The 47,907-nt window shown below is 69.3% G+C and carries 47 protein-coding genes, 2 rRNA genes and 1 pseudogene; 28 read left to right on the forward strand and 22 right to left on the reverse strand.

The window, feature by feature from the left end; genetic code table 11:
- Positions 1-677, forward strand: a pseudogene (locus C4V41_RS63745) (hypothetical protein); the annotation flags it as partial.
- Positions 678-854: 177 nt separating this feature from the next.
- The gene (locus C4V41_RS58450) at positions 855-2,432 is read left to right on the forward strand and encodes a trypsin-like serine peptidase (protein WP_103964680.1); all 1,578 of its coding nucleotides are present in this window, start codon (positions 855-857) and stop codon (positions 2,430-2,432) included.
- 91 nt (positions 2,433-2,523) lie between these two features.
- Here the strand turns inward: C4V41_RS58450 and C4V41_RS58455 are convergent, their stop codons facing one another.
- Both C4V41_RS58455 and C4V41_RS58460 read right to left on the reverse strand, forming a co-directional pair.
- Positions 2,524-3,882 carry a hypothetical protein gene (locus tag C4V41_RS58455; protein ID WP_103964681.1) on the reverse strand — a complete coding sequence of 453 codons (1,359 nt, stop codon included), beginning with the start codon at positions 3,880-3,882 and terminating at the stop codon, positions 2,524-2,526.
- A gap of 241 nt (positions 3,883-4,123) precedes the next feature.
- Entirely contained in the window at positions 4,124-5,335 is a 1,212-nt protein-coding gene (locus tag C4V41_RS58460) for an NAD(P)-dependent malic enzyme (protein WP_103964682.1), read from the reverse strand.
- Between the two features lie 260 nt (positions 5,336-5,595).
- Between C4V41_RS58460 and C4V41_RS58465 the strand changes: the two genes are divergently transcribed.
- The 4 genes from C4V41_RS58465 to C4V41_RS58480 all read left to right on the forward strand — a co-directional run bounded on the left by C4V41_RS58465 (position 5,596) and on the right by C4V41_RS58480 (position 8,531).
- Entirely contained in the window at positions 5,596-6,450 is an 855-nt protein-coding gene (locus tag C4V41_RS58465; protein WP_103964683.1) for an ABC transporter substrate-binding protein, read from the forward strand.
- A 3-nt stretch (positions 6,451-6,453) separates the two neighbouring features.
- Positions 6,454-7,293, forward strand: coding sequence for an amino acid ABC transporter permease (locus C4V41_RS58470; RefSeq protein ID WP_103964684.1), 840 nt, complete (start codon positions 6,454-6,456; stop codon positions 7,291-7,293).
- Complete coding sequence (locus tag C4V41_RS58475) at positions 7,290-8,033, forward strand: amino acid ABC transporter ATP-binding protein (protein ID WP_103964685.1); 744 nt, start codon at positions 7,290-7,292, stop codon at positions 8,031-8,033. Before C4V41_RS58470 ends, C4V41_RS58475 begins: the two co-directional genes overlap by 4 nt.
- Positions 8,034-8,096: 63 nt before the next feature.
- On the forward strand, positions 8,097-8,531 hold the full coding sequence (locus C4V41_RS58480) for a CGNR zinc finger domain-containing protein (protein ID WP_103964686.1): 435 nt from the start codon (positions 8,097-8,099) through the stop codon (positions 8,529-8,531).
- Positions 8,532-8,560: 29 nt separating this feature from the next.
- On the opposite strand, the gene C4V41_RS58485 is transcribed toward C4V41_RS58480, so the two are convergent.
- Positions 8,561-8,863 (reverse strand): S24 family peptidase, encoded by a 303-nt coding sequence (locus C4V41_RS58485; protein ID WP_103964687.1) that lies wholly within the window; start codon positions 8,861-8,863, stop codon positions 8,561-8,563.
- Between the two features lie 89 nt (positions 8,864-8,952).
- On the opposite strand from C4V41_RS58485, the gene sodN reads away from it, so the two are divergent.
- The 3 genes from sodN to C4V41_RS58500 all read left to right on the forward strand — a co-directional run bounded on the left by sodN (position 8,953) and on the right by C4V41_RS58500 (position 10,704).
- Positions 8,953-9,354 (forward strand): superoxide dismutase, Ni, encoded by a 402-nt coding sequence (gene sodN, locus C4V41_RS58490; protein WP_103964688.1) that lies wholly within the window; start codon positions 8,953-8,955, stop codon positions 9,352-9,354.
- A gap of 127 nt (positions 9,355-9,481) precedes the next feature.
- On the forward strand, positions 9,482-9,907 hold the full coding sequence (locus tag C4V41_RS58495) for an ATP-binding protein (RefSeq protein WP_103964689.1): 426 nt from the start codon (positions 9,482-9,484) through the stop codon (positions 9,905-9,907).
- A 17-nt stretch (positions 9,908-9,924) separates the two neighbouring features.
- A complete protein-coding gene (locus C4V41_RS58500; protein ID WP_200825006.1) occupies positions 9,925-10,704 on the forward strand; it encodes an RNA polymerase sigma factor SigF in 780 nt (259 codons plus the stop codon).
- On the opposite strand, the gene C4V41_RS58505 is transcribed toward C4V41_RS58500, so the two are convergent.
- Positions 10,701-11,084 carry a hypothetical protein gene (locus C4V41_RS58505; RefSeq protein WP_103964690.1) on the reverse strand — a complete coding sequence of 128 codons (384 nt, stop codon included), beginning with the start codon at positions 11,082-11,084 and terminating at the stop codon, positions 10,701-10,703. The two genes, C4V41_RS58500 and C4V41_RS58505, sit on opposite strands and share 4 nt — an antisense overlap.
- A gap of 88 nt (positions 11,085-11,172) precedes the next feature.
- Here C4V41_RS58505 and C4V41_RS58510 point away from each other — a divergent pair, with 88 nt between their 5' ends.
- Both C4V41_RS58510 and C4V41_RS58515 read left to right on the forward strand, forming a co-directional pair.
- Positions 11,173-12,138 carry a diacylglycerol/lipid kinase family protein gene (locus tag C4V41_RS58510; RefSeq protein ID WP_103964691.1) on the forward strand — a complete coding sequence of 322 codons (966 nt, stop codon included), beginning with the start codon at positions 11,173-11,175 and terminating at the stop codon, positions 12,136-12,138.
- A 267-nt stretch (positions 12,139-12,405) separates the two neighbouring features.
- Complete coding sequence (locus tag C4V41_RS58515; protein ID WP_103964692.1) at positions 12,406-12,660, forward strand: WhiB family transcriptional regulator; 255 nt, start codon at positions 12,406-12,408, stop codon at positions 12,658-12,660.
- Positions 12,661-12,692: 32 nt separating this feature from the next.
- Here the strand turns inward: C4V41_RS58515 and C4V41_RS58520 are convergent, their stop codons facing one another.
- Complete coding sequence (locus C4V41_RS58520; protein WP_103964693.1) at positions 12,693-14,165, reverse strand: PAS domain-containing sensor histidine kinase; 1,473 nt, start codon at positions 14,163-14,165, stop codon at positions 12,693-12,695.
- A 479-nt stretch (positions 14,166-14,644) separates the two neighbouring features.
- On the opposite strand from C4V41_RS58520, the gene C4V41_RS58525 reads away from it, so the two are divergent.
- The 6 genes from C4V41_RS58525 to C4V41_RS58550 all read left to right on the forward strand — a co-directional run bounded on the left by C4V41_RS58525 (position 14,645) and on the right by C4V41_RS58550 (position 20,505).
- Entirely contained in the window at positions 14,645-15,364 is a 720-nt protein-coding gene (locus C4V41_RS58525) for a GntR family transcriptional regulator (protein ID WP_103964694.1), read from the forward strand.
- 45 nt (positions 15,365-15,409) lie between these two features.
- Positions 15,410-16,126: a dethiobiotin synthase gene (gene bioD, locus C4V41_RS58530; RefSeq protein WP_103964695.1), complete on the forward strand. Its 717-nt coding sequence runs from the start codon at positions 15,410-15,412 to the stop codon at positions 16,124-16,126.
- 88 nt (positions 16,127-16,214) lie between these two features.
- Complete coding sequence (locus C4V41_RS58535) at positions 16,215-17,375, forward strand: sensor histidine kinase (protein WP_103964696.1); 1,161 nt, start codon at positions 16,215-16,217, stop codon at positions 17,373-17,375.
- Positions 17,366-18,022: a response regulator transcription factor gene (locus C4V41_RS58540; RefSeq protein WP_103964697.1), complete on the forward strand. Its 657-nt coding sequence runs from the start codon at positions 17,366-17,368 to the stop codon at positions 18,020-18,022. The genes C4V41_RS58535 and C4V41_RS58540 overlap by 10 nt, the downstream gene beginning before the upstream one ends.
- Positions 18,019-18,795 carry a DUF4097 family beta strand repeat-containing protein gene (locus C4V41_RS58545; RefSeq protein WP_103964698.1) on the forward strand — a complete coding sequence of 259 codons (777 nt, stop codon included), beginning with the start codon at positions 18,019-18,021 and terminating at the stop codon, positions 18,793-18,795. The genes C4V41_RS58540 and C4V41_RS58545 overlap by 4 nt, the downstream gene beginning before the upstream one ends.
- 63 nt (positions 18,796-18,858) lie before the next feature.
- Positions 18,859-20,505: an acetolactate synthase gene (locus C4V41_RS58550; protein ID WP_103964699.1), complete on the forward strand. Its 1,647-nt coding sequence runs from the start codon at positions 18,859-18,861 to the stop codon at positions 20,503-20,505.
- A 30-nt stretch (positions 20,506-20,535) separates the two neighbouring features.
- Here C4V41_RS58550 and C4V41_RS58555 read toward each other — a convergent pair whose 3' ends face one another.
- On the reverse strand, positions 20,536-22,191 hold the full coding sequence (locus C4V41_RS58555) for a serine/threonine-protein kinase (RefSeq protein ID WP_103964700.1): 1,656 nt from the start codon (positions 22,189-22,191) through the stop codon (positions 20,536-20,538).
- 243 nt (positions 22,192-22,434) lie between these two features.
- Between C4V41_RS58555 and C4V41_RS58560 the strand changes: the two genes are divergently transcribed.
- On the forward strand, positions 22,435-22,815 hold the full coding sequence (locus C4V41_RS58560; RefSeq protein WP_235031073.1) for a thioesterase family protein: 381 nt from the start codon (positions 22,435-22,437) through the stop codon (positions 22,813-22,815).
- Here the strand turns inward: C4V41_RS58560 and C4V41_RS58565 are convergent.
- The 7 genes from C4V41_RS58565 to C4V41_RS58595 form a co-directional block, all read right to left on the reverse strand.
- The gene (locus C4V41_RS58565) at positions 22,805-23,017 is read right to left on the reverse strand and encodes a biotin/lipoyl-binding carrier protein (protein ID WP_146104248.1); all 213 of its coding nucleotides are present in this window, start codon (positions 23,015-23,017) and stop codon (positions 22,805-22,807) included. The genes C4V41_RS58560 and C4V41_RS58565 overlap by 11 nt on opposite strands.
- Before the next feature lie 41 nt (positions 23,018-23,058).
- Positions 23,059-24,414, reverse strand: a complete 1,356-nt coding sequence (locus C4V41_RS58570; RefSeq protein ID WP_235031074.1) for an acetyl-CoA carboxylase biotin carboxylase subunit — start codon at positions 24,412-24,414, stop codon at positions 23,059-23,061.
- A gap of 153 nt (positions 24,415-24,567) precedes the next feature.
- Positions 24,568-25,860 (reverse strand): HD-GYP domain-containing protein, encoded by a 1,293-nt coding sequence (locus C4V41_RS58575; protein ID WP_103964703.1) that lies wholly within the window; start codon positions 25,858-25,860, stop codon positions 24,568-24,570.
- Positions 25,857-27,212: an HD-GYP domain-containing protein gene (locus C4V41_RS58580; protein WP_103964704.1), complete on the reverse strand. Its 1,356-nt coding sequence runs from the start codon at positions 27,210-27,212 to the stop codon at positions 25,857-25,859. Before C4V41_RS58580 ends, C4V41_RS58575 begins: the two co-directional genes overlap by 4 nt.
- 224 nt (positions 27,213-27,436) lie before the next feature.
- Positions 27,437-28,378, reverse strand: a complete 942-nt coding sequence (locus C4V41_RS58585) for an NAD-dependent epimerase/dehydratase family protein (RefSeq protein ID WP_103964705.1) — start codon at positions 28,376-28,378, stop codon at positions 27,437-27,439.
- A gap of 9 nt (positions 28,379-28,387) precedes the next feature.
- Positions 28,388-28,654, reverse strand: coding sequence for a mycothiol system anti-sigma-R factor (rsrA, locus tag C4V41_RS58590; RefSeq protein ID WP_103964706.1), 267 nt, complete (start codon positions 28,652-28,654; stop codon positions 28,388-28,390).
- Positions 28,651-29,256, reverse strand: coding sequence for a sigma-70 family RNA polymerase sigma factor (locus tag C4V41_RS58595; protein ID WP_043624264.1), 606 nt, complete (start codon positions 29,254-29,256; stop codon positions 28,651-28,653). Before C4V41_RS58595 ends, rsrA begins: the two co-directional genes overlap by 4 nt.
- Positions 29,257-29,489: 233 nt before the next feature.
- On the opposite strand from C4V41_RS58595, the gene C4V41_RS58600 reads away from it, so the two are divergent.
- Positions 29,490-30,245 (forward strand): class I SAM-dependent methyltransferase, encoded by a 756-nt coding sequence (locus tag C4V41_RS58600; RefSeq protein ID WP_103964707.1) that lies wholly within the window; start codon positions 29,490-29,492, stop codon positions 30,243-30,245.
- A gap of 154 nt (positions 30,246-30,399) precedes the next feature.
- Here C4V41_RS58600 and C4V41_RS58605 read toward each other — a convergent pair whose 3' ends face one another.
- The gene (locus tag C4V41_RS58605) at positions 30,400-30,732 is read right to left on the reverse strand and encodes a TraR/DksA family transcriptional regulator (protein WP_103964708.1); all 333 of its coding nucleotides are present in this window, start codon (positions 30,730-30,732) and stop codon (positions 30,400-30,402) included.
- A 155-nt stretch (positions 30,733-30,887) separates the two neighbouring features.
- Positions 30,888-31,634: an SOS response-associated peptidase gene (locus tag C4V41_RS58610; RefSeq protein ID WP_103964709.1), complete on the reverse strand. Its 747-nt coding sequence runs from the start codon at positions 31,632-31,634 to the stop codon at positions 30,888-30,890.
- Between the two features lie 645 nt (positions 31,635-32,279).
- Here C4V41_RS58610 and aroA point away from each other — a divergent pair.
- Both aroA and rsgA read left to right on the forward strand, forming a co-directional pair.
- Complete coding sequence (gene aroA / locus C4V41_RS58615; protein WP_103964710.1) at positions 32,280-33,566, forward strand: 3-phosphoshikimate 1-carboxyvinyltransferase; 1,287 nt, start codon at positions 32,280-32,282, stop codon at positions 33,564-33,566.
- A 789-nt stretch (positions 33,567-34,355) separates the two neighbouring features.
- A complete protein-coding gene (gene rsgA / locus C4V41_RS58620; RefSeq protein WP_103964711.1) occupies positions 34,356-35,417 on the forward strand; it encodes a ribosome small subunit-dependent GTPase A in 1,062 nt (353 codons plus the stop codon).
- A gap of 207 nt (positions 35,418-35,624) precedes the next feature.
- Here the strand turns inward: rsgA and C4V41_RS58625 are convergent, their stop codons facing one another.
- Positions 35,625-36,080, reverse strand: a complete 456-nt coding sequence (locus tag C4V41_RS58625; protein ID WP_103964712.1) for a DUF4442 domain-containing protein — start codon at positions 36,078-36,080, stop codon at positions 35,625-35,627.
- A 99-nt stretch (positions 36,081-36,179) separates the two neighbouring features.
- Between C4V41_RS58625 and hisN the strand changes: the two genes are divergently transcribed.
- Entirely contained in the window at positions 36,180-36,977 is a 798-nt protein-coding gene (hisN, locus tag C4V41_RS58630; protein WP_103964713.1) for a histidinol-phosphatase, read from the forward strand.
- On the opposite strand, the gene C4V41_RS58635 is transcribed toward hisN, so the two are convergent.
- On the reverse strand, positions 36,967-38,664 hold the full coding sequence (locus C4V41_RS58635) for a right-handed parallel beta-helix repeat-containing protein (RefSeq protein WP_103964714.1): 1,698 nt from the start codon (positions 38,662-38,664) through the stop codon (positions 36,967-36,969). The two genes, hisN and C4V41_RS58635, sit on opposite strands and share 11 nt — an antisense overlap.
- A gap of 64 nt (positions 38,665-38,728) precedes the next feature.
- On the opposite strand from C4V41_RS58635, the gene C4V41_RS58640 reads away from it, so the two are divergent.
- Positions 38,729-39,562 (forward strand): TetR/AcrR family transcriptional regulator, encoded by an 834-nt coding sequence (locus tag C4V41_RS58640; RefSeq protein WP_103964715.1) that lies wholly within the window; start codon positions 38,729-38,731, stop codon positions 39,560-39,562.
- Here C4V41_RS58640 and C4V41_RS58645 read toward each other — a convergent pair.
- Together C4V41_RS58645 and C4V41_RS58650 are read right to left on the reverse strand one after the other, a co-directional pair.
- Positions 39,559-40,347 carry a fructosamine kinase family protein gene (locus C4V41_RS58645; protein ID WP_103964716.1) on the reverse strand — a complete coding sequence of 263 codons (789 nt, stop codon included), beginning with the start codon at positions 40,345-40,347 and terminating at the stop codon, positions 39,559-39,561. The two genes, C4V41_RS58640 and C4V41_RS58645, sit on opposite strands and share 4 nt — an antisense overlap.
- Positions 40,334-40,807: a low molecular weight protein-tyrosine-phosphatase gene (locus C4V41_RS58650; RefSeq protein ID WP_103964717.1), complete on the reverse strand. Its 474-nt coding sequence runs from the start codon at positions 40,805-40,807 to the stop codon at positions 40,334-40,336. The genes C4V41_RS58645 and C4V41_RS58650 overlap by 14 nt, the downstream gene beginning before the upstream one ends.
- A 120-nt stretch (positions 40,808-40,927) precedes the next feature.
- Between C4V41_RS58650 and pstS the strand changes: the two genes are divergently transcribed.
- Genes pstS through C4V41_RS58675 form a run of 5 tightly spaced genes read left to right on the forward strand, consistent with a single transcriptional unit; the run spans position 40,928 to position 45,413 of the window.
- Positions 40,928-42,037 (forward strand): phosphate ABC transporter substrate-binding protein PstS, encoded by a 1,110-nt coding sequence (gene pstS, locus C4V41_RS58655; protein ID WP_103964718.1) that lies wholly within the window; start codon positions 40,928-40,930, stop codon positions 42,035-42,037.
- Positions 42,038-42,043: 6 nt separating this feature from the next.
- Complete coding sequence (pstC, locus tag C4V41_RS58660) at positions 42,044-43,024, forward strand: phosphate ABC transporter permease subunit PstC (RefSeq protein ID WP_103964719.1); 981 nt, start codon at positions 42,044-42,046, stop codon at positions 43,022-43,024.
- Positions 43,021-43,896 (forward strand): phosphate ABC transporter permease PstA, encoded by an 876-nt coding sequence (gene pstA, locus C4V41_RS58665; RefSeq protein ID WP_103964720.1) that lies wholly within the window; start codon positions 43,021-43,023, stop codon positions 43,894-43,896. The genes pstC and pstA overlap by 4 nt, the downstream gene beginning before the upstream one ends.
- A 15-nt stretch (positions 43,897-43,911) precedes the next feature.
- Complete coding sequence (gene pstB / locus C4V41_RS58670) at positions 43,912-44,688, forward strand: phosphate ABC transporter ATP-binding protein PstB (protein WP_103964721.1); 777 nt, start codon at positions 43,912-43,914, stop codon at positions 44,686-44,688.
- A 26-nt stretch (positions 44,689-44,714) separates the two neighbouring features.
- A complete protein-coding gene (locus C4V41_RS58675; RefSeq protein ID WP_235031075.1) occupies positions 44,715-45,413 on the forward strand; it encodes a response regulator transcription factor in 699 nt (232 codons plus the stop codon).
- Here C4V41_RS58675 and C4V41_RS58680 read toward each other — a convergent pair.
- The 3 genes from C4V41_RS58680 to C4V41_RS58695 all read right to left on the reverse strand — a co-directional run.
- Complete coding sequence (locus C4V41_RS58680) at positions 45,382-46,323, reverse strand: serine hydrolase (protein WP_235031076.1); 942 nt, start codon at positions 46,321-46,323, stop codon at positions 45,382-45,384. The two genes, C4V41_RS58675 and C4V41_RS58680, sit on opposite strands and share 32 nt — an antisense overlap.
- 1,240 nt (positions 46,324-47,563) lie before the next feature.
- A 5S ribosomal RNA gene (gene rrf, locus C4V41_RS58690) occupies positions 47,564-47,680 on the reverse strand.
- 70 nt (positions 47,681-47,750) lie between these two features.
- A 23S ribosomal RNA gene (locus C4V41_RS58695) occupies positions 47,751-47,907 on the reverse strand; the annotation flags it as partial.

The following is a 47,907-nucleotide window of genomic DNA, read 5'->3' on the forward strand; positions in this document are numbered from 1 at the left end:
ACCCCAACCTGTGGAAGAACGGCGACAAGGGTGCCACCAAGCTCACCCCGCTGACCGAGGCCCAGTACAAGCAGCTGCTCGACGACAAGGCCGCCGGCAAGGTCAAGGGCAAGGTGTTCAAGGACGACCTCGGCGACTACTGGCTGAACCAGTTCTACGTCATCCAGTGGTACAAGGTCTCCGCCGCCACCAAGTACTACCACGACAGCTTCTTCATCTTCACCGGTGGCGAGGCTTCGCTGGTCGACCGTGGCCGTCTCGGCGACAACGTTGGTGGCCAGGGCTTCGCGTGGAACCAGCCGTCCGCCGGCAAGTACGTCCGGACGTTCGGTTACCCGTACGGCCCCCACCTCGACGGCAACCGGCCCTACACCGGTGTCACGCCGAAGTGGTGCTACGGCAAGACCGCCAGCAAGGCTCTGCTCATCCCCTCCAAGAAGGTCGAAGAGCAGCAGTCCCTGAAGTGCGCCGTGACCGCCGGCTACGACGGTGGCCCGTGGCTGTACAAGTACAGCAACGCCAAGCGTCTCGGCTACGTCAACGGTGTCACCAGCCTCATCGCTGACACCAACGACGACAAGCGCTACGACACGATCACGTCGCCGTACTTCGACGGCGAGACCGCCACGATCTACAAGGCCGCTGCGGCCGTGTGGTCCGGCAAGCTCGTCAAGTAGTAACGCCGCGATCCGAACAACGACTCCGGTCGGCGTTCAGTAGCAACACCAAAGGGCTCGGCATCCGCCGGGCCCTTTGGCCTTTATATATCGACAAATCTGGTCACTTCCCTTACCGGGAGTCACTCAGAGTCGATAGGGTCTTTACACCCCGTTTGACAATCTGTGGAGCCTCCGTTGAAGCGCCTGCTCATCCCCCTCGCCGTCGCTGGCCTGAGCGCCGCCGCCCTTGCCGTCCCCGCCCAGGCAGAACCCCAATGGGCGACCGACAACCTCGCCCCCAAGCCCGCGGACGCGTACGGCGTCGCCGACTTCTGGCTCGACGCCAACGGAGCGGCCCTGCGTAAGGCCACCCAGTACCGCCTGGACGCCAAGACCGTGCCCAGGCTCGTTTCGTCGGGGAGCCAGAGCGCCCCCGACGGCAAGCCCGGGATGACGTCCCCGACCGGCAACCCGAAGCCCACGGCCTCCAAGAACATCAACCTGCCGAAGACCATCGGCAAGGTGTTCTTCGTCGACAGCAAGAACAACCTCCGCTGGTGCTCGGCCACCTCCATCCAGTCGCGCAACCGCAACCTGGTCGCCACCGCCGGCCACTGCGTGTACGAGAACGGCAAGGACGTCTACCGGAACTGGATCTTCATTCCGGGCTACTACCAGGGCAAGTCGCCCTGGGGCGTCTACGTGGGCGCGTACGCCTTCACCGCCTACGACCTCGACACCTACGACGACTACGACGGCGACTTCGCCTTCGTGGCCGTCCACAACGGCTTCTCCCTCCTCGGCGGCGGCGAGGGCAAGCAGGTGCTGAAGTCCGAGTTCGACAGCTTCATGGGCAAGAAGGGCGTCAAGTCCACCGAACTCAAGGACATCCCGGGCGGCAAGACGGCGGAGCAGCAGTATAAGGAGGGCCTCGACAAGTACGGCCCCAACAGCGGCTTCCGCGCCGAGGGCTTCACCACGAAGGACCCCGCCGGCGGCAACTTCAAGGACTCGGTCCCGACCAACAACGAGGTCGAGGTCACGGAGCTGCAGTGGAACGCGGCCCCGGCGGCCGACGAGGACCCCGGCAAGTGGAAGAACGGCGACAAGGGTGCCACCAAGAGCACCCCGCTCACCGAAGCCCAGTACAAGCAACTGCTCAATGACAAGGCCGCCGGCAAGGTCAAGGGCAAGGTCTACAAGGACGACCTCGGCGACTACTGGCTCAAGCAGTTCTACCTGGTCCAGTGGTACAAGGTCACCGCCGGCACCAAGTACTTCCACGACAGCTTCTTCATCTTCCCGACCGCCGGCAAGGCCAAGGACCTGGGCCGTCTCGGTGACGTGGTCGGTGGCCAGGGCATCGCGTGGAACCAGAAGATGGGCCAGGTCGTGACGGCCTTCGGCTACCCGAGCGACCCGCACCCCGACGGCGACCGGCCGTTCACCGGCGTCACGCCGAAGTGGTGCACCGGCAAGACCGGCACGAAGCAGTACCAGGTCAACACCTTCAAGGTGGAGACCCACCAGGTGCTCAAGTGCTCCATGACGGGCGGCGCCGACGGCGGCCCCTGGCTCATGCGCTACGACAACAACAAGCGCACCGGCTACGTCAACGGCGTGACCAGCCTGTTCGCGGACACCGACAAGAACGAGCGGATCGACTACATCAGCTCGGCCTACTTCGACGGTGAGGTGGCCGACGTTTACAACAAGGCCAACTACGCCGAGACCAAGGCGATCGTCGGCCCGAACGGCGACATGCTGAAGTAGCCTCTGCCACGAGAAAGGCCCGGATCCAAGGATCTGGGCCTTTCTTCATCTCACACGGCCGTCAGCTCGCACAGACGCTCGCGCAGCGCCATCACACCGCCGTCAGCTCACGCGTACGCTCGCGCAGCGCCATCACAGGCCGCTCGTTCTTGTACGGCTCCAGCCGCCGCCGCAGATCGGCCGCGTACGACCGGGACCGGCTCGACTGCAGCTCACTGGCCAGCGTCAGCGCCCCGGACGCCGCCGAGCACGCCTCCTCCAGCTCCCCGCACTGCAGCAGCCCGGCCGCCAGCAGCGACAGGTTGAACATGCGCCCCCTGACGAACCGGGAGTCCATGTCGAGCGATCGCCGAGCCTGACGCACGGCCCGCTCGCCCTCCCCCAGGTCACGGAAACAGTGGGCGAATTTCGCGGACAGGTAAGCCTCGTCGAAGTAGCTGAGCCACTTGGGCTCCTCGGCGGGCTTGCGGGCATCGAAGGCGCACTCGGCCTCGTGCAGGGAGGCGCCGCAGGAGCGGGCGTCACCCATGCCGGCGTGCGCGTGGGCCTCCAGGACGTGCGCGGAGGCGAGGAGCGTCTTGACCCCGGCGGTGCGGGCCGCCATCTGCGCGGCCCTGGCCAGGTCGAGGGCGTGGGCCGGCTGGCCCATGTAGATGGCCTGGTGAGCCATGCCGGCCAGGATCTCGCCGCCCAGGGTCTGGTCGTCGGCGCCCCTGGCCAGGCGCAGGGCCTGGATCAGGTAGCGCTGGGCCAGGCCGTGCTGCTCCATGTCGTAGGCCATCCAGCCCGCCAGGCGGGTCAGCTCGGCGGCCGCCGCGGCCAGTTGCCTGCCGGTGGACTCCCCGTACGAGCCGTCCTTGAGCAGGGGCGAGACGGCGGTGTCGAGGTATTTGACCACGGACGAGCGGACCCGGCCGCTGCCGAACCGGTTGTCGAGCTCACCGAAGGATCGGGTGACCTCGTGAATCGCGGCGACGTCGGCGCGGCCGACCCGCCGCGTGCCGGTGCCGCTCGGGCGTCCCTCGGACGGGGACGTCAGCCAGCGAATGGCTCCTACCGAGCCTGCTCCTATCGCGAACGTCGAGTCGATCAGGAACCTCCGTCTCTCCACATCGGCTCGCCACAGCGCCGTCACGGTCGCGACCCCCTCCTGCCACGTGTGCGTGAACTCCTGTCCGAGATCGAGGGGTGTGATGATGGCCGGCATGCCCAGATCCTCCGAGCTGACCTGCCTGCCTAGCCGCAGTGCGAAGATCTCGGTGAGCAGGCACGGCACGGGATCGCGCGGCCTCTGACCGCCGATCCAGCGCAGGACGGAACTGTGGTCGTACTTGAGGCCGGGCGTGCCACGAGCGGCGCCCAGATCGTTGAGGCGCCTGGCCAGTCCCTTGTGGGAAAACCCCGCCTCCGCGATGAGCTGCTGCAGCAGTCGATTCGGCTCACGTTCCATCGCTCTCCTCGTCACAGGAGCCGGCGCCCACATCCTTACAGAGAGCTACTGTTATAGCACCTTGCGTAAAGGATTTATGGCAGTTCCCAAAGGACAAGCCAACTCCATCCCACACCCATGCGCCGGATCCACGCAGCGAAGACCGGCGGCTCACTCCTGGACGGGGACCTCTACTACCCGAGGCACGCCGGAGTATTCCGAAAGCCCTAAAGGGATGCGGGGGCCGAAAGGCCCCCGCTGCTCAGACCAGGCGCGCCACGCCGTCGGCCCGCGCCTGAGCGGCCACCGCGGCCGTCACGGCCGGCGCCACGCGCTCGTCGAACGGGCTCGGGATGATGTACGCGGACGACAGGTCGTCGCCGACGACGCCCGCCAGCGCGTTGGCCGCGGCCACCTTCATGTTCTCGGTGATCGTGGTGGCCCGCACGTCGAGCGCGCCACGGAACACGCCGGGGAAGGCCAGCACGTTGTTGATCTGGTTGGGGAAGTCGGAGCGCCCGGTGGCCACGACCCCGACGTGCTTGGCCGCCACGTCGGGGTGCACCTCGGGGGTGGGGTTGGACAGGGCGAACACGATGGCGTCGGGCGCCATGGAGGCGATGGCCTCCTCCGAGACGGTGGATCCGGACAGCCCCAAGAACAGGTCGGCCCCCGCCAGCGCCTCCTCGGTCGAGCCGGTGTGGCCCGCGCGGTTGGTGTCGCGGGCGAGCGCCTCCTTGATCGGGTTGAGGCCCTCCCTGCCCGCGTAGATCATGCCCTTGGAGTCGGCGACCGCGATGTCGCCGATGCCCGCCTCCAGCAGGATGCGCGTGACGGCGACGCCCGAGGCGCCCGCACCGGCCACCACGGCGCGCAGGTCGCCCAGGGAGCGGCCGGTCAGGCGGGCGGCGTTCTGCAGGGCCGCCAGGGCCACGATGGCGGTGCCGTGCTGGTCGTCGTGGAAGACGGGGATGTCGAGCAGATCGCGCAGCCGGTCTTCGACCTCGAAGCAGCGGGGGGCGCTGATGTCCTCCAGGTTGATGCCGCCGAACGAGGGCGCGAGACGCACCACGGTCTCGACGAGCGCGTCGACGTCGGTGCAGTCGAGGCAGATGGGGACGGCGTCGACGTTGGCGAACTCCTTGAACAGCAGCGCCTTGCCCTCCATCACCGGCATGGCGGCCGCGGGGCCGATGTCGCCGAGGCCGAGCACCGCGGTGCCGTCGGAGACGACGGCGACCACCCGGGAGACCCAGGTGTAGTCGTTGACCAGCGCGGGGTTGTCGGCTATCGCGGTGCAGACCCGGGCGACGCCGGGCGTGTAGGCGAGGGAGAGGTCGTCCGCGTCGCGGACGGGAACGGTGGAGCGGACCTCGAGCTTGCCTCCGCGGTGCAGCGCGAAAGCCGGGTCGAGGTCGAGTGATTCGATGGAAGCAGAAGCGGGCGTGGCAGCCACAGCGACCCCTGTAGTCATTGGAAGCGGAAGAGACCGTCGGCGGACGAGCGCGAGTGGCCTGGCTTCGGTGCTGCCAGGGTCCCCTCATCGGTCGTCTCAGAGGGGTACGGGGGTCACCCGTTCCCCCATAGTGCCACATGCTGAGATGGTGTTCGGTGTCGTAGCCGACGCCGTTCTGTTGACGCATTGTTAAATGGCGGATGACGGACCGCAGCAAAACCCCATTTAAACTGCACAAAACGCAAGTTTCGTAGCATTTCACTTCGAGGAGGCCGTACATGGCCCTCAGCCCCAAGGGCCGCCGCGGCTACGCCGCCGGCGCGCTCGCCCTGACCGCTGTTCTCGCACTGACCGCGTGCGGCAGCGAGAGCGGCACGACCTCCGGCACCACCAGTGCGACCGCCTCCGCCGCCGGCGGCGTCAAGCTGGTGCAGCCCGGCAAGCTCACGGTCTGTACGAACATCCCGTACGAGCCGTTCCAGTTCAAGGACGCCAGCGGCAAGATCGTCGGCTTCGACGTCGACATCGTCGACCTGGCCGCGAAGAAGCTGGGCGTGACCCAGAACATCGTGGACATCGACTTCGCCGTGATCAAGAGCGGCGCCGCCATGGCCGCGGGCAAGTGCGACGTCGCCGCCGCGGGCATGACGATCACGCCCGAGCGCCAGAAGAACATCGACTTCTCCGTGCCCTACTTCGACGCCACGCAGGCCCTGCTGGCCAAGAAGGGCACGGGGGCGACGTCGCTGGCGGACGTCAAGGCCAAGGGTCTCAAGCTGGGCGCCCAGGCCAGCACGACCGGCCTCGAATACGTCAAGAAGCAGGGCTTCGACCCCACCGAGTACGCCGACTCCGCCAAGGAGCTGCTGGCGCTGCAGGCGGGCCAGGCCGACGTGATCGTCCAGGACCTGCCCGTCGTGCTCACCTGGCTGAAGAAGCCCGAGGTGGCCGAGAAGTTCGAGATGATCGGCAGCCTCGACACCGGTGAGCAGTACGGCATCGGCCTGAAGAAGGGTGCCGACCCCACGTTGCTCAAGACGATCAACGAGGAGATCACCAAGGCCAAGGAAGACGGCACCTACGAGAAGATCTTCGTGAAGTGGTTCGGCAAGAAGCCCGGCGAGCTGGGCTGATCCATGGCCGACCAGCCGAAGACGGCACCGAAGACGGCTGAGCCTGGGCGTGCCAGGCTCAGCCCCCGGAAGAAGCAGCGGATCAGCCTCGCCGTCCAGTACGTCGTCCTGGCCGCCGTCCTCGTCGGCGTCGCCCTGTACGCCGACTGGGCCAGCCTCGCCCAGAACTTCGCCAAGATCGACGTGGCGGAGGAGGCCCTGCCCGACCTGTTCACCATCGCGCTGCGCAACACGATCATCTACACGGTGGGCGGGTTCGTCTTCGCGTTCGTGCTGGGCCTGGTGCTGGCGCTCATGCGGCTCTCGCAGGTCCTGCCGTACCGGTGGATCGCGAGCGTCTACATCGAGATCTTCCGCGGCCTGCCCGCGCTGCTGATCTTCTTGATGATCACGTTCCTGCCGCTGGCGCTGCCCGGTTTCCAGGTGCCCGGGGGCACGTACGGGCAGGGCATTCTCGGGCTCGGCCTGGTCGGCGCGGCCTACCAGGCGGAGGTGTTCCGCGCGGGCCTGCAGGCCGTGCCCAAGGGGCAGACCGAGGCCGCCAGGTCGCTCGGCATGTCGGCCACCCGCGCCCAGGTGACCGTGGTGATCCCGCAGGCCATCCGCATGGTCATCCCGCCGACCACCAACCAGTTCGTGGCGCTGCTCAAGGACTCGTCGCTGGTGCTGTTCCTCGGCGTGTCCGGCGAGTACGTCGAGCTGGCCAAGTTCGGCAACGACCTGGCCTCCCAGTTCGCCAACGCCACGCCGATCATGGTCGCCGGCCTGACCTACCTGATCGTCACCATTCCGCTGGGCTACCTCGCGTCCCGGCTGGAGGGACGTAAGGGGAGGACCGCATGACGAACGCCATCGAGCTGCACGACCTGCACAAATACTTCGGCAAGAACGAGGTGCTCAAGGGCATCGACCTGACGGTCGAGCCCGGCCAGGTGGTCTGCGTCATCGGCCCGTCGGGCTCGGGCAAGTCCACCCTGCTGCGCTGCGTCAACCTGCTGGAGCAGCCCACCCGGGGCAAGGTGTTCGTGCAGGGGGTCGAGGTGACCGACCTCGACGTCGACATCGACGCCGTCAGACGGCACATCGGCATGGTCTTCCAGCAGTTCAACCTGTTCCCGCACATGACGGCGCTGCAGAACGTGATGATCGCCCAGCAGCGGGTGCTCAAGCGGAGTAAGAAGGAAGCCGAGATCGTCGCCAGGGAAAACCTGGACAAGGTCGGCGTGGGTGCCAAGTGCGACTCCCTGCCGAGCCAGCTCTCCGGCGGGCAGCAGCAGCGGGTGGCCATCGCCAGGGCGCTGGCCATGAACCCGGACCTGATGCTGTTCGACGAGCCGACCTCGGCGCTCGACCCCGAACTGGTCGGCGACGTGCTCACCGTCATGCGCAAGCTGGCCGAGGAGGGGATGACCATGCTCGTGGTCACCCACGAGATGGGCTTCGCGCGCGAGGTGGCCGACCGGGTGGTGTTCATGGACGGTGGCGTGATCGTCGAGGACGGCGCCCCCGCCCAGGTGATCGGTGATCCACAGCACGAGCGCACCCGTACGTTCCTGCACCGCGTGCTGCACCCCGAGGGATAGGCGCGGACGGCGGGGCGCGCGGTTCCTCGCGGGCCGCCCCGCCGTCTGGTGTAATACACCGGCATGGACCTGACCTCTTACGCCGAGTGGGCGGTCCGGCTGGCCAACGACCCTGACCCGCCGCCCGAGCTCAGGCGGCTGCGCGACGAGCTGGCCGCCGTCTTCGACACGGCCGGCGACAGAGACGCGGCCACGGTGGTGGCCGAGCGCCTGAACGCCCTTCTCGTGCGCTATCCCGTACGCCCTCAGCTCTCCGACCATGACGGCACCGGCTGGCACCTCCACCTGGCCGAGGACTCCGCCGCCAGCGCCGTGATGGGCCTGGCCGCGGTCGTCGCGGAGTTCGGCGCGGACCGGCTCGGCCGGTGCCGTGAGCCGCACTGCGGACGCGCCTTCATCGACACCTCCTCCAACCGCTCCCGCCGCTACTGCTCGTCCCGCTGCGCCAGCCGCGCCAACGTGGCCGCCTTCCGCGCCCGCCGCCGCAACGGCTCCTGACGGCGCCGCAACGGCTCCTGACGCCGTCGCTACGGCTCCTGACGGCGCCGCATCAGGGGCCAGTAGCGCAGCACCACCCGCCCCACGATGTCGGAGACCGGCCCGAAGTCCCAGCTGTCGCGCCGCCCGCTGGCCCGCTGGTTGTCGCTCTCCAGCCACCACCCGTCCCGCCCGTGCCACTGCGCCCGTTTCACGATGAGCCGCCCGGGATCGCCGGGAAGCCTGGCCACCACGAGATCGCCCGGATGCACGGTGGCCCCCCGGCGCACCAGAAGCCAGTCCCCGGGCATCAGCCCGGGGCGCATCGAATCACCTTCGACACGCACTCTCATCGGCTATGACCCCCTACACGGCAGGCGATGGGACACGAGTAAGGTCGGTTGTGGACCAAGCTGATTCAGCATCCAGGAAGGACTTTCTGATGCTCGCACGACTGCTACGACCCAAGCATGTCGCTTCCGCCCACTGCGACCTGCCCTGTGGGGTCTACGACCCCGCTCAGGCCCGGATCGAGGCCGAGTCGGTCAAGGCGATCATGGAGAAGTACGCGGCCAACGAGGACCCGGTCTTCCGCTCCCGCGCGGTCACCATCAAGGAGGAGCGCGCCGAGCTGGTCAAGCACCACCTCTGGGTGCTCTGGACCGACTACTTCAAGCCGCCGCACCTCGAGCAGTACCCCCAGCTCCACCAGCTGTTCTGGGACGCCACCAAGCTCGCGGGCGCGGCGGGCGCCAAGGGCACGGTCGACGTCGCCAAGGCCGAGGACCTGCTGGGCAAGATCGACGAAATCTCCAAGATCTTCTGGGAGACCAAGGCCGCCTAAAACGGCACAATAGGCTCTGTGCGGTCCCAACCGCGCAGAGCCTTTTCCGTTGATGGCGAGTCTGAATAGTCCAAGCACCTCTCAGGGGCGGTAAGTTGCAGTCAGCGTCGGAAACGCGAGGAGGAACGTGACCGAGGAAACCGAGACGCGCGCAGAGGGCGTGGCCGGCATTCGTGACGTGGTGAGCATCAGGCTCCCCGCCGCGAGCGCCTACCTGTCCGTCCTGCGAACGGCCACCGCCGGTCTGGCGGCGCGGCTCGACTTCACCCTGGACGAGATCGAGGATCTGCGCATCGCGGTCGACGAGGCCTGCGCCATGCTGCTGACCGAGGCGGTCCCGGGCACCGATCTGACCGCCGAGTTCGAGCTGACCGGGCAGGAGATGCAGGTCAGGGTTGAGGTGGCGACGGTCGGCAGCTCAGCGCCCAAGCGCGACGACTTCGCCTGGATGGTGCTGACCGCCCTGGCCGACGACGTCGACGCGGTGACCGACTCCCCTGATCGCATGGCGATCGTCCTGCGTAAGCGCCGAGGCGCGGCGAGGCCGGCGTGACGGAAAGGACTGGAGCCATGGCCACCAGCGAACACGCCGTGCCCGACAGGGTGCGCGCTCGCATGCTCTTCGCCGAGCTGGCCGAGCTGGGTCCCGAGGAGCCGCGCCGCCAGCGCATCAGGGACGAGCTGGTCGAGCTTCACCTTCCCCTGGTCGAATACCTGGCCCGCCGCTTCCGCAACCGGGGCGAATGGCTCGACGACCTCACGCAGGTCGCCACGATCGGCCTGATCAAGTCGATCGACCGGTTCGACCTCAACCGCGGCGTGGAGTTCTCCACCTACGCCACGCCCACCATCGTCGGTGAGATCAAGCGGCACTTCCGCGACAAGGGCTGGGCGGTCCGCGTGCCGCGCCGCCTGCAGGAGCTGAAGCTCTCGCTCACCAAGGCGATCAGCGACCTGTCCCAGCGCGAGGGCCGTGCCCCGACGGTCTCCGAGCTGGCCTCCTACCTGAAGATGACCGAGGAGGAGGTGCTCGAGGGCCTCGAGTCGGCCAACGCCTACTCGACCGTGTCGCTCGACGCGCCCGACTCCGGCGACGACGACGCCCCCGCGGTGTCCGACTCGCTCGGCATCGTGGACGAGTCGCTTGAGGGCGTGGAATACCGCGAGTCGCTCAAACCGCTGCTCGAACGGCTCCCGCCGCGCGAGAAGCGCATCCTGCTGCTGCGTTTCTTCGGCAACATGACGCAGTCGCAGATCGCCACCGAGCTGGGCATCTCGCAGATGCACGTCTCACGGCTCCTGGCCCGCACCCTCGCGCAGCTGCGCGAGGGCCTGACCGCGGACGACTAACCCTCGCCGTAGAGAGCCTGGGTGGTGGGAGGCGCCAGCAGGGTCACGAGCCCTGTCAGGGCGACCACGATCAGCGGGATCCCGAGCTGCGGCTGCGCCGACTGGATCAGCGTGCCGCCGACGGGCAGCATGAAGATCTGGGCCAGCACGGCCGGCGACCTCCCCCACCGCTCCATCTTGAACAGCCCGCCCCAGGCGACCCAGAGCAGACCGGCGCCGATCAGCACGCCGAAGACCGCCTCCGCCACGGCGCCGATCAGGGTGGCCGGCACTCCCATCAGCGTCTCCACCGCGACGTAGACGCCGAGCCCGAGCGCGATCAGCCCTTCGAGGGCGACGACCACGGCGGCGATGAGGAGGGTGAGCGGGCGAGGATTCACGTCCGTACCCTACCTCTCGGGGCGGGCGGTCCAGGAAACAGGACGTTCGGCCGATTAGGCGGACAACGCCATTGGCTACGCTGGCGATATGCGCGCCATGCTGCTGGTCAATCCCAAGGCCACGACCACGAATTCCCGCACCAGGGACGTGCTGATCCGCGCACTCGGCGCGGCCGTGGACCTCACGGTCGAGGAGACGCGCTACCGGGGCCACGCCGCCTCGCTGGCCGCGACCGCCCGCGCCAAGGGCTACGACGTGATGGCGGTGCTCGGGGGCGACGGCACGATCAACGAGACCGTCAACGGCCTGCTCAACCCGGTCGACGGCGAGCGGATCCCGCCGTCCGACGATCCCAGCTCCGAACGGCCCGCGCTCATCGTCATCCCCGGTGGCAGCGCCAATGTCTTCGCCCGCGCGCTCGGGCTGCCGAACGATCCGGTGGAGTCCACGGGCGTGGTGCTGGAGGCGCTCAGGGAGGGCCGGCGCAGGACGGTGGGTTTGGGGCAGGCCCTCTGGGACGGCGAAAGCCGCTATTTCACCTTCTGCTCGGGGATGGGCTACGACGCCGAGGTCATACGCGCCGTAGAGGGCCTCCGGGGCACCGGCAGGAAGGCTACCCCTGCACGGTATGTGAACACCGCTCTACGGCACTATCTGGCCACGGACAAGCGGCATCCGGCGATGACCCTGACCGGTCCCGGCATCCCCACGGCGACGGGGGTGTTCATGGCGCTCATCACCAACACCTCACCATGGACGTACGTCGGCGCCCTCCCCGTCCGGCCGACCCCGTGGGCGAGCTTCGAGACCGGGCTGGACCTCCTAGGACTGCGGCGGCTGGGGCTGGTCGCGCTCACGCCGGTGATCCGGCAGATCCTTACGGAGAGTGACAACCTTCCGTCCGGCCGGCACCTCGTCCAGCTCCATGACGAGCCCGAGTTCACTCTCACCGCGGAGCGCCCTATGGCCTTCCAACTGGACGGCGACTACCTGGGAGAACGTGAAACCGTAACATTCCGGTCTACACCGAACGCATTACAAGTTCTGGTCTAGCTGGTTACATTCGGTCATTGTGTGACGCATCCGACATCCATCACCACCAAAACTTCCCGTCAACCCTCTTGCGAGCACTCTCCGTGGCTGACAAGCTCAGGGATGTCGGAACGTAGGACCTTTAACAACCCCGAGGTCCTCCGACGGGCAGCGGACGACCCCGGTCCTCAACAGGATTCGGGTAATTGTTCGCGCGAGTTAGTGAAACTCTTCACAAAGTAGCCGCACGGAGCCGACCAGAGGCTCCATCTACTAAGGAGTGGACGCATGGACTGGCGCCACGTAGCTGCCTGCCGTGACGTGGACCCCGAGCTGTTCTTCCCGATCGGCAACACCGGCCCGGCCCTCATGCAGATCGAGGAGGCCAAGCAGGTCTGCCGGTCCTGCTCGGCCGTCGACGCCTGCCTGAAGTGGGCGCTGGAGTCCGGTCAGGACGCTGGCGTCTGGGGCGGTCTGAGCGAGGACGAGCGACGCGCTCTCAAGCGCCGCACCGCTCGTGCCCGCGCCCGCGCCTCCGCCTGAACAACAGCCTGAAACGACCGCCTGAAACCACGTCATCCGGCGGGCGGGAGCGGGATCGAGAGGACGACCTCCGTACCCCCTTCCAGCCGCGGCTCGATGGTGAGCCGGCCGGACAGCTCCCCCTCCACCAGCGTTCGCACGATCTGTAGCCCCAGGCTGGTGGAACTGTCGAGGTCGAATCCGGCGGGCAGCCCGCGGCCGTCGTCCCAGACGGTCACGTTCAGCCGCTCGATGGTGGGCTCGACCACCACCTCCAGTCGCTTGGGCCGCCCATGTTGCAACGCGTTCTGCAACAGCTCGGTCAGCGCCATGGCCACCGGCGTGGCGATGAGCGAGGGCAGGACACCGAACTCCCCGACCCGGCGCGGCGTGACGGCCACCTCGGGCGACGACACCTCCCCCGCCATCGCGAACACGCGGTCGGCGATCTCGTCGAAGTTCACGAACTCCTCGGGTGCGTGAGACAGCGTCTCGTGCACGATCGCGATCGACCCCACCCGGCGTACCGCCTCCTCCAGCGCCTCCCGCCCCTCGGGCACCTGCAGCCGTCTGGCCTGCAGTCTCAGCAGGGCGGCCACCGTCTGCAGGTTGTTCTTGACCCGGTGATGGATCTCGCGGATCGTGGCGTCCTTGGTCATGAGCTCGCGTTCGCGGCGCCGCAGCTCCGTCACGTCCCTGATGAGCACGAGCGCGCCGATCCGGCCGCCGCCGACGATCAGCGGAATGGCTCTGAGCTGCACGATCGTGCCGCCGGACTCGACCTCCGTCTCCTTGGCCGCGCGCCCGCTGGCCACGATCATGAGGTCTTCGTTGATCGGCTCGTCGGAGTAGCACAACGTCGCGGTGACCCGGCCCAGCTCGGCGCCGACCAGGTCGGCGTGCAGGCCGAGCCGGCGGTAGGCGGACAGGGCGTTCGGGGAGGCGTACGTGACGCGCCCCGCCCGGTCGAGCCTGAGCAGGCCGTCGCCGACGCGCGGCGAGCGGACCAGGATCGGCTCCTCGCCCGAGAACGGAAAACGCCCCTCGGCCACCATCTGCGCCAGGTCGGAGGCGCTCTGCAGGTAGGTGAGCTCCAGCCGGGACGGCGTGCGGGCCGAGGAGAGGTTGGTGGAGCGCTGGATGACCGCGAGGAAGCGGCCCTCCCCGCCCTCGACCGCGCGGCGCACGGGGATCGTCTCCTCGCGCACCGGCACTCCGGTGGACCAGTCGGGGTCGCCCTCGCGGCAGATGCGGCGCTCGTTCCACGCGGTGTCGATGAGGTGGCGCTCGCCCCTGGCGGCGACGCTGCCGACGATGTCGTCGTGGTAGACGGTGGGGCCGGTTGTGGGGCGCATCTGAGCGATCGCGATCCAGCCGTTCTCACCGAGCAGCGGCGCCCACAGGATGAGGTCGGCGAAGGAGAGGTCGGCCAGCAGTTGCCAGTCGGAGACCAGCGAGTGCAGCCAGTCGAGATCCGCCTCGTCGAGCGCTGTGTGACGGGCTACGAGGTCGCTGAGAGTCGGCACGAGTGCATCATGCGTGCTTTCCCCCGTGACAACCAAACCGACCCCCGGCGACAGGGGCACGTTTGACTGCACAGGGCATGAGCGGGCAGAACTCCGTACGACGGGGTCGCACGCCCGCTCACTCGCACAGTGAAGGCGGATACGGCATCGTCTACCCAATAGGAATTGTCGGAAATCTCATATTGTGAGAACCATCACAGTCGCAGGAGGCTCGGCACGCCGGAGGTGGTCCACACGGGCGGGTGGTTCTGGCGCGACACGGCCCTGGGACCGGTCTCGGTTGCCATCGCGGATGCTGCTGTGGATATCCTTCACCATCAACCTGAGCTGCCCGGATCCGGGTGCGCACGCACCCATGCGCGCCCGGCGCCGGTCGGCCGTCCCAGCCCGCGGTTGACCACTCGGGCCGATGTGAGTTCCGATGATCTCGCGGTGACCAGACACGCCCTCACCGCCGTGCCAGAAGTGAAGGTGAGAGCGTGACCGACGACGGCCCCCGCGTACCGAAGTACTACGACGTGAAACGGAGCCTGCTCGAGCTCACCAAGAGCCTGCCCACGGGCACGGCGCTGCCGCCCGAGCGCACGCTGGCCGTCCGGTTCGAGACCTCGCGCACCACCGTCAGGCAGGCGCTGACCGAGCTGGTGGTGGAGGGGCGGCTGCTGCGCATCCAGGGCAAGGGCACGTTCGTGGCGCAGCCCAAGGTGGCTCAGGTGCTGCAGCTGACCTCGTACATCGGAGATCTGCGCACGGCCGGCCTGGAGCCGGACACCAAGATCCTGGAGATCGGCTACATCACCGCCGACGAGGCCCTCGCCCGCCGCCTGGCCATCAACCCGGGCGGGCGCGTGCTGCGCATCCACCGGCTCCGGCTGGCCAACAGCGAGCCGGTCTCGATCGACACCACCCACCTGTCCGCGCGCCGCTTCCCGCGGCTGCGTCGCGAACTCGAGGTGCACGCCTCTCTGTACGAGACGCTGCACAACGCCTACAACGTACGCCTGACGGACGCCGAAGAGATCATCGAGACCGTCCTGGCCACCCCCTACGACGCCAAGGCGCTCGGCGTGGACGTCGGCCTGCCGATGCTGCTGCTCACCCGCCACGCCTTCGACGCCGACGGCAACCCCGTGGAGTGGGCGCAGTCCCTCTACCGCGGCGACCGGTACAAGTTCGTCACCCGCCTGCGCCGCCCCTGACGGGCGGCCGCCGCTTCGGCCGGTACGACCTCCTAGGCTGGGTGCATGAGCGTCCTCGTCGTCACAGGCACCGCCGCCGGAGTGGGCAAGACCGTGGTGTCGGCGGCCCTGGCGACACTGGCGCTGGCGCGCGGCTCCTCGGTGGCCGTGGTCAAACTCGCCCAGACCGGGCTGGCCGACGCCGCCGACGGTGACGTCGACCGGGTGATCCGGCTGTCCGGCGTCACCACCACGTTCGAGCTCGCCCGCTTCCCCGACCCGCTCTCCCCCGCGGCCGCCGCCAGGTTCGCCGGGATGCCGGCCGCGTCGCTGAGCGGCGCCGCCGGGCTGGTGCGGGAGCTGGCCGAGAGCAACCGGCTGGTGATCGTGGAAGGCACCGGCGGGCTGCTCGAACGGTTCGACGAAGACGGCGCCACCGTGGCCGACCTCGCCCGCACCCTGCGCGCGCAGGCGCTGGTCGTGGTCCGGGCCGGTGGTGACACCGTCAACCACACCGCGCTCACCCTGGAGGCGCTGGCGCACCGCGGGCTCGACCTGGCGGGGCTGGTCATCGGGCGCTGGCCGGACGCCCCCGAGCTGGCCGACCGAGCCAGCGTGGCCGACCTGGAGATGCTGGCCGCGCGGCCGCTGTCCGGGGCGCTGCCGGAAGGGGCCGGGGGTCTGGGGGCGGCGGCGTTCGCCGAGGTGGCGTACAAGGGGCTGGGAGCCACGCTGGGCGGCGTCTTCGACCCCGCCTGGTTCAGGCAGCAGCACAGCGTGTGAGCCCCGGAGAGGGTGGGGCTAGCACCACCATGGACCGGCACACCAGACCCATTTCCCGTCCCTGCTCCTGGTCAATACCGTTGGACGCATGAAAGTCCCCCGTCCGTGGTCCGCGCGGGCCTGGCTCGACACGGCTCACGTGATGATCGGCTTGCCGGTCGGCGTGGCGCTCGGCGGGCTGACGCTCGTCCTGGTCGTGGCCCCGCCTCTGCTCCTGCGGGCGGTGCCGTGGTGCACCAGGGTGCAGCGCTCCAGGTTCGACGCCTTTCTCGGCGCGCACATCCCGCCCGTGCGCACGCCCAGCGACTGGCGCAGCCCGGCCACGTGGCGGCAGATCGGCTACCACCTGCTGTCGCCGTTCGTGAGCCTGGCGGGGGCGGTCCTGACGGCGGTGGTGTGGGGCGGCGCGGTGGTGGCGCTGCTGTCGTTCCTGCCGCCGAGGATCCAGAAGCCGCCTCTGGAGTTCGTGTTCGACCTGAGAGACAACAGGATCGTGCTGCTCTTCATGGTCATCGGGGTGGCGCTGCTGCTGCTCGCGCCGATGCTCGCCCGCGGCATGGCGGCGCTGGACCTGTCGGTGGCCCGCACGCTGCTCGGCCCCAGCCGTTCCGAGCTGGGGCAGCGGATCGAGACGCTGACCGAGAGCCGGGCGGGCGTGATCGACGCCGCCGACACCGAGCGCCGCAGGATCGAGCGCGACCTGCACGACGGCGCCCAGCAGCGGCTGGTGTCCCTGGCCATGAACCTCGGGCTGGCCAGGGCCACGCTGACCGACCTGCCCGAGCCGGCCCGCGAGGCCATCGAGCGGGCGCACGAGGAGGCCAAGCAGGCGCTCAAGGAGCTGCGCGACTTCGTCCGCGGCCTGCATCCGGCCGTGCTCAACGACCAGGGCCTGGACGCGGCGCTGTCCGGTGTCGCCGCCCGCGCCCCCTTCCCCGTCAAGCTCCGCGTCGACATCGCGCGACGCGCCACTCCGACCATCGAGGCGGTGGCCTTCTTCATCGTGTCCGAAGCACTGACCAACATCGCCAAGCACGCGGCGGCCACCAAGGCGGAGGTCGGCGTGCGGCGCGAGCGCGACCGCCTGCACGTGTCCGTCTATGACGACGGCTGCGGCGGCGCCAGACTGGACGGCGGCACCGGGCTGCGCGGGCTGGCCCAGCGGATCGACTCGGTCGACGGGTCGCTCCGGTTGTCCAGCCCGCTGGGCGGTCCGACGACGATCGAGGTGGAGCTGCCGTGCGAGTAGTGCTCGCCGAGGATTCCGTACTGCTGCGCGAGGGGCTGATCCGGCTCCTCGACGCCTCCGGCATGGAGGTGGTCGCCGCCGCGGACGAGGCCGAGGGCCTGCTGCGGGCGGCCGAGAAGCACCGGCCCGAGCTGGTCATCACCGACGTCCGGATGCCGCCCACGCACACCGACGAGGGGCTGCGGGCCGCGCTCGTGCTGCGCCGCCAGCAGCCGGGGCTGGCGGTCCTGGTGCTCTCGCAGTACGTCGAGGAGCGCTACGCCGCCCAGCTCCTCGCCTCCGCCGCGACGGGAGGCGTCGGCTATCTGCTCAAGGACCGCGTGGCCGACGTGGCCGAGTTCATCGACGCGCTGCGCCGGGTGGCCGCCGGCGGCACCGCGCTCGACCCCGAGGTCGTCGCCCAGCTCCTGCTGCGCGGCAACAGCGACCCGCTCGAACGGCTGACGCCCAGGGAGCACGAGGTGCTCAGGCTGATGGCGGAGGGCCGCTCCAACGCCGGCATCGGCCAGGCCCTCGTGCTCAGCGAGGGAGCCGTGGGCAAGCACATCGGCAACATCTTCACCAAGCTCGACCTGTCCCCGGCGGAGGGCGACCACCGGCGCGTGCTGGCCGTCCTGCAGTTCCTCAAGATCAGGAGTCTGCCGTGAGGGCGGCCTGGCTGACGGCCGGGACCGTGGTGACCGTCTTCGCGCTCCTGCTGTCCTCGGTGCTGATCTGGCGCGGCGTGGCCAGGGCCAGGACACCGGAGGAGACCACGGCGCGCTCCATCCCGTTCGGCGAGCGGCAGCTCCGGATCAAGGCGGGCCAGGGCGACGTCAACGTGATCATCCTGCCCGGCCAGGCCGGCAAGCTGGTCATCCAGCGGTCGCTGCGCTGGTCGAGCGACCGGCCGACGGTCACGGAAGACTGGGACGACAAGACGCGCACCCTGCGCCTCGAAGCGGTCTGCAACCACTCCGACCAGCCTGACGGCCCCATCTGCCAGGCCGACTACCTGCTGCTGGTGCCGCCGGAGACCGACATCGAGGCCGGCATGAACGACGGCGACCTGACGCTCAACAGCATCTTCGGCGACGCCCGCATCGACTCCGTCGCCGGCGACGTCTACGTCAACGACCTCACGGGCAGGCTGTGGGCCAGGATCGGCACGGGCAACGTGGACGCGACGGAGCTCGACACGAAGGAGGCCGACGTGGAGGTCGGCGGCGGCGATCTGGACCTGTCGTTCACCAACGCGCCGACGACCGTGAAAGCGGTGGTCAGAACGATGGGCGACGTCCGGGTCCACGTGCCCGGCGGGTTCTACGACGTGACGGTGGACGCGCTCAACAGCACCGTCGATCTCGGCAGGCGAGCCGGCGCAGAAAGGAGGATCACCGCGCGCGCTCCGAGTGGCGTCGTCTTCCTGTGCTGCCGGTAAGGCGATCCAGGTGGCTTCCTCAAGGTCTGTTTACTCCTGTGACTCGTTGGTAAGTTCCCGGGCATGGAGTCTGCGAAGCATGCTGGTGACGCCGCCGTCGCCGTGTCCAAGGCCTATGGTGTCGAGACGATGTTCACCCTGTCGGGAGGGCATGTCTTCCCGCTCTACGACGGCGCGAAGCACGAGGACATGCGCATCCTCGACGTACGCCACGAGCAGAGCGCGGTCTTCGCCGCCGAGGCGACGGCCCGGCTGACCCGGCAGCCAGGGCTGGCCGTGCTGACCGCCGGGCCCGGCATCACCAACGGCGTCAGCGGCGTGGCGACCGCCCACTTCAACGGCTCTCCGGTGGTCGTCATGGGCGGCCGGGCACCCCAGTCGCGCTGGGGCAGCGGCGCCCTGCAGGAGATGGACCACCCGCCGCTGCTCGACCCGATCACCAAGCTGGCCTTCACCGCGAGCGACGCCGAGTCGGTGGGCCAGGACGTCGAGGTGGCCTTCCGCACCGCGGTCGCGCCCCACCGCGGCCCGGTCTTCCTCGACTTCTACATGGACCACCTGTTCTCGCCCGCTCCGATGCACGAGGTGCACACGCAGTCTCCGTCACCGCTGGAGCCCGACCCCGACGACCTGGCGAGCATCGCCCGGCTGCTGGCCGAGGCCGAGCGGCCCGTGCTGGTCTACGGCTCCGACGTCTGGATGGACCGCGCCGAGGAGGCCGCCCGCGACTTCGCCGAGAACTGGCGGCTGCCGGTCATCCCCAACGGCCAGGGCCGCGGCATCCTGCCCTCCGGGCACGAGCTGCTCGTCACCCGGGCGCGCGGTCTCGCCTTCGCCCAGGCCGACCTGGTGATCGTGGTGGGCACGCCGCTCGACTTCCGTCTCGGCTACGGCTGGTTCGGCGGCAAGGACGGCGCGCCGCTGGCCCGCGTGGTGCACATCGCCGACGCGCCCTCGCAGCTCGCCACGCACATGCAGCCGGCCGCGTCCGCCGCGGGCGACCTGTCGGTGGTGTTCTGGAGCCTCGGCGCGGCCTGCGGGGAGGCCGGGGTCAAGCCGGACGCGTACGCGTCCTGGGCGTCGAAGCTGTCCGGCGCGGCCGCCGCGGCCATCGCCGGCGACGCCGAGCTGCTGGCGGCCGACTCCGACCCGATCCACCCCATGCGCGTGTACGGCGAGCTGGGCAAGGTGCTGGCCGACGACGCCGTGGTGATCGGCGACGGCGGCGACTTCGTCTCCTACGCGGGCAAATACGTCGAGCCGAAGCAGCCGGGCAACTGGCTCGACCCGGGCCCGTACGGCTGTCTCGGCACCGGCCTGGGCTACTCCATCGCCGCCCGCCTGGCCCGGCCGTCCTCGCAGGTGGTGCTGCTGCTCGGCGACGGCGCCGCCGGGTTCTCCCTGATGGACGTCGACACCCTCGTCCGCCACCGGCTCCCGGTCGTCATGATCTGCGGCAACAACGGCATCTGGGGCCTGGAGAAGCACCCCATGCAACTCCTGTACGGCTACGACGTGGCCGCCGAGCTGCAGCCCCAGTGCCGCTACGACCAGGTGGTGACCGCGCTGGGCGGCGGCGGCGAGCTGGTCACCAAGCCGTCGGAGATCGGGCCGGCGCTGCGCAGGGCGTTCGACTCCGGGATCCCGTACATGGTGAACATCGCCACCGACCCGCAGATCGCCTACCCGCGCAACACGACCGGGGTGTGATCCTTGGCCCGTTTCCGCCGGGAAACGGGCCTAACCCTTGTTGGTCGTGGGGCTCTGGGTGGGATTCGAGCTCGCGTCCGAGCAGACGCCGTCGACGACGATCAGCTTGACCGGCTTGTTCACCTCGAGCAGGGTCCCGCCCTTGGGCAAGGTCTGGCTGATCTTGCCGCAGCTCATGCCGTTGGTGGTGGTGGTCCGGTCCTCGACGCGCACCTGGAAACCCGCCACCTCGACCATCTCCTGGCCCTCCAGGAACGGCCTGCCGACCACGGTGGGCACCTGGACCTTCTTCACCGTCGGCGTGGGGCTGCTGCTGGGGGACGGCGACTTCGTCGGGGTCTTCGTGGGGGTCGTGGGCGTGGGCGACGTCGTCTCGTCCGGCTCTTCGGTCTCCTTCTCGGTGACCGTGGGCTCAGGCTCCTCGCTCACCGTCGGAAGCGGCTTCGTCGTCGTCGGCTTCGGCTTGGTCATCGTCGGCTTGGGCTTCGTCGTCTTCGGCTCGGCCACGGGCGACTCGTTGCCCTGCTTGTCGGTGCTGACGGTCGGCGTCGGCTGCAGGTTGAGATCTATGCCGGTTAAGGCGACCGCGGTCGCGCCCGCGCCGAGGACGACGGCGGCGGCGATGCCCGCGACCAGGCCGGTCCTGCGCGGCGCCTTGGCCGCGCGCCGGCTTCCGCCGCCGCTCCGCTCGGAGATCGTGGTGTTCTCGTGGGCCATCCGGGCGCCCGTGTGGTAGGGCCCGGAGTCGTGCTGATTTCCCTGGTACTGGTGCTGCGGGTGCTGGTGCTGGTACGCCTCGGGCGGCGGGGCCATCGTGGCGCCGGTGGCCGGCGACGGCTGCTGCTCCTGGACCGGGGCAGGGGCGGGCGCCTGGCCGTTGGCGATCGCGCGGGCGGCCTCGCTCATCGCCCGGGCGCTCGGGTAACGCCTGGCCGGGTCCTTCGACAGGGCGATCTCCACCAGGGTGCGCACCGGTGGCGGAATGTCCTGCGGCAGCGGCGGCGGAGCCTCGCGGATGTGCTTGAGCGCGATCGTGACCGCGCTGTCGCCGTCGAACGGCCGCTGGCCCACCAGGCACTCGTACGCCACCACGCCGAGCGCGTAGATGTCCACGGCGGGCGTGACGGGCGCGCCTTCGGCCTGCTCGGGAGCGCAGTAGGCGGCGGTGCCCAGCACCATGCCCGCGTCGGTGAGCCGGTTGGCGACGTCGGAGCGCGCGATGCCGAAGTCGGTCAGCACGAGCGTGCCGTCCCGCTGGACGAGCAGGTTGCCCGGTTTGACGTCTCGGTGGACGATGCCCCGGTCGTGCACGGCCTGCAGCGCCGACGCGGCCTGCGCGATGAGCTCCATGGCGGCCTGCGGCGGGATCCTGCCCAGCCTGGCCAGCAGCCGGTCGAGCGGTTCGCCGTCGACGAACTTCATCACCAGGTAGACGGTGTCGCCGCTGACGCCGTAGTCGTAGACGTCGACGACGCCGGAGTGGTTGATCGTGGCCATCGCCCGCGCTTCCCCCTGGAAGCGAGCGACGAACCCGGGGTCCTCCATACGGCCTGGGAGCAGCACTTTGACGGCGACGGTGCGGGCCAGGACGATATCCTCGCCGCGCCACACCTCGCCCATGCCACCGGCGCCGATGCGGGTATCCAGCCGATACCGCCCCGCCAGTGTTGTCCCTTGGGCCACCATGATTCCCCCGCTACCCCCCTACGTCCGTAACCTCTCCCACCCCGCGGTTCTCCAACAAAGCGAACTTTTGTCGCGGTGAGGTAACACAGTGGTCACGGAACTCAGAGAGTGTACGACTCACCTGTCCCACATGCCACTCAAATGCCTCAAGCCGTACAAACCCTATCTTGAGGCCTTACTGCCGCACTTGTCCGCGTTTCCCGGAAGTCAACGTCTGGGGGGCGGGCTTAGTACCGTGATCTCATGACGCTCGCATCTGGTCTCCGCGCCCAATTGATCATCATGGTCGAGATGGAGGACACGGCCAAGAAAATAGGCAGCGGAGACGTGCCGGTGCTGGCCACGCCCCGGTTGCTGGCGCTGGCCGAGGCGGCGACCGTACGCGCCATCGACAAGCACCTCGCGCCGGGCGAGACGTCCGTCGGCACCCGGGTCGAGCTCGACCACACGGCCGCCAGCCCGCTCGGCACGCACGTCCAGATCGGCGTGGAGCTGACCGAGGTCGACGGCCGGCGGCTGGTCTTCGCGTTCGAGGCGCACGACAAGCACGGCGTCGTGGGCAAGGGCACGATCGAGCGCGTGGTGGTCGATCGCGCCACGTTCCTCGCCCGCGCTACTCGATGACGGCGATCAGGTCACCTTCCTGGATCACGTCGCCCTCGGACACCTTGAGCTGGACCACCGTGCCGTCGTCCTCGGCGAGCACGGGGATCTCCATCTTCATCGACTCGAGGATGACCAGCGTGTCGCCATCGGAAACGGTCTCGCCCTCCTTGACGACGACCTTCCACACGTTCGCCACCATCTCAGCGCGTACCTCAGCCACCGGGACTCCCCTCTTTCAATGATCCAACAATCTCATGCGGGCTAGGCGCGCATGCGCGCGACCAGGCCGGTGTCGTAGTCGCCGGTGGTGAACTCCGCGTTCTCCAGCAGCTCGGCACAGAAGGCCAAATTGTTCTTGGGGCCCTCGACGGCGAACTCCGCGACCGCCTTACGGCCCTTCTCCAGCGCGTCGGCCCGGTCGGCGCCATGGACGCACAGCTTGGCCATCAGCGGGTCGTAGAACGGCGTGACGGTGTTGCCCGACTCGTAGCCCGAGTCGACGCGTACGCCCTCGCCGGTCGGCTCGTCCCACACCGTGATCGTGCCAGGGCCGGGGAAGAAGCGCTTGGGGTCCTCGGCGTAGACGCGGAACTCGATCGCGTGCCCCCGCGGCTCGGCGGCCACGTCCGGGCTCTCCCCCGCGGCCACGCGCAGCTGTAGCTCGACCAGGTCGAGGCCGGTGACCAGCTCGGTGACCGGGTGTTCCACCTGGAGCCTGGTGTTCATCTCCAGGAACACGAAGTCCTGCTTGTCGGCGTCGACCAGGCACTCGACCGTGCCCGCGCCCAGGTAGCCGACGGCCTCGCCGGCCCGCGCGGCGGCGGCCAGCATGCGCTCGCGCAGCTCGGGCGTGATGCCGGGCGACGGGGACTCCTCGACGACCTTCTGGTGGCGGCGCTGCACGGAGCAGTCGCGCTCGCCCAGCGCCACGACCCGGCCGTCGGGCAGGCCGAGGATCTGCACCTCGACGTGGCGGGCCCGCTCGATGTAGCGCTCAAGCAGCACGGCGGGGCCGTCGAGCGCGTCGCCGGAGAACCTGGCGGCCGCCCTGGCCGCCTGCTCGTACGCCTTGGCCAGGCCCTCGTCGTCGTGGGCCACGCTCATGCCGATGCCACCGCCGCCGCCCGCGGTCTTGACCATGACCGGGTAGCCGATGCCCTCGGCGGCCCGCAGCGCCAGCGACAGGTCGGTGACCGGCTCGCGGGTGCCCGCGGCGACCGGTACGCCGGCGGCCTCCATGAGGTTCCTGGCGTTGATCTTGTCGCCCATCCGGTCGATGGACTCGGGCGCGGGCCCGATCCAGACCATGCCGGCGTCGATCACGGCCCTGGCGAACGCGGCGTTCTCCGCGAGGAAGCCGTATCCCGGGTGGACCGCCTTCGCTCCGGTCGCCCGCGCCGCCTCCAGCACCTTGTCGATGTCGAGGTAGCTCTGCGCGGGGTTGGCCGGGCCGATCAGCACCGCCTCGTCGGCCTCGCGCACGAACGGCAGGTCGGCGTCGGCCTCGGAGTGCACGGCGACGGCGCGCAGGCCCAGCCGCTTGACCGTGCGGATGATCCGCCGCGCGATCTCCCCTCGGTTGGCGATCAGAACGGGTCCGAGCGTCTCAGTAAGCACGCCGACCACCCTATGGCCGCGATGGGGTCGACCCCTTTCCCCCGAAACCACCGATCCGGCGAGCACGATCTGTAGGAACCCCACAAAAGTGAGCGACGGGAAACGCGGAAGACGCCCCGCTCACTGTAGAGCCCGCACGCGGCCGCCGAAGCCTTAGACGCGGCCGCGGTCGATCACGCGGGCCAGGGCCTCGACCGCGTGCGGGTCGTACGCGCCGCCCGTGGTCACTCGCACGCGCTCCAGCGCCGCACCGCCACGATCACGGTCCGTCGAGGGCCCGACCAGGTCATCGTAGGCGTTGGCCACCTTGATGATGCGGCTCGACAGCGGCGGGTCGTCGGTGATCGGGTCGCACTGCCGCCTGACCACCTCGGCCACCCGGTCCAGCACCCCCGTCTGCCTGATCACCTCGGCCCCCAGCTCCGCGATCCGGCGCGCCTGCTCGGGCTCGGTCAGCACGGTGGCCCCGCCGGGGATCGGGTCGCGCAGCGAGAGCTGGCCGATGTCGTGCATCAGCGCGGCGTACTCGAGTTCGAGCAGCTCGGGCTCGGCCATGCCCAGCTCGCGGCCGATCGCCACGGCCAGGCGGCTCACCCGGCGCGAGTGCCCCGGCTCGACGTAGCCGCCGACCTCGGTCACCCGCGACAGAGCGCGTACGGTCTGCAGGTAGGTCGCGCGGATCCCGGCATATTTGCGGAAGGCCACCTGCGTGACCAGCAGCGGCGCCGCGAACACCAGCAGCGCGACCAGGTCCATGCTGTGCGTGGCCAGCGCGAGCAGCACGCCCGACGAGGCCACCGCGGCGCCCAGCGGGAAGGCCATGTTGATCTCGTCGCGCACGGCGACCCGGAACGCGGTGCGCACCTGCTCGGCCCGCAGCAGCGCGGCGATCAGCACGTCGATCATCAGGCTGATCGCGATGAGCGCGACCATCACCGCGAGCGCCGGCCACCAGGTCTTGGTCGGCGCTTGAGTGAGTTTGTAGAGCGGATCGGCCAGCGGCCGGAACGCGAAGGCCAGCAGCGCGCCGGTGAGCAGCCGCCTGGCCATCGCGTCGAGGCGCGGCGGCCGGCCCACGGCCAGGTGCGGCAGCGCGCCCGCGACCATGCCGACGGCGATCACGGCCACGACCTGCAGCGCGGAGTGGCGGAGCTGGTTCTGGCTGAGGTCGAGCAGCAGCGTGTAGCCGAGCGCGGCGGCGGCGCCGATGGGCGCGACCTCCCTGTTGCCCGGCATGGTGAGCCTGGCCAGCTCGCCGACCGCGATCAACGCCCCGAACCCGACCGCGATCTCCGTACGGTCGAGCCCGACGGCGGCCGTGTGCGCCACGCCCGCGAGCGCGACGAGGCCCGCCGCGCAGATGAGCAGCAGCTGCCCGGAGTCGAGCCTGCGCAGGACCGTGTTGATGGGTCGCTCGGTACGCCTGGCGCGCTCAGTAGTGATCATTGCCCGGTCACGACCTGGATCGGCATGGTCGGGTCGTCGTGGTCCTTGATCGGCGTCTCGTCGGCCTCGGGCGGCGGCGGATCGACGCGGCGCGGCGGCTGCCACGGATCGCGCTCCAGCGCCCGGATGAAGGCCGCGACCATCATGGGGTCGAAATGGGTGCCCGCGCTCTTGCGCAGCTCCTCCACGGCCACGGGGACGGGCCTGGCGCCCCGGTAGGAGCGGTCGGAGGTCATCGAGTCGAACGCGTCGGCCACCGCGATCACCTTGGCGAACTCGGGGATCTCGTCACCGGCCAGCCCCATCGGGTAGCCGGTGCCGTCGTGCTTCTCGTGGTGGTGCATGATCCCGGCATATGCCTCGTCGAGGAAGCCGATGCCGCGGACGATCTCCAGCCCGCGCATCGGATGAAGCTGGATCGCGGCGAACTCCTCCTCGGTGAGCGGCCCGTCCTTCTGCAGCACCTTGGTGGGCACGCCGAGCTTGCCGACGTCGTGCAACATGCCCGCGTAGCGGATGGCGCGCACGCGCCCCGGGCCCATGCCGATCTCGTCGGCGATCATGGACGAGGCGAGCGACACGCGCGTGCAGTGGCCCCGGGTGTAGTAGTCCTTGGTCTCCACCGCCTGGCAGAGCGCGGCGATGGTGGCGTCGTAGGAGCGCTGCTGCGCGTGATACTGCCCGAATGCCCAGCGCGCCACGAACAGCGGCAGCAGCACCAGCACCGCCGAGATCGACGCCACGGTGGCCCAGAGCCCCGCCACGAGCAGCCCGAACGTGCCGTAGCCGAGATAGGACAGCAGGAACTGCGTCATTCCCCGCATCGGCACCTCGGTGGCCCGCACCTTGGTGGCCAGCCCGATCATGGTGAGCGTGAGCGCGATGTTGAGCGGTACGAACACGGCGGTCGCCGCGGCGTAGGGGCCGATCAGGTCGTCGAACGCGTTGACCTGCGGCACGCCCACCTCACCGTTGAGCGCCACATAGACGCGCCCGGCCACGTAGCCGCAGATGGCGAACTGGGCGCCGTTGAAGAGCCGTTTGATCAGCGGCAGCCCCGGCCGCACGCTCAGGACGGCGGTGAGCCCCACCAGGGCCGCGCCCTCGGGCCCGAGCAGCACCACGGCCGCGAGCGAGGCCGAGAAGCTGACCGACACCGCGAACTGCTCCACGTTGAGCAGCGTCGGCATCGACTCGCACACCAGGAACAGCAGCGCGAGCACCAGGAGGATGTCGAGATCCCCCGTGGCCACGGGCATGTCCGGGGCGAGCACGCCGCGGACGATGAGAGCGGCCGCCGCGCAGCTCACAGCGACCAGATAGACCCTTGCGGGCCACGGCAGATCACGCATTGCGGCCCCCTACGGTGTTCAGGTCCAGGACACCCCGGGAGGAACCACTCCGCCGCCGATCAGCATGACCACCGGAGTGATCAGCACGATGGCCGTGAGCAGCCGGGCGACCATAGCCTTCAACATCCAAACGCCTCCACGTCGACTTCTGGGGTTCACGCTACAGAAGACGACGTGGCCGTATGGGCGGAGTCGGAAATCGCAAGCAAAGCGTAATCAAGCAACTACTTGCCGCGACGCGATCCGGCCCATTCGACGGTGTTCTTGATCCCGGCCGGCAGGTCGGTGCGCGGCTGCCAGCCGAGCCCGTCGTGCGCGGGCACCGGGTCGACCGCCATGGCGGGCAGGTCGCCGAGGCGCGGCGGCGCGAAGCCGGGCTTGTCCTGCGCGCCCGCCGCGTCGGCGATCAGCGCGTGCAGCCTGCGGTCGGTGGTCTGGATGCCGGTGCCGAGGTTGAACCTGCGCCCGTCGCCCTGCGGGCCGCACGCCTTGACGAAGCCGTCGACCACGTCATCGACGTAGATGTAGTCGCGGGTCTGGGTGCCGTCGCCATAGAGGACCGTGGGCGTGCCGCTGAGCAGGGCGTCGGTGAAGATCGCGACGACGCCGGCCTCGCCCTCGGGCGACTGGCGCGGGCCGTAGACGTTGGAGAGCACCAGCGTGGTGTATTCGATGCCGTGCAGCGCGCGGAAGGCGGCGAGGTAGACCTCGCCGCTGAGCTTCGAGGCGGCGTACGGCGAGCGCGGGTCGGTGGCGGCGTCCGCCCCCACCGGGATCGTCACGGGGCGGCCGTAGACGGCCACCGACGAGGCGAACACCACCTTGCGCACGCGCCCCTCACGGGCGGCCGCGAGCACGGAGGTCGTGCCACCGACGTTGACGCCGGCGTCGTGCACCGGGTCGGCGACGCTCTTGCGCACGCTGATCTGGGCGGCCAGATGGCAGACGACCTCAGGCTGCAGCTCGGACATCAGCCCGGCCAGCGCCGGGTCGCGGACGTCCAGCTCGTGCAGGCCGAACCGGTCATGGGTGCCCGCCTGGGCCAGGTTGTCCCTGCGGCCGGAGGAGAGGTCGTCGACGACGTGCACCTCGTGCCCGTCGGCCAGCAGGCGATCGACGAGATTCGAACCGATGAACCCGGCACCCCCGGTGACCAAGACGCGCATGGGTGAATCCTAGTCGGCCAGCTCCGACCGCACTTGCGCGATCCTGGCCAGCACCTTGGAGCGCAGGTCGGCCGGGATCGGGTCGCAGCCGCAGTGCTTGGCCACGAGCGCCTTGACCGCTTTGTCGAGATCGTATTCCTTCAGGCACGGGCTGCACTCGTCGAGGTGCACCCGGATGTCGACCACGTGATTCTCGGTCAGCTCGCCGTCGAGATAGGCGTAGACCATGTCAAGCACTTCACGACAGTCGGTGTCGTGCGGGTTGCCACAGCTCATTTCGATCCCTCCGCCGGGACCAGGCCACGCTCGCGAGCATAGTCCTCAAGGAGGCCTCGGAGCTGCCTGCGTCCCCTGTGCAGCCTCGACATCACGGTGCCGATCGGAGTGCCCATGATGTCGGCGATCTCCTTATAGGGGAAGCCTTCCACATCGGCCAGGTAGACCGCGATCCTGAACTCTTCGGGCAGGGCCGCGAGCGCCTGCTTGATGTCACCGTCGGGCAGGTGCTCAAGGGCTTCGACCTCGGCCGACTTCAGGCCGCTGGAGGTGTGGGACTCGGCCCGCGCGAGCTGCCAGTCCTCGATCTCCTCGGTGCCCGACTGCTTCGGCTCACGCTGCTTCTTGCGGTAGCTGTTGATGAAGGTGTTGGTCAGGATCCGGTAGAGCCACGCCTTGAGGTTGGTGCCCTGCTGGAACTGATGGAAGGAGGCGAACGCCTTGGCGAAGGTCTCCTGAAGCAGGTCCTCCGCGTCCGCTGGATTTCGGGTCATCCGGAGCGCGGCGGAATAGAGCTGTTCGAGATACGGCATGACGTCGCGCTCGAATCGCTCGCTTCGCTGCTCCAGCGTCTCCGCGCCTGTCGCGGGCACCGGACCCACCCCCCTAAGATCACCGGTGGCCGGCTGTGGCGGAACACCGTACTCAGGGGAGGATACCCGCTGGCCCGTGACCTGTCGGTCAGCGGGCCGGGGTTCTACCAATGTGAGCATGCTCGTCGCAACACGCCCGCGCCCTTGTCTGTTCCCGCAAGATAGAAGGTACGAAGGACCCGGTGCGGGGAACGTCATACGTACCGGCTGGTAGCCCTTTTTCCGGAACCCAGGAGTCGCGTGTGCTGCCCATTCCGGCCGAGGAACTGAACGGCTCAGGGACGCTCGGGCCGTACTGGACCTTCTACCGCGCCGTCGCCGCCGAACAACTCAACCGATGGCTTCCCGCCGAACCGTCCGTGATCCTCGATCTTTCCGGCGGCCGCGGGCGCTGGTCCGGCCAGGCGGCCAGGGCGGGGCACCGGGTGATCGAGGTGCTCGACTTCCGCCGCACCGTCGACGCGCAGTCCCGGCTGCGTGACGCCGACAGGGTCAAGCACGTACGCGCCGACGACCTGTCTTTCCTGCCCGACGCGAGCGTCGACGCGGTGCTCGCCGAGGAGCGGGCGATGTCGATCGAGCTGATGGCGGAGTCGGCGATGAACGACGTGGCCAGGGTGCTGAAGCCCGGCGGGCGCGCTCTGGTGTGCGTCGACTCGCTGGTGCTGGGCATGGCGATCCTGGCCGAGCAGGAGCAGTGGCAGCACCTGCGGCAGACCGGTGAGGTCATGCTGGTGCCGTGGCCGGACGGCAGCATCACGCGGTGCTTCAGCAGCGGCCAGTTGCGCGAGCTGCTGATGGGCGCGGGCCTGGAGGTGGAGTGGATGCGGCCGCGTACCGTGCTGTCGCCGTCCACGGTGGACCACGTGCTCGGGTCGGACTCGCGCGCGCTGAACTATCTGGTACGCACGGAGCTCGAGGCCCACCCGAACGACGACGACACGGTCGGGATCCACCTCGTGGCCAGTGTCCGCAAAACGAATTCCGGCCATGCATGAAACGGTGATTCCTTCGATTCCGGCCGTACGTACACCGGCCATTCCTCGAATTCCGGCCGTCCATAGCCCGAAACAGATGTCCGGATTTTTCGGCATCTGTTGACCCGTTGAGAGAGTGCGCCGCCGTTCTTCGTGTCCGGCGGCGTGCGCGCTCTCAGCGGCGGCGTTCCTGCTTGCCCTGGCACTGGACGCAGCGCGCGGCCTCCGGACGGGCCTCCAGACGGCCCTCCGGCACCGGTCTGCCGCAGTCGACGCACCTGCCGTACACACCTTCGTCGACGCGCTTGATCGCCTCGATCACCGCGCGCCGCTGCGTGGTGGCCACGGTCAGCATGGCCTGGGCACGGTCGTTGTCGGTAAGGTCCGCGCCCGCGTCGGCCGCCGAGTGCTCACGTACGGCGACGGGGTCGCCTTGAAGGACTCCGATCGAGCGATCCAGCTCCACGAGCATGTCTTCCAGCCGCTCACGAGCGGTCGTGACGTCCACGAATCCGCACCTCCGGGTAAAAGAGGGCAACCCGCAGCTAGGACTCCCCGGATGTCCCGCCCGGTGCAATTAAGGGGCATTCTTGGCGGTGACACCGAGTAAACGGATGCATCGCTTTCCTCACCGGATGCCCACTTACCGCGCCTCTTACACCTTTAGAAAAGCGCGGTTTCCTCCTCATCTGGTTGCGGTTTGATGAGGTCGGGGCCATTGTTTCGGACATTGTTCACATCCGTGGAGACCGTGTACGCCGTGAGCCGCCCCGACTCGGCGGGCACCAGCAGCTGGGCGGCGTCCTCGGTGTCGGTCAGCTTGGGGTCGAGCCACTCGGCCCAGCGCTCCCGCTCGATCATCATGGGCATCCTGTCGTGGATGCGGCCAAGGTGGTCTTCGGCGTCGGTGGTGATGACGGTGCAGGTGACGAGCCATTTGAGCGGGTCGTCGTCATCGCGCGTGGGGTCTTTCCAGAACTCGTACAGGCCCGCCATGGCCAGCACGCCGCCGTCCTCCGGGTGGATGAAGTACGGCTGCTTCTTCTTCTTTTCGCCCTCGACCGGCATCCACTCGAAGTAGCCGTCGGCCGGCAGCAGGCACCGGCGCTTGGCGAAGGCCTGCCGGAAGGACGGCTTCTCGGCCAGCGTCTCGGCCCTGGCGTTGATCAGCCGCGACCCGATCGACGGATCCTTGGCCCACGGCGGCACCAGGCCCCATTTGACGATCCTGAGCTGCCGCACCGCCCGCTCGGCCTCCTTGGGCACGCGGCTCAGCACGGCGTAGACGTTCTTGGTCGGGGCGACGTTGTAGTCGGCGCCGAGCTCCTTGTCGGGGTCGCCGTCCTGCTCGACCTCGAACTCCTCGAGCAGCTCGTGCTTCTTGCGCGCCGAGGCGTATCTACCGCACATGACCCCACACTGCCACGTAGGGCTTTCGATCGCATATCCACCGCAAGGACCGAACGCCCACCCCACCTCGTAAACGACCACGGCACGGCACGGACACCCACCTCACGTCGCAACCGACCACCCCACCGCACGGACACCCGCCCCACCTCGCAACCGACCACCCCACCGCACGGACACCCGCCCCACCTCGTGAACGACCACCTCGTGACCAGCAGCCCCCACCGCACGAACAGTCGACCCGTCTCTGGACAGCCGCCCGCCTTACGACCACCCACCTCGCCGCCCTGCGCTATCGCCCCGCGCACCGCCTTGACGCCCCACACCGCGCCACCACCTCATCACCACTGCCTGATCGCCTCGCGTCACCACCTCGCCCACTGACTGCCGTCCCATCGCGCTGCCGGCCACCCTCTTCCGCTTCCATCACGCTGCCAGCCACCCTCTTCTGCTCCCACCCTGCTCCCACCCTGCTGCCATCCACCTTCACCCACCTCGCCGCGCCCATCCCACCCACAGTTCTCCACCGCCGACCCAACGACAGGCCCCTCCCCTCTGCCACTTGCCTCCATCCACAGGTTCGGCGGGTGCCGCAGTCGTTATCCACAGGCTGTGACCCCGCCTCACCACGGCCAGTAGTCTTTGACCATGTCCGCTCCGCTCTGGCCCGCACCCACGGCGACCGGCCCGGTCGCCGCGACCGTCCCACTGCCCGGCTCCAAGTCGGTGACCAACCGCGCCCTCCTCCTGGCCGCGCTCGCCGACGGCCCAGGGGTCGTACGCCAGGCGCTGCGCAGCCGCGACGCGGACCTGATGGTGTCGGCATTGCGCGCCCTGGGCGCCACCCTGGTGCCCACCCGGGAGAGCGCCGCAGGGGTCGACTGGGAGGTGACACCAGGGCCGATCCGCGGCGGAGCGAGCATCGACGCCGGCCTGGCGGGCACCGTCATGCGGTTCGTGCCGCCGATGGCCGCCCTGGCCGACGGCCCGGTCTTCTTCGACGGCGACCCGCACGCCCGCAAGCGCCCGATGGGGCCCATCCTCGACGCCCTACGCTCCCTGGGAGCGCGGATCGACAACGACGCCCTGCCGTTCACGATCACCGGGCCGCTGGCGGGCGGCGAGGTCACGCTCGACGCGTCGGGCTCGTCGCAGTTCGTCTCCGGCCTGCTGCTGACGGCGGCACGGTTCGAGAAGGGCATCACGATCCGCCACGTGGGCCCGCCGGTGCCTTCGCAGCCGCACATCGAGATGACCATCGAGATGCTCAGGGCCGCGGGCGTCACGGTCGACGACAGCGAACGCGACCTCTGGCGCGTGGAGCCGGGCCCGATCGCGGCCAGGGACCTGACGGTCGAGCCCGACCTGTCCAACGCGGCCCCGTTCCTGGCGGCGGCCCTGGTGACGGGCGGCACGGTGACCATCCCCGGCTGGCCGGTGCACACCACACAGGCGGGCGACGCCCTGCGCGGCCTGCTCACCACGATGGGCGCCACGGTCGGCCGTCCGCCCGGCGGCACGACGACCGACCTGGTGGTCAGCGGAACGGGTGAGATCACCGGCATCGACGCCGACCTCCACGAGGTGGGCGAGCTGACCCCGGCCATCGCGGCCCTGGCGGCCCTGGCCACCACGCCGAGCCGCATTCGTGGCGTGAGCCACCTGCGCGGCCACGAAACCGACAGGCTGGCCGCACTCGCCACCGAGATCAACCGCTTGGGCGGCGACGCGGAGGAAACCGAAGACGGCCTCCTCATCCGCCCCCGCCCCCTGCACGCCGGCACCTTCCACAGCTACGACGACCACCGCATGGCCACGGCCGGAGCCGTCATCGGCCTCGCGGTGCCGGGGGTCGAGGTGGAGAACATCGCCACCACCGCCAAGACACTGCCCGAGTTCGTACAGATGTGGACGGCGATGCTGGACACCCCATGACAACCCCCCACTTGCAAGATCCCCACCAGCACCAGGCCCGGGGCCAAGACCGAGGCAGCAGGCGAGTCCCTGGCCGGCACCGAAGCCGAAGCCAGGGTCTGCAGCGCAGATCCCAACACCTGAGCCGAACCCTGTGCCACGGCTGCGACCGGACCCCGTGCCAAGGACGTGGTCGGACCCCGTGCCAGGGACGGTCAGTGTCACTGGGCTGGACAGCATCACTCTCCTCGGTGACGTCACCGGGCGACACCGCATCACTGTCCTCAGCAGCGTCACCAGGCAGCACCGTGCCACTGTCCTCGGCGGCGGCGTCGCCGGGCAGCATCGCATCACTCTCCTCGGTGACGTCACCAGGCAGCACCGAATCACTGTCCTCGGCGGCGTCACCGGGCGGCAGAGTGCCGCCTGGTGGCACTGCGTCAGAGGGCAGCGCTGTGCCACGGGGCGGCACTACGCCACACAGCGGCGCTGCGGCGCTGTTCTGGGTTGGGTGGCGGCCAGGTGTGAGTGCTGTTGGTGGGCGTCTGCTTGCGCGGGCGGGTTTCGCCCGGGAAGCGCCGGGCACGTCGGAGAAGGGCGGCGCGTGATAGCACGCTGCCCGCATGGCGACCAGAGGATCCACTGGCATGACGTCACCCGCCCGGATCCGGGTGACGGAAGCACGGGCGTACATCATGATCGAGGCGAGTTCGCCACGTCCCGGCGTCATCAGGCGGGCGGGCGCCTCGATCCGCATTACCACCGTACCCACAGAACCCAGAGGGGAAGCGAGCGCATGGGAGCAGTCCGCTGAGTAAGCGGCAATACGACGAGGACGACGTCAGGGTCAGACCGGGCAAGGGTTCCCGGCCTCGGACCCGGATTCGTCCTGCGCACGAGGACGCCGTCGAAGGCTTCGTGGTGGCCGTGGACCGCGGCCGCTACACGACGCTGGTCGAGCCGGAGCGCGCCAAGGGGTCGGCCCAGAAGCGCAAGGCGCCCCAGCGCCGGCTCGTGGTCGCCATGAAGGCCCGCGAGCTGGGCCGCAAGGGCATCGTCGTGGGCGACAGGGTGGCCCTGGTGGGCGACGTGTCCGGCCGCCCCGACACGCTGGCCAGGGTCGTACGGGTGGAGCCGCGTACGTCGATGCTGCGACGTTCCGCCGACGACACCGAGGACACCGACGGCATCGAGCGCCCGGTCGTGGCCAACGCCGACCAGCTCGTCATCGTGACCGCCCTGGCCGATCCGCCGCCCAGGCCGCGCATGATCGACAGGATCCTGGTGGCGGCCTTCGACGCCGAGATCGACACCCTGCTCTGCCTCACCAAGCCCGACCTGGCCCCGCCCAACGACCTGGTGGCCCTATACGAGCCGCTGGGCGTGTCCCATGTCGTGGTGCAAAAGGGCGGGTCGCTCGACGAGTTGCGCGAGCACCTGACGGGGCGCATCAGCGTTCTGGTCGGCCACTCGGGCGTGGGCAAGTCGACCCTGGTCAACGCCCTGGTCCCGGACGCCAACCGCGCGGTCTCCCAGGTCAACGCCGTCACCGGCCGCGGCCGCCACACCTCGACCTCGGCCGTGGCGCTGGAGCTGCCGGAGGGCGGCTGGATCATCGACACACCCGGTGTACGCAGCTTCGGGCTGGCCCACGTGTCGGTGGAGACGGTGCTGGCCGCGTTCCCCGATCTGATCGAGGGCACGGTCAACTGCCCGAAGGGCTGCACCCACCTCGGTGACGGCTGCGCTCTGGACGCGCTGGTGGCGGAGGGCAAGGCCGACCCCACCCGCCTGGAGTCCCTGCGCCGCCTCCTGTCCAGCCGCGAGGGCACCCCGGACGACACCCCCACAGGCCGCAACACTGACGACTGACCCACCACCTCGACCCCTGAGCCACCTTGACGCCCGAACCTCTGTGACGACTGAGCCACCTCGACGCCCGAACCACCTCGACCCCTGAGCCACTGTGACGACTGACGCGGGTGGGGCACTGCCGGATGCTCTGGGGTGGTGTCGGACGGCCGGGGGGCGTCGGACGGCCGGCGCGGGCGGGCAGCGCCGGTGTCGCCGACGTGAGGGTCAGGTGGTGGCGGGGCGGTTCGGGCGGAGGGTCCAGGTGACGGTCAGGGATGAGACGACCGTCCCGTCCCCGTTCGTGAGGTCCACCGCCACGTCGAACACCGGCCGCTCCCCCGCGTCCAGCCGCGCCACGACCTCCTCCCGCCCCGCCAGCACCCGCGCCTCCGCGCGGATCTCCCCCAGGGCCACCTTCCGATAGGCGATGGTCGCCGTCGTGGGCAGCGGCACCGCCCGGTCGAGCTGGTCGCCGAACAGCGACAGCACCGCGGCCCCCGACGCGGACTCGGCCAGCGTGAACAGCACCCCCGCGTGCGGTCCCCCGACGTGGTTGCGCTGTGCGTCGCGGTCGGGCACGTGGCAGACCGCCCGCCCCTCACCCACCGCGTCGTAAACGATGCCCAAAGTGCGGGCAAAAGGGACGGTCTCCAGCAAGAGTGCACCGACATCTAGCGACATGTCAGTAATGCTACTGGTCGGTAACCACGCGAGCGGCTCCCAGAAAAGGGGCGCAGGTGACTGATGTTCTGTATACCCGACACGGTAGCGTGGGCGATCGTGCAGGGTTACTCGGATGATCTTCGTCTCGCCCATGTCATGGCGGATGCCGCCGATGACCTGACCATGCGGCGGTTCAAGGCGGTCGACCTCAAGGTCGAGACCAAGCCCGATCTGACGCCGGTCAGCGACGCCGACCGCGCGGTGGAGGAGGCCATCCGGGGCACGCTGCGCCGCGCCAGGCCACGCGACGCGGTGGTGGGCGAGGAGTTCGGCAAGACCGGGTGGGGTGCCCGGTCCTGGATCATCGACCCCATCGACGGCACCAAGAACTACGTGCGCGGCGTCCCCGTCTGGGCCACGCTGATCGCGCTCATGGAATACGGCAAGGTCGTCGTCGGCCTGGTGTCCGCCCCCGCCCTCGGCCGGCGGTGGTGGGCGGCGGCCGAGGGCGGGGCGTGGACGGGCAAGAGCCTGACCAAGGCGTCACGGATGAAAGTGTCGTCCGTGGCCTCTCTGGAGGACGCCTCGTTCTCGTACTCGAGCTTCGGCGGCTGGGAGAAGACCGGCAAGCTGGACAACTTCCTCGACCTCGGCCGCTCCTGCTGGCGCACGCGGGCCTATGGCGACTTCTGGTCGCACATGATGGTCGCGGAGGGCTCGGTGGACCTGTCGGCCGAGCCCGAGCTGTCGCCGTGGGACATGGCGGCGCTCACCGTGATCGTCGAGGAGGCCGGCGGCATCTGGACCGACGTCGCCGGCGTACGCGGCCTGGAGGGCGGCAGCCTCGTCTGCACGAACGGCACCCTGCACACCGAGGTGATCAACCGCCTCAACGGGACCACCGTCAGGAGCTAGGCACCCACCGGCCCGCGCGCGACCGGATGGCGGCCGTCGCGGCGTTCAGCTCGTGTTCATCCTTGAGGGTCACATTCCCCTCGTACGTCACCCCGCTCGGCGGATCGTCATGCCCGAGCGGATCGGCGTCCCAGAAGTTCCCCCGATAGATCACGTTCTCCAGCGGCGGCCCCACATGCAGCACGGCGGTGTTGTCGGCCCGCATGACCACGTTCTCCTCCACGGTCACCCAACTGGCCCCGTAGTCGGTGTAGAGCCCGAAGTTGTACGGCGTCCGCGTGTCCTTGATGACGTTGCCCCGCACCACGGCCCCGTTGTCATGCGACTCCCCCTGCGCCCCCGCCAGGTAGATCCCGCCCCCGTCCGCCAGCACCCGCATGGTGTCCACGGTGAGGTTGGACAGCACCTTCGAGCCCTCGCCCGGCCCGAAGACGATCCCGCAGTGCGGTACGTCCGAGATCTCGTTGTGCGCCACCACGCACCCCCGCGTGCCGGTCACGGCGATCCCCGGCGACCCGCTGTACTCGACCCCGATCCCGCGCACCCGGTTGTCCTCGATCGTGGTCCCGCCGCTGCCCGACACCACGACGGCCCCGGCGGAGAGCGTGTCGAACTCACAGCCGCGCACCGTGAGCCCCTCACCGCCCGAGACGCCCAGCCCGGAGGCCCCGAGCCGGGTGAACCGGCAGCCCTCGATCACCACGCCGGTGGTGTCCTCGAAGGTGACGCAGGCGGGAATCGTCACGGATGTGGCGGGAAACGTCACGGACGAGCCTTCGCCCAGAACCGCGACCTCGACGCCGCCGCCCTCGTAGTAGCCGCTGCCGTGGTAGTGCACGAAGCCCTCAGGCCGGCTCGGGCGCAGCCAGGTGGCGTCGGCGAACACCAGCCCCTTGAACGCCACCTCCCGCGCCCCGGCGACGTTCACCAGCTTCTCCAGGACCGGCGCGACCACCCGCGTACGCGCCGGGTCCTCACCGGGCCGCGGCAGATAGAGCAGCACCTGCCCCGAGAGCACGAAAGTGCCCGGCTCGCGCAGGAAACTGGCGTCGTTCTCGATCCTGGTGGGCAGCCCGGGACCGCTGGAGGTGTTGCCCTCCCAGGTGGAGTTGTACAGCTCGGAGGCCCACCCGAAGGCCGGCGCCGCCATGGTGATCACCGTCGTGTCCCCGTCACGCGACACCTCGGCCACGCCCAGACGGGCCTCGGTCCACGGGTAGACGCCCCGGTGGACGAACTCGACGTCCCCCGGGCTGTGCCAGTCGAGCTCTCCGTCCGTGACGTAACCCGTGGCGGTCGCGCTCGGCGCCGAGCCGGGCAGGGCGTCGATGCCGGCGCGGGTGGCCCGGCGGCCGTCGACGTAGAGCTGGCGGGTCTCCAGGTCGCCGACCTCGGCCGCCCAGAGGCCGTCCCGCTCCTCCCACGCGGTGATCGTCCGGCCGCCGCTGACCACGGCCTCCTCCTGCGAGGGGGTGCCGTACCCGTACGCCTGGTAGACGGTCCCCGAGTCGGCCTCGGTGAGCTCGAACGGCCGGTCCAGCACATGGGTCCCGCCCCTGAGCTGGACGACGGCGCCCCCGTCGGCTTCCCTGGCCGCCGACCGGGCACGCTCCAGGGTGGCGAAGGGCCGCTCGAAGGTGCCGGGCCCGGAGTCGTCCCCGGTGGGAGCGACGTAGATCTGGAACATCTCTTACCGCCTTTGCTGTTTATGCCGTACACGTAGTATTACACCATAAACAAGGGAGGCGCCAATGACACAGGAGAATCCGGACGACGGCATCGAGCTGTTGTGGCGGGCGGCGGAGCGCGAGCCGCGACCGGGGCTGAGCCTGGGCAGGATCGTGCGCGCCGCCGTCGAGCTGGCCGACGCCGAGGGCCTGGAGGGGCTGTCGATGCGCAAGGTCGCCGACCGGCTCGGCTTCACCACCATGTCGCTCTACCGCCACGTCCCGGGCCGCGACCAGCTCGTCGACCTGATGCTCGACCAGGTGCTGAGCGAGCACCCGGAGGCGCCGCCCGAGGGCGACTGGCGGGTCCGGCTGGAGGACGTGGCCAGGCAGGCGTGGCAGATCCGCCGGCGGCATCCCTGGCTGGCCGAGGTACGCGGCAGCCGCCACCTGCCCGGCCCCAACGGCGTCGCGCACTACGACTACATGCTGAGCACCCTGATGGACACCGCGCTCAGGCCGTCCGAGGTGATCGCGGTCGTCGGCCTGGTCGGCCGGTTCGTGGACGCCGAGGCCCTGCTCCTGATCGAGACCCGGCGCGAGGAGCGGCGCAGCGGCGTGTCCGAGCAGGAGTGGTGGGGCGCCCGCGACTCCCTGTACGAGCGGCTCGACCGCTACCCCACCATCACCCGCCTGTGGGAGACGGGCGGCTGGGACCACCCAGAGAACTCCTTCGAGTTCGGCCTGCGCCGCCTCTTGGACGGCATCGCCACCCTCATCCAAGAACGTGACGAAAGCCGTGACGAAATCTGCCCTGAATGCGGCACCTCACTGGACGCCGCCCCGTCCGGCCGCCCGCGCGTCTACTGCTCCCGCGCCTGCCAGCAACGCGCCTACCGGAAGCGCAAGAACGTCTAGAGCGCCAGCACCCGCCGTACCGCGCCCATCAAACTCTCCCGATAACCCCCACCGAACAGCACCACGTGCACGAGCAGCGGATGGAGCTGATGCAGCGGCACCCGCTCCCGCCACCCCTCCGCAAGCGCCCATTCCTCCCGGTACGCCCCCAGCACCCGATCCAGATACGGCAGCCCGAACAGCTCCAGCATCGCCAGATCCGTCTCCCGATGCCCGCCATGGGCCGCCGGATCGATCAGCACCGCCGACCCGCCCGACCACAGCACGTTCCCGCTCCACAGATCCCCGTGGATCCGCGCCGGCGCCGCCGCGGGCCCCGCGACCTCGGCGAACCGCTCCACGGCCCGCTCCACCAGCGCGACGTCCGACGCCGGCAGCCGCGCCATCCGCAGGAACGGCAGCACCCGCCGCGAGGCGTAGAAGGACGGCCAGTCATCGGCGGCCGAGTTGTCCATCGGCAGCTCGGCGATGAACCCGGGCCACGGCGCCCCGAAGGCAGGCGCGCCCGCGCGATGCAGCCGGGCCAGCGCACGCCCGAACCGCTCGGCGGCCACGGCACCGGGCGGCTCCTGGCGTACCCAGGACAGCACGAGACGGCCGGGACCCACCTCGATCACCTCGGGCACGGCGATGGCCTCACCCAGCCACCGCAGCCCCGCGGCCTCCGAGGCGAAAACCCCGGAGGAGGCGGTCCCGCTCTTGGCGAACACCTCGCGCCCGTCGTCGAGCACGCCCCGCCGCAGCCGCCACCCGTGCGACGAGCCGAGATCCTCAGTGAATCTCATCGGCGATGTGCTCCGCCACGCCCTCAGAGGCGCTCTCGACCAGCGCGAGCACCTCTTCGAACCCCTCCCGCCCCCCGTAGTACGGATCCGGCACCTCGGCCCCCTCAGGCGCGTCCGGGTCGAACGACCGGAAAAGCCGCACCTCCCCACCAGGAGCGGCGAGCCGCCGCAGATTGGACACGTTGTCCCGGTCCATGGCGAGCACGAGGTCGTACCGGTCGAACCAGTCTCCGGTGAACTGCCGGGCCCGGTGCTCGGCGCCGTCGTAACCGTGCAGAGCCAGAATCTCCAGCGCCCGTTCATCCATGGGATCACCCACGTGCCAGCCGCCCGTACCGGCGCTCTCGACGACGACACGATCGCCAAGGCCGTGATTTTCGAGGGTTTTGCGGAGCACCACCTCCGCCATCGGCGACCGGCAGATGTTTCCCATGCACACGAGGCATACGCGATAGGTCATGGCACCCATCATGAGGGTGACCTGGCGCGTTCACCGAACGTTCACCCTGGTTGGGGGGTCCGAGTCACCTTGGCTGCATAGCTTCATGGCGACTAAGGACCAAGTGGGAGGAACCCAACCGTGAAGTATGCAGGCCGGCTCGCCGCCGTAGCCGTCGTCGGCGCGCTCTCGCTCGCTGCGTGCGGCACAGATAACAATGCCTCGAGCAGCACCACCGGCGCCAGCGCGAGTGCCCCCGCCGCCGCGGGCAACGACAATGGCCTGAGCGGCACGATCAACGCTGCGGGCTCCTCTGCCCAGGCCAACGCGATCACCGAGTGGACGAAGAACTTCGCGGCCACGAACCCGGGTGTGACCCTCAACTACCAGCCCAGCGGCTCGGGTGCCGGTGTGCAGGCGTTCATCCAGGGGACGGTGTCCTTCGCCGGCTCTGACTCGGCGCTCAAGGAAGACGAGCCCGCCCAGGCCGACGCCCGCTGCAAGACCGGCAAGGCCATCAACATCCCGATGGTGACCGGTCCGGTCGCGGTGGTCTACAACCTGCCCGGCGTGGAGGGCCTGCAGCTGTCGCCCAAGACGCTGTCCGGCATCTTCAACAGCACGATCACCAAGTGGGACGACGCCGCCATCAAGGCCGACAACCCCGAGGCCAAGCTGCCGTCCTCGCCGATCCAGGCGTTCCACCGCTCGGACGAGTCGGGCACCAGCGACAACTTCACCAAGTTCCTCAAGGCCACCGGTGGCTGGCCGCACGAGCCCGCCAAGGCGTGGCCCGCCGAGGCCAAGGGCCAGGGCTCCAAGGGCTCCGACGGCATCGCCTCCTCCGTCAAGGACACCGAGGGCGCGATCAGCTACGTCGAGTTCTCGTACGCCGAGAACTCCAGCCTCCAGAAGGCCAAGGTCGCCAACGGCGCCGGCGAGTTCGTCGAGCTGACCCCGGAGAGCGCGGCCAAGACGGTCGAGACCGCCGAGGTCAAGGGCACCGGCAACGACCTCGCCCTGTCGATCGACTACGCCACCAAGACCGCGGGCGCCTACCCGATCGTGCTGGTGACGTACGAGATCACCTGCGAGAAGGGTCTCCCGGCCGAGGAATCCAAGATCGTCAAGAGCTTCCTCACCTACACCGCCAGCGACGAGGGCCAGGCGGCGCTGAAGGACCTGGGCTACGCCCCGCTCTCCGGCGCGCTGCTCACCAAGGTCCGCAGCGCTGTCGAGGCGATCTCCTAATCTCTCATGACGACCAACGTACGCACCCGTGACGGCGGGTCGGCCACGAGCCGGCCCGCCTCGCGGCGCAGCCATGGTGAAGGCGTCTTCCGGTTCATCTCCACCGGAGCGGGTGTCGTCCTGCTGGCGATCATGGCGGCCATCGCCGTGTTCCTCATCAGCGAGGCGATCCCCGCCCTGCAGGCGAACAAGGGCTCCTTCTTCACCGAACTGACCTGGGAACCGAACAGCGCGCAGGTGTTCGGCATCGGCGCGCTGGCGTTCGGCACCGTGCTCAGCTCCGTACTGGCGCTGATCATCGCCACGCCGATCGCGATCGGCGTCGCGCTGTTCATCTCGCACTACGCGCCCCGCCGGCTGGCCGCCCCGCTCGGTTACCTGGTCGACCTGCTCGCCGCCGTCCCCAGCGTCGTCTACGGCCTGTGGGGCGTGGCGTTCCTGGTGCCGTTGATGCGGACGCCGTCGCAGTGGCTCAACGAGAACCTCGGCTGGTTCCCGCTGTTCGCCGGCGAGGGCATCATCGGCGGCAAGACCATGCTCGCCGGTGGCATCGTCCTGGCGATCATGATCCTGCCGATCATCGCGGCCATCTCGCGCGAGGTGTTCCTCCAGGCCCCCAAGATGAACGAGGAAGCCGCGCTCGCGCTCGGCGCCACCCGCTGGGAAATGATCAGGATGGCCGTGCTGCCGTTCGGCCGCCCCGGCATCATCAGCGCCGCCATGCTCGGCCTCGGCCGCGCCATGGGCGAGACCATCGCGGTCGCGCTGATCTTCCCGGCGACCTTCGACATCACCTTCGAGATCCTCACCCCACACGCCAACAGCATCGCCGCGAACATCGCCAACGGCTTCGGTGAGGCCACCCAGATCGGCCGGGGCGCCCTGATCGCCTCCGGTCTGGTGCTGTTCGTCATCACGCTGCTGGTCAACATGGCCGCGCGGATGATCATCAACCGCCGCAAGGAGTACGCGAGGGCCGGCGCATGACCGCCATCCAACACATCTCGACCGGCCGCCGGGTCAAGGACAAGATCGTCCAGGGCCTGGTCTACCTGGCGTTCGCCATGGCCGTCATTCCGCTGATCTCGGTCCTGTGGCTGGTGATCTCCAACGGTATGACCCGCTTCGACATGGAGTTCCTCACGCACTCCATGAACGGCATCGGGGCCAGAGACGCGGGCGGCGGCGCCTACCACGCGATCATCGGCACCCTGCAGCAGGTCCTGCTGGCCTCGCTCATCTCGGTGCCCATCGGCCTGTTCACCGCCATCTACCTGGTCGAATACGGCAACGGCGGCCGGCTGAGCCGTTCCATCAGCTTCTTCGTGGACGTCATGACCGGCGTCCCTTCCGTCGTTGCGGGCCTGTTCGTCTTCGCGTTCTGGGTCCTCTTCCTCGGCTTCGCGTTCTCGGGCTGGGCGGGCGCGGTCGCGCTGTCGATCCTGATGATGCCGACCGTGGTCAGATCGGCGGAGGAGATGCTCCGGCTGGTGCCCAACGACCTGCGCGAAGCCTCGTACGCGCTGGGCGTCGCCAAGTGGCGCACGATCCTCAAGGTCGTCCTGCCGACCGCGCTCACCGGCATCGTCACCGGCGTCATGCTCGCGGTGGCCAGGGTCGCCGGCGAGACCGCTCCGCTGCTGCTGACGGTCTTCTTCACCAACTCCATCAACAACGACCCGTTCAACGGGCCGCAGATGGGCCTCCCCCTCTTCGTCTTCGACCAGGCGGCACGTCCCAACGACACCGCCATCGACCGCGCGTGGACCGGAGCCCTCACGCTCATCTTGATCGTCATGCTGCTCAACCTGGTGGCGCGCCTGATCGCCTGGTGGCGTGCGCCCGCCAGGGGCCGATAGGGGGTAACCAACGCCATGTCCAAGCAGATCCAGGTTTCGGGTCTCGACGCGTACTACGGGTCGCACAAGGCGATCGAGGACGTGTCCATGACCATCGAGCCGCGCTCGATCACCGCCTTCATCGGACCGTCGGGCTGCGGCAAGTCGACGTTCCTGCGCACGCTCAACCGCATGCACGAGGTCATCCCGGGCGCTCGCGTGGAGGGCAAGGTGCTGCTCGAGGGCGAGGACCTGTACGCCCCCACCGTCGCCCCCGTCTCCGTCCGCCGGATGATCGGCATGGTCTTCCAGCGCCCCAACCCGTTCCCCACGATGTCGATCTACGAGAACGTGGCCGCCGGCCTCCGTCTCAACGGCCGGGTCGCCAAGTCGCAGATGGACGGCGTCGTCGAGGAGTCGCTGAAGGGCGCCAACCTCTGGAACGAGGTCAAGGACCGCCTCAACAAACCCGGCGCGGGGCTGTCCGGCGGTCAGCAGCAGCGCCTCTGCATCGCCAGGGCCATCGCGGTCAAGCCCGAGGTCCTGCTGATGGACGAGCCCTGCTCGGCCCTCGACCCGATCTCCACGCTGGCCATCGAGGACCTGATGGGCAAGCTCAAGGACCAGTACACCATCGTCATCGTCACCCACAACATGCAGCAGGCCGCCCGGGTCAGCGACAGGACCGCGTTCTTCAACCTCGCCGAGCAGGGCAAGCCCGGCAAGGTCATCGAAATGGACGAGACCTCCCGCATGTTCACCAACCCATCACAGAAGGCCACCGAGGACTACATCACGGGGCGCTTCGGCTGATGATCCAACAGCAGGCGGCATCCACGATGAACGGGGACACGAGGACCAAGCCCGTGCTGCTCATCGCCGACCCCGACGACGCCGTCGTCGAGGACGTGGCCACGGCCCTCGAACGCGAGGGCGTGGCCGTAACCGGAGCCTCCGACGGGGCTCAGGGGTTGCTGCAGGCCGGCGCCCTGCAGCCGGACGTGGTGCTCGTCTCGGCCGCGCTGCCGGTCATCGACGCGGTCGACTTCGTACGCGCGGTACGGCTCGCGCGAGCCGTACCCGTCCTGCTCGGTGTCGGTGAGGGGCACGCCGAGCAGGCGGTACGCGCGCTCGCGGCCGGGGCGGCCGCCTGCGTGGCCAGGCCCTACCGGGTGCCGGAACTGCTGCCGTTCATCCAGGCGGCCTCACCCGAGTCCCGCAAGGTGCTGGCCGTGGGCGGGGTCGAGCTGGACATTCAGGCCTATCAGGTACGCGTGAGCGGCCGCGCCGTACACCTGCCGCTGCGAGAGTTCGAGCTGCTGCAGTATCTGATGCGCAACGCCGACCGGACGGTCACCCGGGAGCAGATCATGCGCCACGTGTGGCACGCCGCCGCCAACACCTCGACGAACACCATCGCGGTGCACGTCAAACGGCTGCGGGCACGCCTGGGCGACGAGGACGACCAGCTCATCCAGACGGTACGCGGGGTGGGCTACCGACTGGTCACGCCCGGCATTTCCGGAATCCACGCATGATCCGCTCGGCCACCCCTTCGACCGTCGCGATGCCGTACTCCACCGTGGGACTCCCCTCGGTGAGTACGGCGATCGCGTAGTCCCGGTCACCCCTTCTGATCAGCCCCACGCTGGTCACGGCCCAGCGCTTGGTCGAGACGCGCTTCAGCCAGCCGTTCTTCAGCGCCACGCGGTCGCCCTTGCACGCGGCGGCGCTGATCCCCCAGTCCTGGCCGTCGACGACCGCGCCCATGAGCCGCAGCACTTCCTTCCGCCCGCCGGCCGTGAGCCTGCTCTTCCCGGCCACCAGGCCCGCCATGAGCCTGACCTGATCGTCGGCGGATGTCCGGGTAATCCCCCAGCAGTACAGATCCACACACTCCCCCGGCACCCCCCGCGTGTGCTTCATCCCGAACGCCCGCGCCGCCTCGGTGAACCCATCCGCACCCCCGATCCGCAGCCAGAGCCGATCGGCGGCATGGTTGTCGCTGTAGCGGATCATCAGCTCGGCATCCCGCCTGACCCCCGCGGGCAACCCCTTCCATGAGGTACGCCGCAGCAGCGCCATGAGAATCTGCACCTTGGCCGCACTGGCAGTGATCAGCCGCTCGTGCCCGTGATAACGGTAGAGCCGCCCGGTAGCCAGATCCTTGACCATGGCCGTAACCGTTTGACCCCGGCCCGCGAGAAACCGATCGAGCCGCTCACCGATCCGCTCAGTCGGCACCGCCGCCACGGCCTCCCTGCCCACCCTGTCCTCAAGCCGGTAGAGCGTCGCGACCTGCCGCACAGCAGCGGCGGGCACCGGCACAGGCGTCTGGAGGTGGGCCGGATCCTGCCGATTCACCGACACCAGCGGCAGGACCAGGGCGATCGCGATGACCAGCGCGATGACCAGTCGCGGTATCGCCTTCGCCCCGACCGCGATCATCCGAGCATTATCACGACAAATCCCCCCGCCCCGCTAGCCACCCACAACAACCAGTTCCACGACCAGCCCTCCCCCCAACCACCAACTCCGCCGGGCAGACGCACAGGCCGGCAGATCTGGCACAGGGGATGCTCAGGTCGCGACGGACCGAGGGTGTGACAGGCCACGGGAACTGCCGCAGTCCGAGGACCGAGAGCGATGGAACGCGGGCGCCCCAGCCAGTTCGAGGACACTCGAACGCGGGGGCTGCACCGGCACGATGCTGGGCGGACACGGGAGCCCCGCGCCGCAGCAACTCCGACTCACAGCCTCATCCGCTTACGGCCACACCCACTCACGGCTTCACCCACTCACGGCCACACCCACTTGCGGCCTCATCCGCTTGCGACCCCATCGCCAAGGCCCAGGCAGGCGGCCTGATCCGGCTGTTCGCATAGCCCGAGCTCTCACAGGACCAGCCGAAGGGCCCTCCTCGCGGGCCGGACCGACCGACCCTGGGCGACGGCCGCTCGGAGAAACAGCCCGCCGTCCTGACCGCGCTGGAGGAGGTACGCCTGCCGGAACGGGTCGCGAGCGTGCACCCGCACGAGGTCTCTGGCGGGCAGCGGCAGCGGGCGGCCATCGCCATGGCGCTGGCCTCTGACCTCTGGCCTGCGAGTGGCCTCTGGCCTGCGAGCTGGACCTGCTGATCGCCGACGAGTCGCCCACGGCCCTCGACGTGACCGTGCAGGCCGAGGTACCGAGGTACGCGGAGAGACGGCCGCGCGGAGAGACGGCCGCGCGGAGAGACGGCCGCGCGGAGAGACGGCCGCGCGGAGAGACGGCCGCGCGGAGAGACGGCCGCGCGGAGAGACGGCCGCGCGGAGAGACGGCCGCGCGGAGAGACGGCCGCGCGGAGAGACGGCCGCGCGGAGAGACGGCCGCGCGGAGAGACGGCCGCGCGGAGAGACGGCCGCGCGGAGAGACGGCCGCGCGGAGAGACGGCCGCGCGGAGAGACGGCCGCGCGGAGAGACGGCCGCGCGGAGAGACGGCCGCGCGGAGAGACGGCCGCGCGGAGAGACGGCCGCGCGGAGAGACGGCCGCGCGGAGAGACGGCCGCGCGGAGAGACGATGGCATGGAGATCACACAACCCGCGAACCCGCGGCCCTCACGACAGCCCATCGTCACCGAACGACCGAAACACCCCACAACGCAAAAAGGGCCCCGACGCGCTAGGCGTCGGAGCCCTTTCAAAGATTGTCCGGCGGTGACCTACTCTCCCACACCCTCCCGAGTGCAGTACCATCGGCGCAGAGAAGCTTAACTTCCGGGTTCGGAATGTAACCGGGTGTTTCCTTCCCGCCATAACCGCCGTAACCCCATGAAACAAACAAACACGCGTTTGTTGTCTCAGAATTGCCTAGTGGACGCGAGCAAGAATGCTTTGTGGTCAAGTCCTCGGCCTATTAGTACCGGTCAGCTCCACACGTTACCATGCTTCCACCTCCGGCCTATCAACCCCATCGTCTATAGGGAGCCTTACCCACTCTCGTGGTGGGAGACCTCATCTCAAGGCGAGCTTCCCGCTTAGATGCTTTCAGCG

The organism is Nonomuraea solani, assembly GCF_900108335.1.
GTDB classification, from domain to species: domain Bacteria; phylum Actinomycetota; class Actinomycetes; order Streptosporangiales; family Streptosporangiaceae; genus Nonomuraea; species Nonomuraea solani.

Bases quoted from the DNA above. Each gene is read 5' to 3' on its own strand.
- C4V41_RS58580 (WP_103964704.1), bottom strand. From the start codon at position 27,212: ATGCGTGATCTGCCGTGGCCCGCAAGGGTCTATCTGGTCGCTGTGAGC.
- C4V41_RS58635 (WP_103964714.1), bottom strand. From the start codon at position 38,664: ATGTTCCAGATCTACGTCGCTCCCACCGGGGACGACTCCGGGCCCGGC.
- sodN (WP_103964688.1), top strand. From the start codon at position 8,953: ATGCTCGCACGACTGCTACGACCCAAGCATGTCGCTTCCGCCCACTGC.
- C4V41_RS58640 (WP_103964715.1), top strand. From the start codon at position 38,729: ATGACACAGGAGAATCCGGACGACGGCATCGAGCTGTTGTGGCGGGCG.
- C4V41_RS58460 (WP_103964682.1), bottom strand. From the start codon at position 5,335: ATGACTACAGGGGTCGCTGTGGCTGCCACGCCCGCTTCTGCTTCCATC.
- C4V41_RS58680 (WP_235031076.1), bottom strand. From the start codon at position 46,323: ATGATCGCGGTCGGGGCGAAGGCGATACCGCGACTGGTCATCGCGCTG.
- C4V41_RS58575 (WP_103964703.1), bottom strand. From the start codon at position 25,860: ATGATCACTACTGAGCGCGCCAGGCGTACCGAGCGACCCATCAACACG.
- C4V41_RS58515 (WP_103964692.1), top strand. From the start codon at position 12,406: ATGGACTGGCGCCACGTAGCTGCCTGCCGTGACGTGGACCCCGAGCTG.
- aroA (WP_103964710.1), top strand. From the start codon at position 32,280: ATGTCCGCTCCGCTCTGGCCCGCACCCACGGCGACCGGCCCGGTCGCC.
- pstB (WP_103964721.1), top strand. From the start codon at position 43,912: ATGTCCAAGCAGATCCAGGTTTCGGGTCTCGACGCGTACTACGGGTCG.
- C4V41_RS58560 (WP_235031073.1), top strand. From the start codon at position 22,435: ATGACGCTCGCATCTGGTCTCCGCGCCCAATTGATCATCATGGTCGAG.
- C4V41_RS58465 (WP_103964683.1), top strand. From the start codon at position 5,596: ATGGCCCTCAGCCCCAAGGGCCGCCGCGGCTACGCCGCCGGCGCGCTC.
- C4V41_RS58535 (WP_103964696.1), top strand. From the start codon at position 16,215: ATGAAAGTCCCCCGTCCGTGGTCCGCGCGGGCCTGGCTCGACACGGCT.
- C4V41_RS58625 (WP_103964712.1), bottom strand. From the start codon at position 36,080: ATGTCGCTAGATGTCGGTGCACTCTTGCTGGAGACCGTCCCTTTTGCC.
- C4V41_RS58645 (WP_103964716.1), bottom strand. From the start codon at position 40,347: ATGAGATTCACTGAGGATCTCGGCTCGTCGCACGGGTGGCGGCTGCGG.
- C4V41_RS58550 (WP_103964699.1), top strand. From the start codon at position 18,859: ATGGAGTCTGCGAAGCATGCTGGTGACGCCGCCGTCGCCGTGTCCAAG.
- C4V41_RS58650 (WP_103964717.1), bottom strand. From the start codon at position 40,807: ATGACCTATCGCGTATGCCTCGTGTGCATGGGAAACATCTGCCGGTCG.
- C4V41_RS58455 (WP_103964681.1), bottom strand. From the start codon at position 3,882: ATGGAACGTGAGCCGAATCGACTGCTGCAGCAGCTCATCGCGGAGGCG.
- pstC (WP_103964719.1), top strand. From the start codon at position 42,044: ATGACGACCAACGTACGCACCCGTGACGGCGGGTCGGCCACGAGCCGG.
- bioD (WP_103964695.1), top strand. From the start codon at position 15,410: ATGAGCGTCCTCGTCGTCACAGGCACCGCCGCCGGAGTGGGCAAGACC.
- C4V41_RS58585 (WP_103964705.1), bottom strand. From the start codon at position 28,378: ATGCGCGTCTTGGTCACCGGGGGTGCCGGGTTCATCGGTTCGAATCTC.
- C4V41_RS58470 (WP_103964684.1), top strand. From the start codon at position 6,454: ATGGCCGACCAGCCGAAGACGGCACCGAAGACGGCTGAGCCTGGGCGT.
- C4V41_RS58485 (WP_103964687.1), bottom strand. From the start codon at position 8,863: ATGAGAGTGCGTGTCGAAGGTGATTCGATGCGCCCCGGGCTGATGCCC.
- C4V41_RS58475 (WP_103964685.1), top strand. From the start codon at position 7,290: ATGACGAACGCCATCGAGCTGCACGACCTGCACAAATACTTCGGCAAG.
- C4V41_RS58555 (WP_103964700.1), bottom strand. From the start codon at position 22,191: ATGGTGGCCCAAGGGACAACACTGGCGGGGCGGTATCGGCTGGATACC.
- C4V41_RS58480 (WP_103964686.1), top strand. From the start codon at position 8,097: ATGGACCTGACCTCTTACGCCGAGTGGGCGGTCCGGCTGGCCAACGAC.
- C4V41_RS58675 (WP_235031075.1), top strand. From the start codon at position 44,715: ATGAACGGGGACACGAGGACCAAGCCCGTGCTGCTCATCGCCGACCCC.
- pstA (WP_103964720.1), top strand. From the start codon at position 43,021: ATGACCGCCATCCAACACATCTCGACCGGCCGCCGGGTCAAGGACAAG.
- C4V41_RS58510 (WP_103964691.1), top strand. From the start codon at position 11,173: ATGCGCGCCATGCTGCTGGTCAATCCCAAGGCCACGACCACGAATTCC.
- rsrA (WP_103964706.1), bottom strand. From the start codon at position 28,654: ATGAGCTGTGGCAACCCGCACGACACCGACTGTCGTGAAGTGCTTGAC.
- C4V41_RS58500 (WP_200825006.1), top strand. From the start codon at position 9,925: ATGGCCACCAGCGAACACGCCGTGCCCGACAGGGTGCGCGCTCGCATG.
- C4V41_RS58610 (WP_103964709.1), bottom strand. From the start codon at position 31,634: ATGTGCGGTAGATACGCCTCGGCGCGCAAGAAGCACGAGCTGCTCGAG.